At 70.9% G+C, this 57,671-nt stretch carries 47 protein-coding genes, 1 tRNA gene and 1 pseudogene (2 of these 49 only partly in view); 26 read left to right on the top strand and 23 right to left on the bottom strand.

Going from position 1 to position 57,671, the window contains the following annotated elements; all coding sequences use genetic code 11:
- Nucleotides 1–191, bottom strand: the 5' portion of a protein-coding gene (locus tag EDD29_RS34630; protein ID WP_123668464.1) for a DUF3052 domain-containing protein. Its footprint begins 238 nt before the window's first position; the window shows 191 of its 429 coding nt (coding positions 1–191); the start codon lies at nucleotides 189–191; its stop codon lies off the left edge, out of view.
- A 234-nt stretch (nucleotides 192–425) separates the two neighbouring features.
- On the bottom strand, nucleotides 426–833 hold the full coding sequence (locus EDD29_RS34625; protein WP_123668463.1) for a secondary thiamine-phosphate synthase enzyme YjbQ: 408 nt from the start codon (nucleotides 831–833) through the stop codon (nucleotides 426–428).
- 239 nt (nucleotides 834–1,072) lie between these two features.
- Between EDD29_RS34625 and aceE the strand changes: the two genes are divergently transcribed.
- Nucleotides 1,073–3,844 carry a pyruvate dehydrogenase (acetyl-transferring), homodimeric type gene (gene aceE, locus EDD29_RS34620; RefSeq protein ID WP_123668462.1) on the top strand — a complete coding sequence of 924 codons (2,772 nt, stop codon included), beginning with the start codon at nucleotides 1,073–1,075 and terminating at the stop codon, nucleotides 3,842–3,844.
- A gap of 136 nt (nucleotides 3,845–3,980) precedes the next feature.
- Here the strand turns inward: aceE and EDD29_RS34615 are convergent, their stop codons facing one another.
- Complete coding sequence (locus EDD29_RS34615; protein WP_123668461.1) at nucleotides 3,981–4,976, bottom strand: sulfotransferase family protein; 996 nt, start codon at nucleotides 4,974–4,976, stop codon at nucleotides 3,981–3,983.
- 198 nt (nucleotides 4,977–5,174) lie between these two features.
- Between EDD29_RS34615 and EDD29_RS34610 the strand changes: the two genes are divergently transcribed.
- The 6 genes from EDD29_RS34610 to EDD29_RS34585 all read left to right on the top strand — a co-directional run bounded on the left by EDD29_RS34610 (nucleotide 5,175) and on the right by EDD29_RS34585 (nucleotide 11,444).
- Nucleotides 5,175–6,359: a PucR family transcriptional regulator gene (locus EDD29_RS34610; RefSeq protein ID WP_246053155.1), complete on the top strand. Its 1,185-nt coding sequence runs from the start codon at nucleotides 5,175–5,177 to the stop codon at nucleotides 6,357–6,359.
- A gap of 126 nt (nucleotides 6,360–6,485) precedes the next feature.
- Nucleotides 6,486–7,379: an ACP S-malonyltransferase gene (locus EDD29_RS34605; RefSeq protein WP_123668460.1), complete on the top strand. Its 894-nt coding sequence runs from the start codon at nucleotides 6,486–6,488 to the stop codon at nucleotides 7,377–7,379.
- Complete coding sequence (locus EDD29_RS34600; RefSeq protein ID WP_211360100.1) at nucleotides 7,376–8,338, top strand: beta-ketoacyl-ACP synthase III; 963 nt, start codon at nucleotides 7,376–7,378, stop codon at nucleotides 8,336–8,338. The genes EDD29_RS34605 and EDD29_RS34600 overlap by 4 nt, the downstream gene beginning before the upstream one ends.
- Nucleotides 8,339–8,383: 45 nt before the next feature.
- Nucleotides 8,384–8,641, top strand: a complete 258-nt coding sequence (locus EDD29_RS34595) for an acyl carrier protein (RefSeq protein WP_123668459.1) — start codon at nucleotides 8,384–8,386, stop codon at nucleotides 8,639–8,641.
- 105 nt (nucleotides 8,642–8,746) lie between these two features.
- On the top strand, nucleotides 8,747–10,012 hold the full coding sequence (locus tag EDD29_RS34590) for a beta-ketoacyl-[acyl-carrier-protein] synthase family protein (protein ID WP_123668458.1): 1,266 nt from the start codon (nucleotides 8,747–8,749) through the stop codon (nucleotides 10,010–10,012).
- A 16-nt stretch (nucleotides 10,013–10,028) separates the two neighbouring features.
- A complete protein-coding gene (locus EDD29_RS34585; RefSeq protein ID WP_123668457.1) occupies nucleotides 10,029–11,444 on the top strand; it encodes an acyl-CoA carboxylase subunit beta in 1,416 nt (471 codons plus the stop codon).
- A gap of 45 nt (nucleotides 11,445–11,489) precedes the next feature.
- Here EDD29_RS34585 and EDD29_RS47865 read toward each other — a convergent pair whose 3' ends face one another.
- Nucleotides 11,490–12,146, bottom strand: coding sequence for a TetR/AcrR family transcriptional regulator (locus EDD29_RS47865; protein WP_281280970.1), 657 nt, complete (start codon nucleotides 12,144–12,146; stop codon nucleotides 11,490–11,492).
- A 96-nt stretch (nucleotides 12,147–12,242) separates the two neighbouring features.
- Here EDD29_RS47865 and EDD29_RS34575 point away from each other — a divergent pair, with 96 nt between their 5' ends.
- Nucleotides 12,243–13,649 (top strand): MFS transporter, encoded by a 1,407-nt coding sequence (locus EDD29_RS34575; protein WP_123668456.1) that lies wholly within the window; start codon nucleotides 12,243–12,245, stop codon nucleotides 13,647–13,649.
- Between the two features lie 41 nt (nucleotides 13,650–13,690).
- Here EDD29_RS34575 and EDD29_RS34570 read toward each other — a convergent pair whose 3' ends face one another.
- The gene (locus tag EDD29_RS34570; RefSeq protein ID WP_123668455.1) at nucleotides 13,691–14,284 is read right to left on the bottom strand and encodes a PadR family transcriptional regulator; all 594 of its coding nucleotides are present in this window, start codon (nucleotides 14,282–14,284) and stop codon (nucleotides 13,691–13,693) included.
- A gap of 104 nt (nucleotides 14,285–14,388) precedes the next feature.
- Nucleotides 14,389–14,994 carry a TenA family protein gene (locus tag EDD29_RS34565; RefSeq protein ID WP_123668454.1) on the bottom strand — a complete coding sequence of 202 codons (606 nt, stop codon included), beginning with the start codon at nucleotides 14,992–14,994 and terminating at the stop codon, nucleotides 14,389–14,391.
- Nucleotides 14,995–15,232: 238 nt separating this feature from the next.
- Between EDD29_RS34565 and EDD29_RS34560 the strand changes: the two genes are divergently transcribed.
- The gene (locus EDD29_RS34560) at nucleotides 15,233–16,186 is read left to right on the top strand and encodes a hypothetical protein (RefSeq protein ID WP_148086192.1); all 954 of its coding nucleotides are present in this window, start codon (nucleotides 15,233–15,235) and stop codon (nucleotides 16,184–16,186) included.
- 9 nt (nucleotides 16,187–16,195) lie between these two features.
- On the opposite strand, the gene EDD29_RS34555 is transcribed toward EDD29_RS34560, so the two are convergent.
- From EDD29_RS34555 to EDD29_RS34540, 4 genes are all read right to left on the bottom strand, one after another.
- On the bottom strand, nucleotides 16,196–17,497 hold the full coding sequence (locus tag EDD29_RS34555) for an HD-GYP domain-containing protein (protein WP_123668452.1): 1,302 nt from the start codon (nucleotides 17,495–17,497) through the stop codon (nucleotides 16,196–16,198).
- Between the two features lie 74 nt (nucleotides 17,498–17,571).
- Nucleotides 17,572–18,510 (bottom strand): CbbX protein, encoded by a 939-nt coding sequence (gene cbbX, locus EDD29_RS34550; protein ID WP_246053154.1) that lies wholly within the window; start codon nucleotides 18,508–18,510, stop codon nucleotides 17,572–17,574.
- A gap of 17 nt (nucleotides 18,511–18,527) precedes the next feature.
- Nucleotides 18,528–18,944 carry a ribulose bisphosphate carboxylase small subunit gene (locus EDD29_RS34545; RefSeq protein WP_123668451.1) on the bottom strand — a complete coding sequence of 139 codons (417 nt, stop codon included), beginning with the start codon at nucleotides 18,942–18,944 and terminating at the stop codon, nucleotides 18,528–18,530.
- Nucleotides 18,945–18,958: 14 nt separating this feature from the next.
- Nucleotides 18,959–20,380 carry a form I ribulose bisphosphate carboxylase large subunit gene (locus tag EDD29_RS34540; protein WP_123668450.1) on the bottom strand — a complete coding sequence of 474 codons (1,422 nt, stop codon included), beginning with the start codon at nucleotides 20,378–20,380 and terminating at the stop codon, nucleotides 18,959–18,961.
- A 96-nt stretch (nucleotides 20,381–20,476) separates the two neighbouring features.
- Here EDD29_RS34540 and EDD29_RS34535 point away from each other — a divergent pair, with 96 nt between their 5' ends.
- Nucleotides 20,477–21,328, top strand: a complete 852-nt coding sequence (locus EDD29_RS34535) for a LysR family transcriptional regulator (RefSeq protein WP_123668449.1) — start codon at nucleotides 20,477–20,479, stop codon at nucleotides 21,326–21,328.
- Between the two features lie 489 nt (nucleotides 21,329–21,817).
- Nucleotides 21,818–22,984, top strand: a complete 1,167-nt coding sequence (locus tag EDD29_RS34530) for an NAD(P)/FAD-dependent oxidoreductase (protein WP_123668448.1) — start codon at nucleotides 21,818–21,820, stop codon at nucleotides 22,982–22,984.
- Here EDD29_RS34530 and EDD29_RS34525 read toward each other — a convergent pair.
- Genes EDD29_RS34525 through EDD29_RS34505 form a run of 5 tightly spaced genes read right to left on the bottom strand, consistent with a single transcriptional unit; the run spans nucleotide 22,953 to nucleotide 28,550 of the window.
- Nucleotides 22,953–24,014 carry an SCO2521 family protein gene (locus EDD29_RS34525; protein ID WP_123668447.1) on the bottom strand — a complete coding sequence of 354 codons (1,062 nt, stop codon included), beginning with the start codon at nucleotides 24,012–24,014 and terminating at the stop codon, nucleotides 22,953–22,955. The genes EDD29_RS34530 and EDD29_RS34525 overlap by 32 nt on opposite strands.
- Nucleotides 23,992–24,966: an SCO2522 family protein gene (locus tag EDD29_RS34520; RefSeq protein WP_211360098.1), complete on the bottom strand. Its 975-nt coding sequence runs from the start codon at nucleotides 24,964–24,966 to the stop codon at nucleotides 23,992–23,994. Before EDD29_RS34520 ends, EDD29_RS34525 begins: the two co-directional genes overlap by 23 nt.
- A complete protein-coding gene (locus tag EDD29_RS34515) occupies nucleotides 24,963–25,895 on the bottom strand; it encodes an SCO2523 family variant P-loop protein (RefSeq protein ID WP_246053153.1) in 933 nt (310 codons plus the stop codon). The genes EDD29_RS34520 and EDD29_RS34515 overlap by 4 nt, the downstream gene beginning before the upstream one ends.
- Complete coding sequence (locus EDD29_RS34510) at nucleotides 25,879–27,684, bottom strand: SCO2524 family protein (RefSeq protein WP_148086191.1); 1,806 nt, start codon at nucleotides 27,682–27,684, stop codon at nucleotides 25,879–25,881. Before EDD29_RS34510 ends, EDD29_RS34515 begins: the two co-directional genes overlap by 17 nt.
- Before the next feature lie 56 nt (nucleotides 27,685–27,740).
- A complete protein-coding gene (locus EDD29_RS34505; RefSeq protein WP_170201696.1) occupies nucleotides 27,741–28,550 on the bottom strand; it encodes an SCO2525 family SAM-dependent methyltransferase in 810 nt (269 codons plus the stop codon).
- A gap of 66 nt (nucleotides 28,551–28,616) precedes the next feature.
- On the opposite strand from EDD29_RS34505, the gene EDD29_RS34500 reads away from it, so the two are divergent.
- Together EDD29_RS34500 and EDD29_RS34495 are read left to right on the top strand one after the other, a co-directional pair.
- A complete protein-coding gene (locus tag EDD29_RS34500) occupies nucleotides 28,617–29,423 on the top strand; it encodes a GNAT family N-acetyltransferase (RefSeq protein ID WP_246053152.1) in 807 nt (268 codons plus the stop codon).
- Entirely contained in the window at nucleotides 29,423–30,514 is a 1,092-nt protein-coding gene (locus EDD29_RS34495) for a DUF6879 family protein (protein ID WP_148086190.1), read from the top strand. Before EDD29_RS34500 ends, EDD29_RS34495 begins: the two co-directional genes overlap by 1 nt.
- A 2-nt stretch (nucleotides 30,515–30,516) precedes the next feature.
- On the opposite strand, the gene EDD29_RS34490 is transcribed toward EDD29_RS34495, so the two are convergent.
- Both EDD29_RS34490 and EDD29_RS34485 read right to left on the bottom strand, forming a co-directional pair.
- Nucleotides 30,517–31,179 (bottom strand): sensor histidine kinase, encoded by a 663-nt coding sequence (locus EDD29_RS34490; protein ID WP_123668442.1) that lies wholly within the window; start codon nucleotides 31,177–31,179, stop codon nucleotides 30,517–30,519.
- On the bottom strand, nucleotides 31,176–31,832 hold the full coding sequence (locus EDD29_RS34485) for a response regulator (protein ID WP_123668441.1): 657 nt from the start codon (nucleotides 31,830–31,832) through the stop codon (nucleotides 31,176–31,178). The genes EDD29_RS34490 and EDD29_RS34485 overlap by 4 nt, the downstream gene beginning before the upstream one ends.
- A gap of 141 nt (nucleotides 31,833–31,973) precedes the next feature.
- Between EDD29_RS34485 and EDD29_RS34480 the strand changes: the two genes are divergently transcribed.
- Together EDD29_RS34480 and EDD29_RS34475 are read left to right on the top strand one after the other, a co-directional pair.
- Nucleotides 31,974–32,921: a phosphoribulokinase gene (locus EDD29_RS34480; protein WP_123668440.1), complete on the top strand. Its 948-nt coding sequence runs from the start codon at nucleotides 31,974–31,976 to the stop codon at nucleotides 32,919–32,921.
- A 123-nt stretch (nucleotides 32,922–33,044) separates the two neighbouring features.
- Complete coding sequence (locus EDD29_RS34475) at nucleotides 33,045–33,953, top strand: proteasome assembly chaperone family protein (protein ID WP_425454994.1); 909 nt, start codon at nucleotides 33,045–33,047, stop codon at nucleotides 33,951–33,953.
- A gap of 179 nt (nucleotides 33,954–34,132) precedes the next feature.
- Here EDD29_RS34475 and EDD29_RS34470 read toward each other — a convergent pair whose 3' ends face one another.
- On the bottom strand, nucleotides 34,133–34,576 hold the full coding sequence (locus EDD29_RS34470; RefSeq protein ID WP_123668438.1) for a hypothetical protein: 444 nt from the start codon (nucleotides 34,574–34,576) through the stop codon (nucleotides 34,133–34,135).
- 94 nt (nucleotides 34,577–34,670) lie between these two features.
- Nucleotides 34,671–34,743, bottom strand: a tRNA-Val gene (locus tag EDD29_RS34465).
- A gap of 83 nt (nucleotides 34,744–34,826) precedes the next feature.
- Between EDD29_RS34465 and EDD29_RS34460 the strand changes: the two genes are divergently transcribed.
- The 8 genes from EDD29_RS34460 (at nucleotide 34,827) to EDD29_RS34425 (ending at nucleotide 46,374) form a co-directional block, all read left to right on the top strand.
- The gene (locus EDD29_RS34460) at nucleotides 34,827–35,708 is read left to right on the top strand and encodes a helix-turn-helix domain-containing protein (protein WP_123668437.1); all 882 of its coding nucleotides are present in this window, start codon (nucleotides 34,827–34,829) and stop codon (nucleotides 35,706–35,708) included.
- A gap of 4 nt (nucleotides 35,709–35,712) precedes the next feature.
- On the top strand, nucleotides 35,713–36,138 hold the full coding sequence (locus EDD29_RS34455) for a VOC family protein (RefSeq protein ID WP_123668436.1): 426 nt from the start codon (nucleotides 35,713–35,715) through the stop codon (nucleotides 36,136–36,138).
- A 94-nt stretch (nucleotides 36,139–36,232) separates the two neighbouring features.
- Entirely contained in the window at nucleotides 36,233–36,721 is a 489-nt protein-coding gene (locus tag EDD29_RS34450; protein WP_148086189.1) for a hypothetical protein, read from the top strand.
- A gap of 153 nt (nucleotides 36,722–36,874) precedes the next feature.
- Nucleotides 36,875–37,900 (top strand): DUF2637 domain-containing protein, encoded by a 1,026-nt coding sequence (locus EDD29_RS34445; protein WP_123668434.1) that lies wholly within the window; start codon nucleotides 36,875–36,877, stop codon nucleotides 37,898–37,900.
- Nucleotides 37,901–39,514: 1,614 nt separating this feature from the next.
- On the top strand, nucleotides 39,515–39,853 hold the full coding sequence (locus tag EDD29_RS34440) for a hypothetical protein (RefSeq protein ID WP_123668433.1): 339 nt from the start codon (nucleotides 39,515–39,517) through the stop codon (nucleotides 39,851–39,853).
- 185 nt (nucleotides 39,854–40,038) lie between these two features.
- The gene (locus EDD29_RS34435) at nucleotides 40,039–40,698 is read left to right on the top strand and encodes a hypothetical protein (RefSeq protein ID WP_246053151.1); all 660 of its coding nucleotides are present in this window, start codon (nucleotides 40,039–40,041) and stop codon (nucleotides 40,696–40,698) included.
- 418 nt (nucleotides 40,699–41,116) lie between these two features.
- On the top strand, nucleotides 41,117–42,724 hold the full coding sequence (locus tag EDD29_RS34430; RefSeq protein WP_123668432.1) for a DNA polymerase Y family protein: 1,608 nt from the start codon (nucleotides 41,117–41,119) through the stop codon (nucleotides 42,722–42,724).
- Between the two features lie 527 nt (nucleotides 42,725–43,251).
- The gene (locus tag EDD29_RS34425; RefSeq protein ID WP_246053150.1) at nucleotides 43,252–46,374 is read left to right on the top strand and encodes an error-prone DNA polymerase; all 3,123 of its coding nucleotides are present in this window, start codon (nucleotides 43,252–43,254) and stop codon (nucleotides 46,372–46,374) included.
- A 189-nt stretch (nucleotides 46,375–46,563) separates the two neighbouring features.
- Here the strand turns inward: EDD29_RS34425 and EDD29_RS47340 are convergent.
- The 4 genes and pseudogenes from EDD29_RS47340 to EDD29_RS34405 all read right to left on the bottom strand — a co-directional run.
- Nucleotides 46,564–47,076: pseudogene (locus EDD29_RS47340) on the bottom strand (family 16 glycosylhydrolase); the annotation flags it as partial.
- A gap of 823 nt (nucleotides 47,077–47,899) precedes the next feature.
- Nucleotides 47,900–49,516, bottom strand: a complete 1,617-nt coding sequence (locus EDD29_RS34415; protein WP_123668430.1) for a carbohydrate-binding protein — start codon at nucleotides 49,514–49,516, stop codon at nucleotides 47,900–47,902.
- A gap of 199 nt (nucleotides 49,517–49,715) precedes the next feature.
- Entirely contained in the window at nucleotides 49,716–50,411 is a 696-nt protein-coding gene (locus EDD29_RS34410; RefSeq protein ID WP_123668429.1) for a CAP domain-containing protein, read from the bottom strand.
- 173 nt (nucleotides 50,412–50,584) lie between these two features.
- On the bottom strand, nucleotides 50,585–51,088 hold the full coding sequence (locus tag EDD29_RS34405) for a CAP domain-containing protein (protein WP_211360095.1): 504 nt from the start codon (nucleotides 51,086–51,088) through the stop codon (nucleotides 50,585–50,587).
- A 184-nt stretch (nucleotides 51,089–51,272) separates the two neighbouring features.
- Between EDD29_RS34405 and hrpA the strand changes: the two genes are divergently transcribed.
- The 3 genes from hrpA to EDD29_RS34390 form a co-directional block, all read left to right on the top strand.
- Nucleotides 51,273–55,097, top strand: a complete 3,825-nt coding sequence (hrpA, locus tag EDD29_RS34400) for an ATP-dependent RNA helicase HrpA (RefSeq protein ID WP_123668427.1) — start codon at nucleotides 51,273–51,275, stop codon at nucleotides 55,095–55,097.
- A 7-nt stretch (nucleotides 55,098–55,104) separates the two neighbouring features.
- A complete protein-coding gene (locus EDD29_RS34395) occupies nucleotides 55,105–56,676 on the top strand; it encodes an ankyrin repeat domain-containing protein (protein ID WP_123668426.1) in 1,572 nt (523 codons plus the stop codon).
- A 163-nt stretch (nucleotides 56,677–56,839) separates the two neighbouring features.
- Nucleotides 56,840–57,671: the 5' portion of a helix-turn-helix transcriptional regulator gene (locus tag EDD29_RS34390; RefSeq protein WP_246053149.1), read on the top strand. The gene runs 2,009 nt beyond the window's last position; only the first 832 of its 2,841 coding nucleotides appear in the window; it begins with the start codon at nucleotides 56,840–56,842; its stop codon lies off the right edge, out of view.

Below are 57,671 nucleotides of genomic sequence, written 5' to 3'. Positions count from 1 at the left end.
ACGACGACGTCCGCGACGTCTTCGTAATCCTCGTCGACCATCTCGTTGCCGATGACGGCCTCGATGGAGGCACGCAGCTCCTCGGAGACGTCCTCGTCCCAGCCGAGCTCCTGCACCACCTGGCCCGGCTTGAAACCGAGCCTTTCGGCCAGGCTGCGCTCCGTCTGCGCCTGGCCCGCGGTCGCGCTCACTGACGTCCTCCCTGTGTCGTATTCATGGGATGCACCGTACTGGCTCTCCAGCGTCCCGGCTCGACACCGCCTGGCTCGACACCGTTCGATGCGATACCTGCGATTCGACGCCCCGGCGTCGGGTGCACCTCAAGGTATTGCGGGACAGTCCACACAAAGGACGGCCCCTTGCGCAAGTGCCCATACCCCATAAGCATGATCCACACGTGCCCCACATGCGGTTTCGCCTTCCCATCATGCTCCTCCCAGAAACGACAGGCGCACGTTCCGGTCGGGATTGTCGACGTTGATGTCGACGAGGGCGATCGACTGCCAGGTGCCGAGGGCAAGTCTTCCCCCGATAACGGGAATCGTTGCATAAGGCGGGATGAGGGCGGGCAGTACGTGGGAGCGGCCGTGGCCCCGGGTGCCATGGGCGTGGCGCCACCTGTCGTCGGCCGGGAGCAGGTCGCGGAGCGCGGCGAGCAGGTCGTCGTCGCTGCCGGCGCCGAGTTCGAGGACCGCGATCCCGGCGGTCGCGTGCGGGACGAAGACGTGCAGGAGCCCGTCGCCTTCGCCGCTGATGAAATCGCGGCATTCGCCGGTGATGTCGTGAACGGTGTCGCGGCGTCCGGTGGTCACCGAGAGGAGAGTCGTCTTCATGAGAGGATCATCACAGGTGTAGACCAATACGGGCCGGGGAAGGCTTTGCCGCTTTCTCGTCACGCAGCGCCGACACGGTGTGTTTACCTGCACCCTGACCGGCCTAACATGGGGTCTGACAGTGCTGTGACCTGCGTCTTGTTACCGGGCAGTAGAGATGCGATGGCGCTCCGGCGGCGGCAGGATGGGCACTGAACGTCGACAAACAGCCGATGTACCCGCGTGACAAGGGGACACCAGTGCCTTCCGGACGCCAACGCTTCTCGATCATTAGCGACGGCCTGCCGAGCCAGCTCCCGGACATCAACCCGGACGAGACCAGGGAGTGGCTCGAATCACTGGACACGGTCATCAAGACCGAGGGCCGTACCAGGGCCCGCTATGTGATGCTCAAGCTGCTTGAGCGAGCCAGGGAACAGCAGGTCGGGGTGCCCGGCCTGCGCAGCACCGACTACATCAACACCATCCCCCCGGAGAAGGAGCCCTGGTTCCCCGGCGACGAGCACATCGAGCGTCGCATCCGGGCCTATATCCGGTGGAATGCCGCGATCATGGTCTCCCGGGCGAACCGTCCGGAGCTGAGTGTCGGCGGCCATATCGCCACCTATGCCTCGGCCGCCTCCCTCTACGAGGTCGGCTTCAACCACTTCTTCCGCGGCAAGGACCACGGCGAGTCCGGTGACCAGGTGTTCATCCAGGGCCACGCGGCCCCGGGCGTGTACGCGCGCGCGTTCCTCGAGGGCCGACTGAGCGAGCAGCAGCTCGACGGGTTCCGCCAGGAGGTCTCGCACCCCGGCGGCGGTCTGTCGTCGTACCCGCACCCGCGGCTCATGCCCGACTTCTGGGAGTTCCCGACCGTCTCGATGGGCCTCACCGCCATCGACTCGATCTACCAGGCGCGGTTCAACCGCTACCTGCTCTCGCGCGAGCTCAAGGACACCTCCCGCTCGCACGTCTGGGCCTTCCTGGGCGACGGCGAGATGGACGAGCCCGAGTCGCTCGGCGCGATCGGCCTCGCCGCCCGCGAGGAGCTGGACAACCTCACCTTCGTGATCAACTGCAACCTCCAGCGGCTCGACGGGCCGGTCCGGGGCAACGGGAAGATCATCCAGGAGCTGGAGTCCTACTTCCGCGGCGCCGGCTGGAACGTCATCAAGGTCATCTGGGGCCGCGACTGGGACCCGTTGCTGGCCAAGGACGTGGACGGTGTGCTCGTCAACAAGATGAACAACACCCCCGACGGCCAGATGCAGACCTTCACCGTCGAGCCCGGCGCCTACACGCGCGAGCAGTTCTTCGGTGACGACCCCCGGCTGCGCAAGATCGTCGAGCACCTGAGCGACGACGACCTCACCAAGCTCTCGCGCGGCGGCCACGACTACCGCAAGCTCTTCGCCGCCTTCAAGGCAGCGCGTGAGCACGTCGGCCAGCCGACCGTGATCCTGACGCACACCATCAAGGGCTGGACCCTCGGACCCGACTTCGAGGCCCGCATGTCCAGCCACCAGATGAAGAAGCTCACCAAGAACGAGCTCAAGGAGTTCCGGGACCGTCTCTACCTGGACATCCCGGACTCGGCCCTCGAGGCCGACCTCCCGCCCTACTACCACCCGGGCCAGGACTCCGAAGAGATCCAGTACATGCAGGAGCGCCGTGCCGCGCTGGGCGGCTTCCTGCCGAAGCGGATCAACCGCGCCAAGCCGCTCACCCTGCCCGGCGACGCGCCGTACGACGAGCTGCGCAAGGGCTCGGGCAAGCAGTCGGTGGCCACCACCATGGCCTTCGTCCGCCTGCTCAAGGACCTCATGAAGGACAAGAACATCGGCCAGCGCTTCGTGCCGATCATTCCGGACGAGGCCCGCACCTTCGGCATGGACGCGATGTTCCCGACGGCGAAGATCTACTCGCCGCACGGGCAGACGTACGAGTCGGCCGACCGCAAGCTGATGCTGTCCTACAAGGAGTCCGAGCAGGGCCAGATCCTGCACGAGGGCATCTCCGAGGCCGGCTCCATGGCGTCGCTGATCGCCTCCAGCACGGCCTACGCCACGCACGGCGAGCACATGATCCCGATCTACATCTTCTACTCGATGTTCGGGTGGCAGCGGACCGGCGACCAGATGTGGGCGATGGCCGACCAGATGGGCCGCGGGTTCATGCTGGGCGCCACCGCGGGCCGCACGACCCTGACGGGCGAGGGCCTCCAGCACGCCGACGGGCACTCGCACCTGCTGGCCTCGACCAACCCGGCGACGGTCAGCTACGACCCGTCCTGGTCGTTCGAGCTGTCGCACATCGTCAAGGACGCGCTCCGCAGGATGTACTCGGCGACCCCCGAGCACCCGCTGGGCGAGGACATCAACTACTACCTGACGCTGTACAACGAGCCTTACGTACAGCCCGTCGAGCCGGCCGGCCTGGACGTCAAGGACCTGCTGCGCGGCCTGTACAAGTTCGCCGACGGACCGGACCTCGGGTCGGAGGCGCCCAAGGCGCAGATCCTCTCGTCCGGCGTGGCCGGGCCCTGGGGCGTCGAGGCCCAGCGGATCCTCGCCGAGGACTGGGGCGTGTCGGCGGACCTGTGGTCGGTGCCGTCCTGGACCGAGCTGCGCCGCGAGGCGATGAACTGCGACACCTTCAACCTGCTCAACCCCGAGCGCGAGCAGCTGATCCCGTTCGTGACGCGGCGCCTGGCCGACGTCCCGGGCCCGATCGTCGCGGTCAGCGACTTCATGCGCGCGGTGCAGGACCAGATCGCGCCGTGGGTCCCGGGTGACTTCACCTCGCTCGGCACCGACGGGTTCGGGTTCTCCGACACCCGCGCCGCGGCCCGCCGCTTCTTCCACGTCGACGCCCAGTCGATCGTGCTCCAGGTGCTCACCCGCCTGGTGAAGCGCGGCGAGCTGAAGCACGAGGTGCTCCAGCAGGCGATCGCCCGCTACGGCCTGGACCAGGGCGTCGCGGCGGTCTCGGGCGCCAACGCCCCGGCCGAGTCGGGCGGCGCGGCCTGAGAAGGCGGCTCCGCGGCGCCGACAGTGGCGCTGCACGGGCCTGAACGCCAAGGAGGGGGCCGGATCCGTCCGGCCCCCTCCGGTGTTCCCGGGGACTGTCCCGCGGTCTGTACGGCCCACAGCGGGCCTGGTGACGTCAGCGGCCGAGCACCAGCACGTCCTGGTCGAGCCGGCAGGCCAGGTCGCCGTGTTCGCGCAGCCTGCGCACCGCGTCCTTGGCCTCCCGGGCCATCCGGCTGCGCCGCATCGCCGCGGCCGTCGCCAGGTAGTGGGTGACCGCCTTGGCCGACGGGCGCGGGGCGTCGCCGAGCGGGTAGCCGTACCGGCGCAGGCGGGCGGCCAGGAAGTACTCGGCGAGGCCGATCTCGGCTTCGTCCAGCCGGGTCTGCCAGGAGTGCACCGCGAGCGCGTCGACCGCCTGGTGGGTGCGGGCGTGGTGCCTCTTGCGGCGCGGGGTCACCGAGGCGACCGCGCGCGGGTGCAGCATCGCCGGGTCGAAGTCCTCGCGCAGGAAGCCGCAGAGCCGTCGCAGCTCCGACTCGGGGTCGGTGACCAGCCGCTCGTACTGGAGCTCGTGGTAGGAGTTCGGCGGCAGGTAGCGCCGGGCGCGGACGCCCGCGTCGATCGCCGCGGCCCAGGTCGTCATCGCGAAGGCGCTGTCGTGCGGCCACCACGGCATGCCCTTGAGCGAGCCGACGCAGTCGCGGCCGTCCCGGATCAGATGGACGATCTGCGCGTTGGGGAAGAGCCTGAACAGTTCGGGCAGGTAGCGCACGTATCCGGGCCGCTTGTCGCCCCAGCGCGGCTTGCCGTGCCCGCGGGAGTAGGCGCGGAAGACGGTGCCGACGGCGGAGCCGAGGGTCGGCGGGCCCGCCTCGATCTCGTCGACGACGGCGTGGCGGTCAAGGCCGAGGTCGGGGAACTTGTGCCCCTTCGTCCCGGTGATCCAGACGCCGAGGGCGCGCCGGTTGCCGCGGTCGGCCAGGTCGCCGAACATTTCGCGGCCGTAGTAGGCCGGGAGGAGGAACCGGGTTTCGGGAGGGAGCGCGATCCTGGGGTGGGCGTGCAGCATGAGCTGGAGGAGCGTGGTACCCGATCGTGGGCAGCCGACGACGAAGATGGGGCGTTCCACTCCCTGACCTTTCCGTAGTCATGAGGGCGCTTACCCTGGGGATATTACGGAGCGTGCATTTTTCTGGCACGCAACGTAGCGGTCCGTGATCGAGAATTGACCTGCGGCTTACTCCGCAGGGGTCAACGGCCGTGGACCGGGGCGTGATGGCGGGACAGGGGTACGACCACCGTCCGCGGGGATGGCACCCTTGACCCCGTGACGAACGAGAGCGCGGAAAGCCGCGCGCTGCGGGAGGAGACCACCCGCCGGCTGGAGACCGCACTGAGCACCTTCGGTGTCGCGGCGCTCGGCCGGATGGAGGAGCGGCTCCCGTGGTTCCGGCGGATGCCCGCCGAGCAGCGGTCCTGGATCGGGCTCGTGGCGCAGACGTCGATCGCGGCGTTCGTCGACTGGTTCCGCAACGGCGAGCGGACCAGGGTCGCGCTGGGCGGCGAGGTCTTCGCGACCGCCCCGCGCGAGATGATGCGCACGATCAGGCTCCAGCACACCGTCGACATGATCCGGGTGATCAGCGAGGTCGTGGAGACGCGGCTGCACGACCTGGCCGCCCCCGGCGGCGAGGCGCAGCTGCGCGAGGCGATCCTGCGCTACACCCGCGAGGTCGCGTTCAGCGCCGCCCAGGTCTACGCGCGGGCCGCGGAGACCCGCGGCGCCTGGGACGCCCGCCTGGAGGCGCTGGTGGTCGACTCGCTGCTGCGCGGCGACGGCGACGACGGCCTGCACTCCTGGGCCGCCGCGCTCGGCTGGACGACCAAGCCCGTCGTCGTCATCGCGGGGCACGCCCCCGAGGACAGCTCGGAGGCGATCGCCGACCAGATCAAGCTCGCGGCCCGGCGGCTGCGCGTGGACGTCCTGTCCGGGGTGCAGGGCAGCCGGCTCATCGTGATCGTCGGTGGCGCCGAGGATCCGTTGGCCGCGGCCCGGCAGCTCTCGGCTAAGTTCGGGCAGGGCCCCGTGGTCGTCGGCCCGGAGGCGCCCGACCTGTACGGGGCCACGGCCTCGGCCAAGGCGGCGCTCGCGGGACTGCGCGCCGCGGTCGGCTGGCCGGACGCGCCCCGGCCCGTCGCGGCGTCGGAGCTGCTGCCGGAGCGGGCCCTGGACGGCGACGAGGCGGCCCGCAAATACCTCGTCGAGCAGGTCTTCGCGCCCATCCAGGCGGCGGGCGCCCCCTTGCTGGACACCCTCACGACGTACCTGGAACAGGGGTCGTCCCTGGAGGCGACGGCCCGGCTCCTGTACGTCCACCCCAACACCGTCCGATACCGCTTGCGCAGGGTGAGCGAACTGACCGGCCTGACCCCGACGGACGGGCGCGGCGCGTTCACTCTCCGGATCGCCCTCGTGCTCGGAAGATTCACCGATCGGAGCGGTTCGTTTTAAGGAGTTCTCCAACCCGGGACCCCTGTGGCCCGCATCACCGTTGTCAGGGTCCTACAAAGACCGCGGAGCAAACTTCGTCCCTGTCGGCATGACCCCGACCCCCTGCTCCACGGCATGGTTGGTCCCGTGCTTCTCATCACAGCTCCCGGCCAAGGCGCCCAGACCCCCGGATTCCTCGCCCCGTGGCTCGAGGTCCCCGGCGTTGCGGATCGGCTCGGTGCCTGGTCCGACATCGTCGGTCTGGATCTGATCCGCTGCGGCACGACCGCGGACGCCGACGAGATCAAGGACACCGCGGTCGCCCAGCCCCTGCTGGTCGCCGCGGCGCTCGTCACCTTCCAGGCGCTGGGCCTGCGGCCCGACGCGGTCGCCGGGCACAGCGTCGGCGAGCTGGCCGCGGCCGCGATGGCAGGGGTCCTCACCGAGGAGGAGGCCATGCGCCTGGTGGCCGTTCGCGGCCGCGGCATGGCCGAGGCCGCCGCCGTCACGCAGACCGGCATGACCGCGGTCCTCGGCGGCGACGTCGACGAGGTGCTCGCCGCGATCGCCAAGCAGGGGCTCACCCCCGCCAACATCAACGGCAACGGCCAGATCGTCGCGGCCGGCACCCTGGAGCAGCTCGCGGCGTTCGCCGAGGAGCCTCCGGCCAAGGCCCGGCTGCGTCCCCTCGCGGTGGCCGGCGCCTTCCACACCGAGCACATGGCCCCGGCCGTCGCCGCGCTCGACGCCGCGGCCGCCTCGGTCACCCCGAAGGACCCGGAGATCACATTGGTCTCCAACAGGGACGGCGCGGTGGTCGAGTCCGGCGCGGACTTCCTCGCCCGGCTCGTCGGCCAGGTCAGCTCGCCGGTCCGCTGGGACCTGTGCACGCGGACCTTCGCCGACCTGGGCGTCACCGCGCTCATCGAACTCGCGCCCGGCGGCACGCTGGTGGGCCTGGCCCGCCGCGACCTCAAGGGCGTCGCGCTACTCGGCCTGAAGACCCCCGAGGACATCGAAAAGGCACGGGAGCTCGCATGATCCGGCTGTCCGAAGGGCGCAACGGCGCCCGCATCCTGGCCTTCGGCCATTATCAGCCCGACAACGTCGTCACCAACGACGACCTCGCCGCACGCGGCGTCGACACCAACGACGCGTGGATCCGCTCCCGCGTCGGCATCGTCGAGCGCAGGATCGCGCTGGAGGACGAGTCGATGCTCGACCTCGCGGTCGCCGCGGGGGGCAAGGCGCTGGCCGCCAGCGGACTGACCGCCGCCGACATCGACCTCGTCATCGTCGCGACCTGCACGGCCGAGACCCAGGTGCCGAACGCCTCGGCGACCGTGGCGTTCCGCCTCGGCATCCAGGCGCCCGGCGCGTTCGACGTCAACGCGGCCTGCGCGGGCTTCGCCTACGCGCTGTCCACGGCCAGCGACGCGATCCGCGCCGGTTCGGCCAAGAACGTCCTGGTGGTCGGCGCGGAGAAGTTCTCCCCGTGGATCGACTGGACGGACCGCACGACCTGCATCATCTTCGCCGACGGCGCGGGCGCCGCGGTGGTGACCGGCGCGGACGTCCCGCAGGTCGGTCCGGTGGTGTGGGGGAGCGACGGCGAGAACGCCGACAAGATCATGGTGCAGGACCGCAACTCGTTCCTGTCCCAGGACGGCCAGGCCGTCTTCCGGTGGGCGACCACCGCGCTGCACCCGGTGGCGCTGGAGGCGTGCCGGCGGGCGGGCATCGACCCGTCCGAGCTGGCGGCGTTCGTGCCGCACCAGGCGAACCTCAGGATCATCCGCGGCATCGCGAAGAAGCTCAACGCGCCCAACGCGGTGATCGCCGAGGACATCGTCAACGCCGGGAACACCTCTGCCGCGTCCATCCCGATGGCGCTCTCGCGCATGATCGAGCGCGGCGACGTCAAGTCGGGAGAACCGGCTCTCATTATCGGGTTCGGCGCAGGTTTGACCTACGCTGCCCAGGTCATCCAGATCCCCTAGGGTCTGGGCGAAACATCCCTATCGGAATCAAGGAGCACACCAGCCATGGCTGAAGTCACCACCCAGACCATCCTCGACGGCCTCGGCGAGATCGTCGAAGAGATCGTCGGCATCCCGGCCGCCGACGTCACCCCCGAGAAGAACTTCATCGACGACCTCGACATCGACTCCCTGTCGATGGTCGAGATCGCCGTCGCCGCCCAGGACAAGTTCGGCGTCGAGATCCCCGACGACGAGCTGAAGAACCTCCGCACGGTGCAGGACGTCGTCAACTACGTCCAGAACCTCGCGGCCAAGGCCTGATCCTCACCCGCTCCGGAGTCCGGATCCGGAGCGCGCGGTCGCGCGGGCCGCTGCAGAGGCCCGCGCGACCTCGAGATACCCCCCCAGGTAAATAGGAGTAGCGCAATGGGCAAGACCCGTGTTGTTGTGACCGGTTTGGGAGCCTCGACCCCGCTCGGGGGCGACGTCGCGTCCACATGGGACGCCCTACTCGCCGGCAAGTCCGGTTCGCGCACTCTGCCCTGGGATGATCTTGATCGGCTGCCCGTCCAGTTCGCCGCGCAGGCCGCGGTCGAGCCCGCCGACTCCGGCGTGCTCGCCAAGCCCCGCATGCGGCGCATGGACCGCTGCCAGCAGTTCGCCCTCATCGCCGCGATCGAGGCGATGAAGGACGCCGGCTACGCGCACGGCGACACCGAGGGCCTCACCGTCGACCCCGACCGGCTCGGCGTCGTGGTCTCCTCCGGCATCGGGGGCCTGCACTCGGCCCTCAACAGCTACGACGTCTTCCGGGAGAAGGGCTGGAACCGGGTCTCCCCGTTCACCGTCCCGATGCTGATGCCGAACGGCTCGGCCGCGTACGTCGGCCTGGAGTTCAACGCCACCGCGGGCATCCACGCCCTCGTGTCGGCGTGCTCGTCCAGCGCCGAGGCCATCGGCTACGGCATCGACATGATCCGCGCCGGCCGCGCGGACGTCGTCATCGCCGGCGGCACCGAGGCCTGCATCCACCCGCTCCAGATGGCCTCCTTCGGCGCGATGCGCGCCATGTCCACCCGCAACGAAGCCCCCGAGCTCGCGTCCCGCCCGTACGACAAGGCGCGGGACGGTTTCGTGCTCGGCGAGGGCTCTGCGGTCCTCATCCTCGAGTCCGAGGAGCACGCGCGCGCACGCGGCGCGAAGATCTACGCGATCGCCTCCGGCGTCGGCTACTCCGCCGACGGCCACGACATGGTCCAGCCGCCCGAGGACGGGCGCGGCGCGGCCAAGGCGATGCAGCGGTGCCTGGCGGACTCCGGCCTGGAGCCCGACCAGATCGTCCACATCAACGCGCACGGCACGTCGACCCCGCAGGGCGACGTCGCCGAGCTGCAGGGCATCAAGAAGGCGTTCGGCGACCACGCCTACCGCCTGAGCATCACCGCGACCAAGTCGATGACCGGTCACCTGCTGGGCGGCGCGGGGGCGTTGGAATCGCTCATCACCGTGCTGTCGCTGCGCGAGGGGGTCATCCCCGCGACGGTGAACCTGGAGAACCTCGACGACCAGGTCGACCTCGACATCATCAGCGGCGAGCCGCGCAAGCTGCCTGAGGGCCCGGCCGCCGCTCTCAACAACTCGTTCGGATTCGGCGGTCACAACGTGACCCTGGCGTTCGAGCGGGCCCTATGAGCCTCTAGGAGTCTCCGTGACCGTCCTCGACACCGCTCCGGCCCAGCCGACCATCGAGACGGACCCGCGTGATCCGCGGGTCCGTCTCGAGTCGCTGTTCGACGAGGGGACCTTCCGCCCCCTCGCCGGCGGCGACCGCAGCGGCAAGCTCGCCGGGCGGGGGCGGATCGAGGGACTGCCGGTGGTGGCCTTCGCCAGCGACCCGCGGGTGATGGGCGGCGCCATGGGGACGGAAGGCTGCGCGGCGGTCGTCGCCGCCTACGATCTGGCGCTGCGCGAGCGGCTCCCGATCATCGGCCTGTGGCACTCCGGCGGCGCGCGGCTGGCCGAGGGCGTGGAGTCGCTCCACGCCGTCGGCCTGGTCTTCGCCCAGCAGACGCGCGCCTCCGGGGTGGTCCCGCAGATCTCCGTCGTGCTCGGCCCGGCCGCGGGCGGCGCCGCCTACGGCCCGGCGCTCACCGACATCGTCGTGCTCTCGGAGAACGGCAAGATCTTCGTCACCGGACCGGACGTCGTGAAGTCCGTGACCGGCGAGGAGATCGACATGGCGGGGCTCGGCGGCGCCGACGCCCACGGCACGAAGTCGGGCGTCGCGCACATCACGACCTCCGGCGACGCCGAGGCCGTCACGACCGCGCGCAAGCTCGCCGTCCTGCTCGGGCACCAGGGCCGGATCCGCCAGGACGAGGTGGAGGAGCGCGACTTCTCCGACTTCCTCCCGGAAAGCGTGCGCCGCGCCTACAGCGTGCTCCCGCTCGTCAAGGGCGTGGTCGACGGCGAGGTCATCGAACTCCAGGCCAAGTGGGCCCCGAACATCGTCACGGCCTTCGGCAGGCTCGGCGGGCGTACCGTCGGCGTCATCGCCAACAACCCGCTGCGCAAGGGCGGGTGCCTCGACAGCATCTCGGCCGAGAAGTGCGCCAGGTTCGTCCGGCTCTGCGACGCGTTCGGGGTGCCCCTCGTCGTCCTCGTGGACGTCCCCGGGTACCTCCCGGGCGTCGGACAGGAGCACGGCGGGGTCGTCCGGCGGGGCGCGAAGCTCCTGCACGCGTTCGCCGAGGCGACGGTCCCGCGCGTCACCCTCGTCACCCGCAAGGCCTACGGCGGCGCCTACATCGCGATGAACTCGCGCTCGCTCGGCGCCACGAAGGTCTTCGCCTGGCCCACCGCGGAGGTCGCCGTGATGGGCGCGCTCGCCGCGGTCCGCGTGCTGCATCGCAAGAAGATCGCCGCGGTTCCGGAGGAGGAGCGCCCCGCGTTCGAGGAGCGACTCGCGGTGGAGCACGCGGAGATCGCGGGCGGCCTCCAGCGCGCCATGGACCTGGGCGTCGTGGACGAGGTGGTCTCGCCGGCGGCCACCCGCGCGGCGCTGGCCCGCGCGATCGCCGAGGCGACTCCCGCGCGCGGCCTGCACAACAACATCCCGCTGTAGCCGGGCTTCCCGAAGGCCCCGGACCGCTTCGGTCCGGGGCCTTCGCTACGGCTGGGGCGCGATGGCCCGGACGCCGGAGATGAGCAGTTCGACGCCGAAGGCGAAGAAGTCCTCGGGGTCGGCCGGCTCGGCCATCGTCCGGGCGTAGGCGATCGTGCAGGGAAAGCGGTCGGCGGGCAGGGACTCGATCTCCAGGCGGCGGAGCCTGCGGTGCTCGGCCAGCTCCTGCGCGGTGAGGTCGGGCGGCGCCGGATTGTTCTGGACGAGGGCGATACAGCCGTTGAGCAGGTAGGTGGCGATCCAGTAGCGCCGCCGCATGGGGAATCCCGCCTCGCCCAGGACGCCCAGGGAGGCCTCCGTGGCGCGCTGGAAGCTCTCGACCTTGTGCTTGTCGGCGACGCCGAGGAGCGCGGGCAGGCAGGGGTGCGCGCGCATCGCGGTGAGGACCGTGTCGACGATGGCGTGAAGCCGGACGTCCCAGGGATCGTCCGGGCTCAGGTTCGCCGTGACATGCCGCAGGGCGTGCTCGGTGAGCGCGTTGAGCAGTTCGTCCTTGTTCTTGAAATGCCAGTAGAGCGCCATCGGCGTGACGCCCAGCTCCTTGGCCAGGCGCCGGATGGTGACGGCCTCCAGGCCCTCGCGGTCGGCGAGCGCCAGCGCGTGCTCGCAGACGGTGTCTCGGCTCAGCTTCTCGGGTGCCACTTGACAACTATACGACGTACAAGTTTTCATGTACAACGTACATGTACGCCGTACATGTACCCCGTATAGCCCTGTAGCGCGAGAGAAGGAACCGACATGCGGACGGAACGCAGGTGGTGGGCGCTGGTGGCGCTCGGCCTGGGCACGTTCATGACGTACCTCGACAACAACATCGTCAACGTCGCGCTCCCGACGGTGCAGCGCGAACTCGGGCTGAGCATGTCCGGGCTCGAATGGATCGTGAGCGGCTACATCCTGGTCTTCGCGGGCCTCACCCTGGTCGGCGGCCGCTTGGCCGACGTCTACGGCCGGCGGCGGATCTTCCTCGCCGGGATCGCCGTCTTCACCGTCGCCTCGGCCGCCGCCGGGCTCGCCCAGAACGTGCAGGTGCTGGTCGGCGCGCGGGCCGTGCAGGGCGTCGGCGCGGCGCTGCTGGCCCCCGCCGCTCTGGCGCTGCTGCCGGCGACCTTCACCGACAAGCGCGAGCGCGCCACCGCGATCGGCCTGTGGGGCGCGATCGGCGCGCTGGCGATGGCGCTCGGCCCGGTGACCGGCGGCTGGATCACCGAGAACACCGACTGGGGCTGGATCTACCTCATCAACGTGCCCGTCGGCGCGGTGACCATGGCGCTCGCCCTCTGGGCGCTCGGCACGGTGCCCGGATCGCGGCGCCGCCTCGACCTGCCGGGCCTCGCCGCCTCCGCGGCCGCGCTGTTCCCGCTCACCTACGCGCTCATCGAAGGGGAGGGGCGCGGCTGGAGCTCGCCGCTCATCCTCGGCGCCTTCGCCGTGGCACTGGCGGGGGCCGTCGCGTTCGTCCTCGTCGAGCGGGCGGCGGCCGAGCCCATGGTGGACCTCGCGCTGCTGCGCGGCCGCGTCTTCGGCGGAGGTCTGCTCACCATGGGGATCTGGGCGTTCGCGATCTTCGGGATCTACTTCTACACCGCGCTCTGGCTCCAGAACGTGCTGGGCTTCGGGCCGCTGAAGTCCGGCCTGGTGTTCGTGCCGATGGCGCTGGTGCTCGTCGTCGCCTCGGCGACCTCCCCCCGGCTGGCCGCCCGGATCGGGACGCACCGGCTCGTCGCGGGCGGTCTGGCGCTGATGGGGGTGGCCGTGCTCGGCCTCGCCCGGATCGGCGCGGACGGCACCGTCGCCGACCTCATGCCGTGGCTGCTGCTGTACGGCGTCGGCGGCGGCGCGCTCAGCCCGCTCACCAACGCCATCGTCGGCACCATGCCCGCGGGCCGCGAAGGCATCGCCTCCAGCGTGCTCAACGTCTCCCGCGAGGTGTTCGGTCTGCTCGGCGTCACGGTCCTCGGCGCCATCGTCAGCGCGCGCACCGCCGCGCACGCCGCGCTCGGCCCGACGGCGGCCTTCCTCGACGGCTACCGCCTCGCCCTCATCATCGCGGGCATCGTCATCGCGCTCGGCGTCCCCCTGAGCCTCCGCGCCCTCCGCCCCGACCGCACCCCCGCCAGGCCCGACCTCGACCTCGTCGCCTGACCCGCCCCGGCGTGGCCCGGCCGTCCAGGAAGGACGCCGGGCTACTCCGGGTTCTGCGGGCCCGCCGGGGACGGCCAGCGGACGGCCCCGCCGAGGATGTCATCCGCGAGCTCCTCGGCCCAGGCGGCCTCGGCCTCGGTGAGCCGGAGGTGATACTCGGCCTCCAGGAGCCGGATCCGAGGAACCCCGGCGGTGCGGGCGGCCGCGAGACGGGCACGGTCGACGGCGGCGCTGCGGCGCATCCGGGCGACCCGCTCGGCGAGCGCCTCGACCGTCCCGCGCGCACCCAGCGCGTCGAGGCGGGCGAGCGCGCCGAGAAAGCGCGAGAACTCCCGCTGCGGGGTGCGGACCTCGGCGTCGAGGCGGCGGACGAGCTGGGCGCGGCCCGCGTCGGTGAGCGCGTACACCGTCCTCACCTGCCCGGTACCCGTGGGCTCATGCCCGACCGCCTCGATCCAGCCCTCCTCGGTGAGCGTGCCGACGGCGTGGTACACCGCGCTGCGCGAGATCGCGGCGGCATGAACGGGACCACGTCTCCGCAGGTCATCGAGCATCAGATGCGGATGCGCGTTCCGCTCCGCCAGCAGACCGAGCACCGCCAGCACCGCGGGCCGGCCGAGAACGGGACGAGGCACGGCCCGAAACTACCAGCCCCGACCTCCACGAACCGTGATTTCCCACGAACACCCGGTCACCACCCCGGCGCGCAGGGACGGCGGCAGGGACCCGTCCGGTCGCGTCAGGGGACGGACCAGAAGGCGAGTTCGTGGCGCATGCCCTCGGTGAAGAGGGCGCGGGCACGGGACAGGTCGGGGTCGGCCTCATCGATCATCTGGGCGATGCGGCGGCCGAGGGCGGCGAAGCCAGGGTCCGCGTAGGAGTCGACCCACTTCTTGTAGCGGGGGTCGGCGGGCGGGTTCTCCGCGAGCACCCTGCCGATCTGGGCGTATCCCCACATGCACGGATAAAGCGCGGCGAGACCTCCCGCGTAGTCGGCCGCCGCCTCCAGGAGGAACGCCGTGTACGCGGCGCAGGGCCCGCCTTTGACGGCGCCGTCGAGATCCGCACCGAACTCCGCCGACAGCCCCCGGTGGAGGCTCAGCTCCTCGTGGAACGTCGCGTGCGCGAGGTCGACCAGATCCCCGAGATGGGCTGCGGGCGCCTGCCAGGCGAGCCGCGAGAAGACCCGCACGTAGTCGAGCAGGAACAGGTAGTCCTGCTCCAACCACGACCGGAACACCGCCTCGTCCAGCGTCCCGTCGGCGATCCCCCGCACCGTCGGATGCGCCAGCTGCTCGCCGAGCAGCATCCGCCCGACCTCTTCCAACTCCCGCGAAACACTCACCCGGGAATCCTCGCACAACCGGTCGAAGGCACCTTCGCGACCTCTCTCCGCCGCCCCCGGATCCGTGGAGACGGTCCGCTGACCTTAAGTGGACGCATCGCTGGAATGTTGTCATGTGGGTGATCTCGTCCCTGTTTCTGACCGCATCATCAAAGTCACACGCCGCTTGCCGTCCGGTAAGAGCACCGGGCGGTGACGGACAGGGTGGTGCGGCGGACGGGAAACGAGGTGATCGACCTTGGTGGAGCGCGACGGCGGGCGGCTGCGCATGAACGAGGTGGCCCGCAGGATCGTTCACGCGGGTGCGACGGGCACCTTCACCTTCGCCCTTTCCCTGCTCGCCGAACAGGATCCGGCGACCAGCCTCACCCTGTCCATCGTCGTCGGCGGCATCACCTTCCTCGCCAAACTCCTCATCGACTTCGACGACCGCCTCATGGACTTCGAACGCCGCATGGACGGAATGCACGAGTGGCAGGTCAGGCAGAGCCAGGACCACGAGGCGGCCCAGCTGCTGCGCGCGGTGGACGCCTGCGGGGTGAGCACGAAGTCCGTCACCGATCTGCTGGCCAAGACCGCGCTCCTGCGCGACGACACGGGTGAGGTCGTCCTCACCTTCGTGGAGCACGAGATCGCGCGGACCGCGGATCTCGTCGAGGAGCTCAGCAAGGGCAAGGCGACCTACGAGGACGGGGAGGACCAGTACTGGATCCTCGGCCTGACCCGGGTGGCCAGGCGCTCGATCGACGCGATCAGCACCGCCACCGTCGACGGCCACGGATCGGGGCTCTCGCACGGGTACTGGGCGAGCGACAAGGGCAGGCGTTATCTGAAGCTCCAGGCCGACGTCATCCAGTCCCGCGGAGTGGCCGTGCGGCGCCTGTTCGTGCTGGAGAAGACCGGTGACCTCACGGAGCCGGGGTTCCTCGCGATCTTCCAGTCCCAGGCGGCCGTGGGCATCGACGTCAGGACCCTGCACATCGGCCGGATCCCCGAGGTCCTGCGCAGCCGCCTCGACGTCATCATCTATGACGGGACGATCGTGTACGAGCTGCTCCCGTCCCCTGAGTCCGGTCCGCAGCGCGGCTACCTGATGACCAACCTCAACGCGCGCAGCGAGCACGTGCTGGACCGCAGGAAGACCTTCGAGGACCTGTGGGCGTTGGCCGAGCCCCACCAGGTGGAAGACTGACGGGGTTGGTCAGCGGGGTTCCGGGTCGTCGTGGTCTCGGGGGGCGGGGACGGCGGAGGGGGACGGGGCGGGTGGGTCGGCGGGCTGTTCCCAGCCTTTGAGGGCGAGGGAGCGGAGGAAGGCGGCGACCATGGCGGGGTCGAATTCGGAGCCGGAGCAGCGGCGGAGTTCGGCGATGCCCTCCTCGACGGTGCGGGCCTTGCGGTAGGAGCGGGTGCTGGTGATGGCGTCGAAGGTGTCGGCGACGCCGATGATGCGGGCGAACTCCGGGATCTCCGAGCCGACGAGGCCGAGGGGGTAGCCCTGGCCGTCGAGGCGTTCGTGGTGGTGCATGATGCCGCCGAGCGCCTCGTCGAGGAAGTCGATGCGGCCGACGATCTCCAGTCCGCGCATCGGGTGGAGCTGGATCTCGGCGAACTCGCGGTCGGTCGGTTTGCCGTCCTTCTGGAGGACCTTGGTGGAGACGCCGAGCTTGCCCACGTCGTGCAGCATGCCCGCGAAGCGGATCGCCTCGACGCGGGAGGCGCTGAGGCCGAGCTCCTCGGCGATCATGACCGAGCCGCGCGAGACGCGTTCGCTGTGCCCCCGGGTGTAAGGGTCCTTCGTCTCTACGGCCTGGCAGAGCACGGCGAGGGTGGCCTCCTGAGCGGCCTTCTGCTCGGCCACCTGGGCCATCGCCCAGGTGGCGATGAACAAGGGCAGCAGCACGAGGACGGGCGCGGCGAGGCCGATGACGTCCCAGGACGCCGCGATGAGCAGGCCGAACCACCCGAATCCCAGACATCCCGCGCACAGTGCGCCGATCTCGCGGAGCAGGTCGCGGACCGCGGCCGGCTCGGTGAGCAGCAGCACCCCGGTGATGAGGGTGAGGTTCACGACGACGAACACGCCGAGCGCCACCGCGAACGGCAGGATCTGCCCGGCGCCGAAGTCCTCGCCGGACGGCGTGAGCGCCTCGAAGACCAGCCCCGCCGTCCAGCCGCACACCGCGAACTGGGCCGCGTTGAACAGCCGCTTGACCGGCGGCACGGGCTGCGGCGAGGCGACCGCGCTGACCGCGACGAGCGCCGCGCCGCCGGGACCGAGCAGCACCACCGCGGCGAGGGTCGCGGCGTAGCTCATCGACACCTTCGCCCGGTCGACGCCGAGCCGCGCGGGCATCGCGTCGCAGATGAGGAAGAGGACGGCGAGCATCGCGTACACGTCCCAGTCGATCGGCCCGGCGGTCGCGATCACCGCGCAGGCCAGCACGACGGTCCCCGCGACGTAGACGCGGGCCTCCAGCGGGAGCTTCGGTGGACGGTCGGCCATGATCCGGAGGGTAGACGCGCGGACACCGGCCAGGGGGCGGACATGCCCAACGGGTCGGACTGGAGCCGTCCGTTTCAGGTGGCTCCTCCCTGGAACACGCGGGACGCCCTGAAATCCGAGGGAAGCAGGGTCGTCAGCTCGGAGAGCCCGACGCGGTCGGAGCCTTCGACGAGCCGTCCAGCGTGCCGTAGCCGGGCCCGCTCTATGGCGTTGCGCACGGACCTCGCGTTGGCGAACCGGGGCTGCTCGCGGCGAAGTCCGATGTACTCGCGGAAGGCCTCCTCGGCTTCACGGGACAGTGTGTAGCCCTCGGAGGCGAGCATGAGCCTTCCGATCTCCTCCAGCTCGGCAGTGCTGTAGTCGGGGAACGCGATGTGATGGGCGATGCGGGAGCCCATCCCGGGGTTGGAGGAGAAGAAGGCGTCCATCCTGTCGCGGTACCCGGCGAGGATCACCACGAGGTCTTCCCTCTGGTTCTCCATCACCTGGAGAAGGATCTCGATGGCCTCGACGCCGTAGTCGCGCTCGTTCTCCGCCCGGTACAGCGAGTACGCCTCGTCGATGAACAGGACGCCGCCCATGGCCCGCTTGAGCACCTCGCGGGTCTTGGGCGCCGTGTGGCCGACGTACTGGCCGACGAGGTCGTCCCGCGTCACGGAGACGAGATGGCCCTTGCGCACGTGGCCGAGCCGGTGGAGCAGCTCGGCCATCCTCGTGGCGACGGTCGTCTTGCCCGTCCCGGGGCCTCCGGTGAAGCACATGTGGAGGTTCGGCCGGCCCGTCGCGACGCCGAACCGGGCCCGGACGCGGTCGACGAGCAGGAGCGCGGCGATCTCGCGGATCCGGGTCTTCACCGGGGCCAGCCCGACGAGGTCGGCGTCGAGGGCGGTGAGGACGTCCTCGGTGCCGGAGGCCGCCCGCTCCCCGGCGAGGTCCACGACCGCGTCATGGGGGAGGAGCTCCCGCGTCGCTTCCGGCTCCAGGGCGGGAGGGCGCATGCCGAAGGTCGTCACAGCGGGAGCTCCCGTCACTAGTACCGCTCGCCCTCAGGGCGGTCGACGGCGTAGGCGTGCAGGGTGTAGCGGACCTGCCGGTCGGCCGACTCCTCGCGGGTCAGCCTGAACCCCGGTTCCTTGGCCGGCCGCTGGACGAGGAACTGCATCGCCGTCGTCTGGCGGCCGTAACGGGCGTCGTAGGCGTTGAGCCGCACGTAGTGCGAGGGGAAGGCCTTGCGGCACTCGTTCAGCTCCAGCAGGACGCCCGCCGGGTCCTTCAGGTCGAACATGGGCAGGCCCCACATCTCCCAGTAGCTGTTGCGCGGGTGGGGGTCGTCCGTGTACTCGATCGAGCAGGGCCACCCGTTGTCCAGCGCGTACGCGATCTGGAGGGTGATCTCGGCGTCCGTCAGGTCAGGCAGGTAGGAGAAGGCTCCCTGGGTGATTCTCATGTCGCCGTTCCTTCCTAGACCGGGGTCTCGAGCACGTCGGGCGTGTCGGTGGACTCGTAGGTGAAGGTGATGTCGCCCCACGTGGTCAGGGCGACGTCGAGTTCGCGGCTGTGCTTGGCGGCGGCGCGCAGGATCTGCGGGCCCTCCTTGAGGAAGTCGCGGCCCTCGTTGCGCGCCTTGATCATCGCCTCGAGCGCGACGCGGTTGGCCGTCGCGCCCGCGGCGATGCCCATCGGGTGGCCGATCGTGCCGCCGCCGAACTGGAGGATGACGTCCTCGTCCAGGTAGTGCAGGAGCTGGTGCATCTGCCCGGCGTGGATGCCGCCGGACGCCACGGGCATCACCCCGGGCATCGACGCCCATTCCTGGTCGAAGTACAGGCCCTTGCGCGGGTCGGCCTCGATCTTGTCCTTGCGGAGCGTGTCGTAGAACCCGGCGACGCTGAACGGGTCGCCTTCGAGCTTGCCGACGACGGTCCCGGCGTGGATGTGGTCGACGCCCGCCAGCCGCATCCACTTGGCGATGACGCGGAAGCTCACGCCGTGGTTCTTCTGCCGCGTGTAGGTGGAGTGGCCCGCCCGGTGCAGGTGCAGCAGGACGCCGTTGGCGCGCGCCCACTTGGCCATCGACTGGATCGCGGTGTACCCGATCGTCAGGTCGATCATGACGACGACGCTGCCGAGCTGCTTGGCGAACTCCGCCCTTTCGTACATGTCCTCCATCGTCGCGGCGGTGACGTTGAGGTAGTGGCCCTTGATCTCGCCGCTCGCCGCCTGGGCCTTGGTGACGCCTTCCACGCAGTACAGGAAGCGGTCGCGCCAGCGCATGAAGGGCTGCGAGTTGATGTTCTCGTCGTCTTTGGTGAAGTCCAGGCCGCCGCGCAGGGCCTCGTAGACGACGCGGCCGTAGTTGCGCGCCGAAAGGCCGAGCTTCGGCTTCACGGTCGCGCCGAGGAGCGGCCTTCCGAATTTCGCCAGGTACTCGCGCTCCATGGTGATTCCGTGGGCCGGACCCTGGAACGTCTTCACGTAGTGCGTAGGGATCCGCATGTCTTCCAGGCGCAGCGCGCGCAGCGCCTTGAAGCCGAAGACGTTGCCGATGATGGACGACGTGAGGTTGGCGATCGAGCCTTCCTCGAAGAGGTCGAGGTCGTAGGCGATGTAAGCGATGAACTGGTCTTCCGTGCCCGGCACGGGCTCGACCCTGTAGCACTTGGCTTGGTAGTTCTCGTAGCTGGTGAGGCGGTCGGTCCAGACGACCGTCCAGGTGGCCGTCGAAGACTCGCCCGCCACCGCCGCGCCCGCCTCCTCCGGGGGCACGCCCGGTTGGGGGGTGATGCGGAAGGCGGCGAGCACGTCGCTGTCCTTCGGCACGTAGTCGGGCCGCCAGTAGCCCATCTCCGCGTACGGGATCACGCCCGCGGACCATCTGCCCATCGTCGGCTCCTCCGCCGTTGAACGCCGTTGACGCCGCAAGCATGTGGCCCTGACACTTGTGCCGTCTATCAAGGGTTTCGGGGTGATTGTTAAGCGATGACTGAATCCAGACTGCGCACGTTCGTCGCGCTGGCCGAGACGGGCTCCGTCCGGGCCGCCGCCGAGCACCTGTACGTGACGGAGTCCGCGGTGTCGGCCTCCGTCGCCGCCCTGGCCCGTGAGCTGGGCGTTCCCCTTCTGGCCCGCGCAGGGCGCGGCGTCGTGCTGACCCCTGCGGGACTCGTCTACGCCGACTACGCGCGCCGCCTCCTCGGCCTGCACGAGGAGGCCCGCGCAGCGGCCAGAGGCGAACACGACCCTTCGACGGGCCGCCTACGCCTCGCCGCCGTGACGACCGTCGCCGACCAGGTCCTCCCGTCCCTCCTGGCCGGTTTCCGCCGCGCGTGGCCGGAGCTGGACCTCGCCCTGGAGGTCGGCCCCAGCGCCCGCGTCTGGGCCAGCCTGGCCGCGCACGAAGCCGACCTCGTACTCGCGGGCCGCCCTCCCGCCGGAGCCTCCGCGACGGTCCTGGCCACCCGCCCCAATGACCTCGTCGTGGTCATGGCCCCCGGCCTCCCCTTCGACCTCGCCGCCACCCCCTGGGTCCTGCGCGAGCCGGGCTCCGGCACCCGCACCACCGCCGACGCCTACCTGGCCGAGCACGACGTCTCCCCGCCCACCCTCGTCCTCGGCTCCAACGGCGCCGTCATCGCGGGCGCCGCCGCCGGCCTCGGCGCCGCCCTCGTCCACCGCGAGGCCGTCCACCGAGAACTCACCGAAGGAACCCTCCTCGTGGCCCCCGCCCCCGACACCCCCCTCCACCGCCCCTGGCACGCCGTCTCCGCCCCCCACCCCACCGCCACGACCCGCCTCTTCCTCACCCACCTCCACACCGCCGGCTGGGCCTGATGCCGACCGCATTCCCGGCAGTACCGGTCCATACCAGTGCACGGATGTGATCGTTTTGTTATATACCGTCGAATTGAATTTGGTATTCGTGATGATTGTCCATCTTTTCACCTCTTCATTCGGCGTGCGCCGGAGGGATATTTTTGACGAGCTCTACACCGTCCAACACATCTGGTAATGGTTTTCGGTCCGCCGGCCGGGGTAATTCTGGACATGTCGGTGCTGGTGAAAACGCAGGATGGCGCTATCCTCTGGGAGGTTCTCGGTCTCCCAGAGGGTCCTGTGCCACGGATGTCGGGTGCTCGCGTGGGGCGCGCCTGTCAACGGGTCGGCTGCTCTTGCCCCGCATTTCCGGCGATGTAAAATCTTCGGTGCGGTAGCGGAGTAATCTTGTTCGGGTAGGGCGATTCTGCGCATTTTCTGTCGGAACCGGCATAGAGCGCCCATCGTCTGACCTGCTAGGCCCGAAAAAGAAGGAGAGACGAGTCGATGGCTCCCAGGTATGACCTCATCGTGGTGGGAGGCGGGGTCATCGGCTCCGCCATCGCCGAGGCGGTGAGGCACGACCTGGGGCGGATCTGCCTGGTGGAGCGCAGCCGGGAGCGCTGCGGTTCGGCCACCGTCGCCGCAGCGGGCGGCATCAACCCGCACCTGGGCGACGGGGAGAACGAGGGCATCGCCGGGCTCGCCCAGCGCAGTCGCGATCTCTATCCCGCATGGGTCGAACGGATCGCGGCGGAGGCGGGGCTGCCGCTCACGCCGCGCTCGGTGGGGCTCCTCCAGGTCGCGGTCGACGAGCAGGAGCACCGGAGGCTGACCGACCACGTCCTGCCCGGCCTGCGGCGCCGCGGCATCCAGGTGGTCACCCTGGACGCCGCCGCGGCCCGTGAACGCGAACCCCTCCTGGGCCCCGAGGTCGTGGGGGCGCTGGAGCAGCCCCACGACCTGGCGATCGACCCGCGGGCGCTCAACGGCGCGCTGGACACGGTCCTGGAATCGGACCGTGGGGTCGACCTGAGGATCGGCGAGGTCCGCTCGGTGACGGCATCCTCCGGGCACGCCGAGGTGTCCCTGGAGGACGGGACGCGCCTGATGGCCGACAAGGTGGTCGTGGCGGCGGGGCACCAGAGCGGCGCGCTGCTGGGCATGCTCCCGGAGGACGTCTTCCAGCCGGTCAAGGGGCAGCTCCTCGACCTCAGCGTGCCGCCGGGACACGGTCTGGGGATCCAGTGCGACGCGCTGCTCACGGTCGACGGAGAAGAGCACGTCGTTTACGCCTCCCCTTACGCCGAAGGCCATGTGGCGGTGGGCGTCACCTTCGAGAAGGGTGAGACCGACACCAAGTGCATGCCCTGGGCCAGGGACGAGATCCTCGCCAACCTCAGGCGGGTCCTGCCCGCCCTGGCCGAGCTCGGCGCCCGCGAGGCCACCCCACGCGCGGGGATCCGGCCCGCGACCCGTGACGAGGCTCCGCTGATCGGCCGGCTGGACGAGGCCGGCCGCATCCTGGTCGCATCGGGGCACAACGGGCTGGGCATCACGCTCGCGCCGCGCACGGCCGAGCTGCTGCGGCTCATCATCGCCGGAAGCGCGCCCACCGCACAGGACCTGCGCGACCTGGCGTTCAGCGATCCTCGCCGCTTCCTACGCGCCTGATCCCCTCAGGGAGAGCCGATCCGCGACCGGGACGGACGAGGAGTTCCTCCACCTTCAAGCGCAGCGCCCGGCTCTCGGCGGTGGCGGCGGCCACCGACTGGATCTCGGCGAGCCGGAACCTGTCGCGGATCCGGCGCACCGCGTTGTCCCAGCGGCGGCTGAGCCCGCGCGCCCGGTCGAGCGCCTCGAACACGGGAAGCAGATCGTCGCCCACCCGGGCCGCGGGCATCCAGTGGTGGAGGAGGTGGACCAGCACGGGGCGGAGCCGGCGCAGGGCCCGATCACTCGCCTCGGATTCCAGGTCGGCACGGGCGACCACGTCCTCGACCGTGCTGAGCAGCCAGTCGTGCAGGGCGAAGTCCAGGATGAGGCCCATGACGTCGTCGGTGTCGTGCTCGTCGGAGTTCAGCAGGAGCAGCCGGGTGTGGTCGTCCACGACGGTGAGGCGGACGGGCGCGCGGGAGCCCGGGGCGGCCCGTACGAGCGCCCAGCGCCAGGACACGACCGCGGCGTTCACCGGTGGGTCGCCGTCCAGGGCGCGCGACGCCTGGACCGACGCCATCGTGCGCGCCGCGACCGCGCCCAGGTCGATACCGGGCCGGCCGCGGCCCTGACCGGCGAATCCCGCGGCGACGTCGTCGGCGTCGAGCCTCTTGAGCGATTCGACGATCCCAGGCCTGGCCAGGTAGTGCGACCAGTTGTGCCGGCGCCCGTGGGTACCGGGGACGAGGGTCGTTCGCGCGTACGACTGCAGGACGCGCCCGCCGTTGAGCACCGCGCCGGACACGGCGGTCCCCACCCCGCGGACGTTGCGGCCCCTGGCCGTCGGCAGCGGGCAGTCCAGCCCCGTCAGGCTTTCGGGGGAGATCACGACCGGGCGAGGGTAGTCGGTGTACCGCGCGGTCTTGCCGTGCACCAGCGTGAGCAGGCGCGTGGCCTCCGATTCGGTGAAGGAACGCGCGTGACGTATCAGGCCCGTCCTCACTTCGCCGAGGACGATCCCGCCGTCAGGACCGGTCGGTGAAGACATGGGAGATCCTCCGCACGGTCTCGGGCGGAAGCTCGACGCCCTCGGCGCGTGCCTGCTCGTCGGCCTGCGCCGCGACGAGAGGGTCGATGGACGTCTGCTCGAGGATCAGCCGGACCGCCTGCTCCACGCTGGAGAACCGCGTCTCCAGGATCGTCAGCGTCCGGTAGGCGGCGAAGGACGGTCTGTGCCGCTGCCGGGGCGCTCCGGGCCGCGGAAGACGGATCACCGCGGGCAGGTCCGCCCACTCGGAGGGGAGAGCACCGCCGGTCCAGTCCTCGGGCTCGACCACCGCCTTTCCCTCGTGCCGGAGGAGGCCGAGGCGCAGCAATTGCCACACCGCCGACAGATGGGCGCAGGACCACTGGAGAGCGCCGTCCTTCTTGTCCCAGAGTTCCACGTCCATGCTGATGGAATGGGCGCGCGCTCCGTTCTCCCGAGGCGGGGTCCAGGCCGCCGCCGGCGCCATGGCCTCACTGATGCCCCGGTGACCGATGCCGTGCTCGCTGTTGGTGAGCCAGCCGCTGTACTGCGGCGGGGGCACGGAGCCGTCGCTGCCCTGCGCCGGGACGGGCACGATGCTGTCGAGCAGGAGCTTCGCGGGCGAGACCTGGTCGATCACCGCGCACGCCGACTCGCGCGCCACGTAATCGATGGACAGGCCCGCCTCGGCGGCGGCGGAGAGCAGGTCGGGGATCAGGTCGGCCGGGCCGCTCAGCTGGCTGAAGTACTCGTCGACGAGGAAGCAGGTGCTCACCCTGAGGCCCTTGTGCTGCGCCATCAGGAAGTCGTGCCACGGCTTCACGGCGGCGAAGTGCCGTTTCAGCACCTCGGGTCCGCCTGCGAAGTCCTCCATGTACAGGTGCCCGAGTTCGAGGGAGAGGTGCGAGCGCGGAACCCGTTCGACACGAGGCGTCGCGGTCTCGACTTCGACCTCGACCTCGGGCCGGATCACACGCGGCTCCAGGTGGCCTCGTCGTCGAGGGACGCCGCGAGTTCCGTGAAGGCCTCGACCGTGCTCTCGTTGGCGATCCGCCGGTAGACGTCCTCGTCGGTGAGGATCTGCTCGCGCCACTGCAGGACCGGGTCCAGCGGGATGCGGGCCAGCACCGATTGACCGCCCAGCTCGAGGTAGACGGCCCGGTCGTTGAGCTCGTCGTTCACCTTGTGCAGCCAGTTCTCCTGCTCGGCCGACAGGCCGGAGGTGGCGTTGCTCCCCGGGTCGATGACCGCGGTGCGGACGAAGCGGATCGACTCCAAGAGCTCGGTCCGGTCGTGCCCGACGCGTTCCCCCGTGTCCAGGAGCCCTCGCTCGTCGAAGGTGAGGCCCGCGGCCGCGGCGACGTGCTGGCGGGTCCAGCGGTGGAAGACGAGCCAGCGGGCGCTGATGCCGTTCTTCTCGGTGGGCGAGGTCACTCGCAGGAGGAGTTCGGCGGCGTGGGAGCGGCCCGCGCTCAGGTCCATGAAGACGGTGTCGAATTCGGAGGTGAGGGATTGGAGGAGTCTGCTGCACCTGTCGACGACCTCGTCGGTGATGCTGAACTCGCCGCCGCCGAGGTCACCGGGCAGAAGCACGAGCCTTCCCACGCCGGAGGGTCTCAGCCCCAGGGCGCGGGCGGCGCTCTCCGACCAGACGTTGATCCGTTCGGCCTGTTCGACGTCGCCCTTGAGGTAGCTGTGCAGCCCGCCCTTCAAGGTGCCGTGGCTGATGCGTTCGATGGCGAAGATCGACCCGGCCGTGGGCGAGCCGAAGTCGAAGTCGAGGTAACAGACGTGGTCGCCGCTCAACGCTCTTCGGAAGGCGACGTTGCAGGTGGTCACCGTGCGACCGGTTCCACCCTTGTCCGAGGTGGAGATGATCAACACGTCAGAAGTCCCCTTCATGCGCGTCGGCACCGGCGATGTCGAGTCTCTCCAGGAGGCGCAGCACCTCGGAGGCCATCGCGTGAGCGGTGGCCGGCCGGTCGAAGATGATCCCCTGGGCGTGGTCCAGGTCCAGCCGGGCCTTGTTGAGGCTCCTGTGCAGGCTGCTGCTGCCGGCGCTGGTCAGCTCAAGGGTGATGTAGCTGAGGCGGGACTGGGCCTCGCTGAGGGAGTCGCGTGCGACGGTCTCGAGGACGGAGCTCTGCGGAGACTTCCTGCTGGCGACGTGGGAGGCGAGGGTCAGGCACTCCACGACCCGTTCGGTGAAGTACCAGGACGGACGGTCGAACGACTCGCTGATCTCGCGGTAGGCCAGCCCGGGGTCGTCCCACAGCCCTTCGCCCAGACCGCTCCTGAGCCTGCGGTCGAACAGGTGGTCCCAGAGCTTTTCGGAGAACCGGATGAGGCGGTCGCGCAAGGCGATGTTCTGGGTCAGCGCGGTGAGGCGCAGGGTGTTCTTCAGAAGGACGGCGGAGTAGTCCGACAGCTGCCACCGCAAGGACGGGCCGCCGTCGAGTTCCGCGCTGCCGACGAGTTCCAGCCTCAGGCCCGGGTGGTGGAAGGAGATGGCGGGGTCGTTGCGGGTGGCACGGCGGGTGATCCTGCCGCGTTGCGCGAGTTCGTCGAGGGCGTTCGCCAGGCGCAGGAGGTCGTCCTCGGAGACGCGGGCGGTGTTGCTCTCCCGGTCCTGGATGGCCAGGGTGCTGACCATGAGGGAGAAGTACTCCGACTCGCGGTCGTCGGTGGTCCGCCACGGGATGTCCTGGAGCGGCCAGTCCTTACCGCCGCTCCCTTCACCGAAGGTGGCGATGGTGCTCCAGTAGCGCTGGGCGGCCTCCCAGCGCAGGCGCAGCGCCGCCGCGAGCCGCTGCTGCTCGTCGTCCAGGAGGCTGAGCTGGATCGTGCGGTCGGAGAAGAGGTCGGAGATGCCGTCCAGCGCGTTGACGGTGAAGTACAGGTAAGGGGCCGCCTCGGCGACTCCCTTGCGCTGCCGGAAGTCCTTGTCGATGCCCAGCACCTCGGGGGAGTCCCGCGCCACGCCCCAGGTCCAGCCGACCTCGAAGAGCCTGCTGCGGCTTTCCAGCGACTCCAGGTTCTCCTTGGCGAAGCCGATGCTGACCTCGCCGAGCGAGGCCCGGACCCGCTGGAGTTCCCGGTGCAGGCTGCTGAGCACCTGGCGTGAGGGCTGACGCTGCTGGTTGACGGTGTTGACGAGGATCTCGCCGGCGTCGGAGTCGGCGTCGAAGACGTTGACGACGAAGCTGCGCAGCAGGCCGACCATCGCGGCGGTGAGGCGCCGCCGCGCGATCTCCTCCAGGTAGTCCAGGCGTTTGCCCGTCGCCGGGTTGCGGGCCACCGCGCGGAAGTCGCGGGTGAAGGTGAGCGTGCTGAGCATCAGCGTGACGGCCATCGAGAACGAGTCGACGACGTCGAGTTTGCGCTGGGCGGGGGTGGGGTCCTTGCCCGGCTCGTTGCTCCACAGGTAGGTGCCGCCGGAGAAGGACGGGCCGTCCTCGTTGGAGTAGTACTCGATGTGCTCGATGAGCAACTCGACGATGGTGCGCGGCAGTTCGATCTCCCGGCCGATGGGCCGCAGCGCCTCCTGGACGTCATCCGGGGTGGCGCTGGGGTCGGCGAGAGAAAGGAACTCGCGTGAGGCAGAAGGGTAGAGAATGGTGAGGAGTTGCTCGGCGTCACTGATGGAATTCCGTTCCAGCCGCCCACCCCAGGTCCATTCACCCTTGGGCAATGAGGTCCGCGCGACAGACCGCCACACCTCGAGGAGTCGTTCTCGGGGCTCGATCCTCATTCGCCCATCCCCTCGTGATCCGGGTTTTTGGTACCGCAGACGAGAATCATCCCGCTGTACCCCGGGCGGAGCGGGTTCCCCGTACCGAGCCGAATGAGTTCGTGCACCTCGGCTCCCCGACTCATGGAGTCGAGAACATCACTATCACAGACCGAAACGGCCGGGAAGGCCCGTTCTCCCACCCGCCATCCCTCCGATTTCTCCATGAATGCCATGACGAACGGTGCGCCGGGTTTGAGCGCGTCGATAAATCCGGAAACAGCCGACCTGAACTCCTCCTCGCTGGCGGAGATCGACTCGGCGACGAAGAACATCGTGCCCAGATCCCACTGGGCCGGGCGCAGTCCGAAGACCGACTGCCTGTGGACGCGCGAGCGTTCGCGAAGCGCCCGCCAGGGGTCGGGCACCCGGGCGTACGACACATCCTCGACGAGCACGTTCCAGAACTGGCGCCAGGCCGTCATGTCCACGCGTCCCGGGGCGTAATCCGTCGTGTGGTCGAGAAGCCAGCGGATGTTGGGCCTCGAGTAGTCGATCAGGGTGAGTTCATCGCAGTACGGCAGCATCGACAGCGCCGGATAGAGATTGCCTCCGGCGCCCACGTCGACTCCGCGCAGCCGGGTCCGCCCGCGCAGCCTCGAGGAGAAGAAGTCCCGGAGTTTGACGATGAATACCGCATCGTTCTCATGGATATTTTCGTAGTTTTTCCGGCAGTAGTCCTCCGGATCCAACGCATCCCACTCCAGATCGGCATTGAAACGTCGCGGCACTGGCCGTATGCGGTCATCTTCGGCTGGTGAGGGCATAAACCGGGCTCCCTTCGGAGGGCATCCAAGGAGCATTATAGGAATCATTGACAGAGTGTCGCACCAGTGGCGGACAGTGATGCGGAGGCCTGTGTGGAGCCAATTATCGTCCGTGAGCTGCGAAAACATCGAGAGTTCGACCAGGCGCTGGATATCTTCCAGCGGATCTGGTCCTTCGAGCCGGGGACGGAGCCGGTGTCCGCAGAGGTGATGCTGTCGTTCGCGCACTTCGGCAATTATGTTTCGGGCGCCTTCGCAGGTACCCGAATGGTCGGCGCCTCCGTCGGGTTCCGCTGTGCTCCTGAATTCGGCGGGTTCGTCTCCCACATGACCGGAGCCCTGCAGGGAACGGGCGCGGGCACCGCGCTGAAGAGGCACCAGCGCGAGTGGGCGCTCCGCCAGGGCCTGGACCGCATCATCTGGACCTTCGATCCCTTGGTCCGCCGCAACGCCTACTTCAACCTCGTGAAGCTGGGCGCTCGCGCGACCAGCTACATGCCCGACTTCTACGGCGGGATGGCCGACGGCATCAACGCGGGAGACGAGTCGGACAGGATCTTCGCGACCTGGGACCTCTCCTGCCCCGAGGCGGTCGCCGCGGCTCGGGGAGAACCCATGTCCGTTTTCGTGGCACCCGACACGGAGGCGGCGCTCGTTTCGCGCGATGGTTGGCCTGAGCGACGTGAGACCGACGCCGCGATGGTGCTCGTCCAGACTCCGGAGGACATCGAGGCCCTCAGGGCGTCCGACCCGCTCCAGGCCGCGGCCTGGCGCAAGGAACTGCGGGAGACGCTCGGGGCGCTGATGGCCGACGGGGCCGTGGTCTTGGGGTTTCACGGTCGCTCCTCCTACGTCGTCGACAGGAGGACTTGATGGACGGAGTTCAGGTTCCGCCGAACGGGTCTGCGGGCACGCCGGAAGGGCCCTCCGACGGAGGCGTGGTCCGTCGGGTGCTCGTGGCGCTGCTCCTCGGCGCTTTCAGCTATGGAGTGGCGGCGGCCGTCGAACTGGCGGGCGGCGGCAAGGTCACGGTCGGCTCGCTGATCCTCGCCGTGGTGATCGGGAGCGTCGGGTTCCTCGTCCAACTGCTCGCTGAATTCGACAGGAGGCTGGGGAACGCGGAGAAGTCGCTGGCCGAGGCCTCCCGGGTGATCGACGCCGGCTTCACGCATCTGACCGAGGTGATCGATGACAGGTTCGCCCAGTCCAACCGAGCGAGCCGGCTTCTGGGGGCGGTCCGGGCCTCGGCCGTCGACGACGCGGTCGTCACCCGGCTGCTGGACCACACCGCCACTCTGGGAGTTCCGGCGCCGCCTCTGGTGACGGCGATGGCGGAGGAGCAGATCAACCAGGCTTCGCGGTTCATCCAGCAGCTCGTCCAGGGGGAGGCCGTCTACGTGGACGGCGAGGACCAGGACTGGATCCTCGAGCTGACGCGCAGGTGCGCGGTCTCGCTCGACGCGACGAGCACCAGCAACGTCGACGGGGTAGGGGCGACCTTCGACGGAGGGTTCTGGACCAGCGGCCTCGGCCAGCGCTACCTCAAGGCGCAGGAGGACGCGGTCGATCAGCGCGGGGTGCGGATCCGGCGGCTGTTCATCATGCGCGACTACGCCGAGTTCACCAGTCCCGAGTTCCTGCCGATCGTGCAACTGCAGCGCAACGCCGGCATCCACGTCCGGGCGCTCCAACACGACGAGGTGCCCCGGCCGTTGCGCAGCTCGCTGATCGACTTCATCCTCTTCGACGACGCGATCCGCTACGAGGTGATCCCCGACCCGTCGGCCCCGGGGGAGTTCCTGAAGACCCACCTGCACAGTGACCCGGGCGCGGTCCTGGAGCGCAGGCATCGCTTCGAGCGGCTGTGGGACCTCGCCGGGCAGCAGGAGCGCGAGCGCAGGGAGCGGGAGGGCGGGCCGGACGACGTCCTGGCGCAGGAGGCGCCCCCGTCCGTCGAGCCCTGAGGTCAGGGGAGGGGGAGGACGGTGCGGAGGGTGGTGCCGTCGCCGGGGCGGGAGCGGAGGGTGAGGCGGCCTCGGAGGAGTTCGGCGCGTTCGGTCATGCCGCGGAGGCCGTAGGAGTCGGGGGGGATGAGGCGGGGGTCGAAGCCGCGGCCGTCGTCGATGACGATGAGGCGGACGCGGTCGCGGTCGAACTCCAGGAGGAGGGAGGCCGAGAGGGCCGCGGCGTGGCGGAGGACGTTGGCGACGGCTTCCTGGGCGATCCGGTAGAGGGCCGTCTGGAGGTGGTCGGGGAGGGGGGCGTCCAGTTCGCCGGAGACGGTCACCGTGACGTCGAGGGAAGGCTGGCGGGCGCTCGCCTCGCGGGCGAGCCCGGCGAGGGCGGCGGACAGGCCCAGGTCGTCGAGGACGGGCGGGCGCAGGCCGGCGATGGCGGCGCGGGTCTCGGCGAAGGCGAGTCCGGCGAGTTCCCTTGCCGCCTCTATCTGCCGTCGGGCCTCGTGCGCTGACGGCCCGCCCGAAGGCGGCAGGGCGCCTAGCGCGGCTGAGAGATGGAAGCCGACGCTGGCGAGGCGCTGGGCGATGCCGTCGTGGATCTCGCGGGCGAGCCTCGCGCGCTCGGCCTCCTGCGCCTCGATGGCGCGTTCGGCGAACTCCTCGGCGCTCACCGGAACAGGCCCTCGCGCAGCGCCACCGCGATCGCCGCGGCCCGGTCGGCCACCTCGAGCTTGCGGTACAGCGTGCGCAGATGGCTTTTGACGGTCTCCTCCGAAAGGTGCAGCCGTCCGGCGATGGCCCGGTTCGACAGCCCCCCGACGAGCAGGGAGAGCACTTCGCTCTCCCGCTGGGTGAGGCCGCGGTGGGCGCCCGGCCAGAACTCGCCCCGGTTCAGCCGGGCGACGCTCGCGGCCATCCGCCCGGCGAGCGTCGGGTCCACGACGGTCTCGCCTCCGGCGACCTCCTCCAGCCGCCGGACGAGCTCGATCCCGTCCACCCGTTTGAGGAGGTAGCCCGCGGCGCCCGCGCGCAACGCCTCGAAGACGTACTGCTCGTCGTCGTACACCGAGAGGAAGACGACGCGGGAGGCGGGCGCGGCGGCCGACAGCGACCGGCACAGGTCGAGCCCGCTGTGCGCGCCGAGCCGCACGTCGAGCAGCACGATGTCGGGGCGCAGCGTGGTGACGAGGCGGGTCGCCGAGGCGGGTTCGGCGGCTTGGCCGATCACCCGCACCCGGCCGCTGAAACCGGACAGCATCGCCTGGAGTCCGGCGAGGATCATCGCATGGTCGTCGACGAGCACGACACGTACTGGGGCGGCCATCCCCGCAACATAACAAGCTTCGTTACCGGCCAGTAGTGAGCGGGGGTGAACCCTTCACCCCTCGGTTCCCTCCCCGGGGTGAGGGGCACTTCTCACAGGCGTCCTACCTTCGCGGTGAGGCCCGGACGTCGAGGAGGACGAATGCCCCACCGCATCGTGCACATGCTGCGCGCCCGCGGCGCTGGACGCCGCCCGGTGATGCTCGCGATCGCGGGCGACAGCGCCGCCGGGAAGACCACTCTGACCAGGGGACTCGTCGAATGCCTCGGCGAGGACCGGATGACCGCGGTGTGCGTCGACGACTACCACCGCTACGACCGGGAGGAGCGCAGGAACAAGCCGTTCACCGCGCTGCACCCCGACTGCAACCACATCGAGGTGATGGAGCAGCACCTCCAGCTCCTGGCGATGGGGGAGCCGATCCTCAAGCCCGTCTACGACCACGGCACCGGACGGCTGGTGCGGCCGGAACTGGTCGAGCCGAAGGACTTCGTGATCGTCGAAGGGCTGCTGCCGCTCTACAGCAAGATGGCGCGGGCCTGCTTCGACATCACCGTCTACCTCGACCCTCCCGAGGAGCAGCGGTTCGCCTGGAAGGTCCAGCGCGACACCACCAAGCGCGGCTACACCCCCGAGCAGGTCGCCGAGGAGATGCGCAGGCGGGCGGGGGAGAGCGCGGCGTTCATCCGGCCGCAGCGCCGCAACGCCGACATCGTGGTGCGTTTCGGGCCGCTCGCCGGGCGCGCGGACCCGCCGGACGCGCCGCTGTCGGCGGAGCTGCTGCTGCGCCCGACGATCGACCACCCGCCGCTCACCGACGTCGTCGCCGACGCCGACGCGCTGCACCTGAAGCTGCTGCGCGACACCGACGGAAGGCCGGTGGACTCCCTGCACGTCCATGGCGACGTCGCCCCGGCCGAGGCCGAGATCGTCAAGAAGGCGATCTGGGAGCGGCTCGAGGTGGCCGCTCCCTGCCCCGACGGCCTGGGCGCGCTCGCCGACGGGACGGTGAGCGATCCCGTGGCGATCACCCAGCTCCTGCTGCTGTACCACCTGATCAACGCCGACCGCCTCCGCCCGCGCGACTGACCGTTCCGGTGGCCCCCGACCCCTCGTGGGGGCCACCCCGGCAGCGGGTTTCTCCAGGCGGGATGAAAAGCTCCCTGCACTATGTTGGTGTTGGACACCCGACATCGGCGATTTTTCTGGGAGGTGGGTCCGCTGCGCCCCGAGGATCTGTACCGGCTGGAAGCGGATTTGCCCTCGCTCGACCACCCGGTGCTGCTGCACAGCCTTGACGGCTTCATGGACGCCGGATCGGCGGGCAGGCTGGTGCGCGACCACATCCTGGAGACGCTGGAGCACCGGGTGCTCGCCACGTTCGACCTGGACGAGCTGATCGACTACCGCGCCCGCCGTCCCATGTTGACCTTCGACGGAGACCACTACACCGACTACGAGAAGCCGGTCCTTCGGCTCCACCTCGTCGAGGACTCGGTGGGCCAGGAGTTCCTGCTGCTGGCCGGGCCCGAGCCCGACCGCGCCTGGGACACCTTCGTGTCCGCGGTGACGTCCCTCGTGGAGAAGTTCGGGGTGCGGCTCGCGGTGACCGTGCACGGCATCCCGATGGGCGTGCCGCACACCAGGCCGATCGGGCTCACCGCGCACGCGACCAAGCCCGAGCTGCTGACCTGGCCCAAGTCGCCGTTCGGCAAGGTGCAGGTGCCCGCGAGCGCCGCGGCGCTGCTGGAGCTGCGCCTCGGCGAGTCGGGGCACGACGCGATGGGCTTCGCCGTCCACGTGCCGCACTACCTGGCCCAGTCGGCCTACCCGGGAGCCGCGGTGACGGCCCTGGAGACCGTGGTCAACGCCACCGGCCTGGCGATCCCCGGCGACGCGCTGCGCGACGCCGCCGCCGAGACCGACCGGGAGATCGCCTCGCAGGTGGCGGGCTCGGAAGAGGTGAAGAAGGTCGTCGAGGCGCTGGAGCAGCAGTACGACGCGTTCGCCGGGTCGATGGACCGCGAGTCGCTCCTCGCCGAGGAGACCCCGATGCCCACGGCCGACGAACTCGCCGCCCAGTTCGAGCGCTTCCTCGCCGAGCAGGACGGCGACTCCTGAGGGGACTCCCCGCACGGACATGAAGAAGGCCGAGCCCCTGGGGGCTCGGCCTTCTCTCGTCAGTTCCTCCCGCAGGCCCTGCGGCGGTTGATGAGGAGGACGACGAGCACGGCGACGATAACGGCGATCATGCTCCTCTGACGGCTTTGCCCTGATCCTGGTTCCGTTCCACGTCCGAATCAGTCGGAGGAACCGCCGGACGAGCCGGAGTCCGACGAGCTCGAGCCGCCGGAGGAGTCGGCGGAACTGGAAGAGTCCGAAGAGCTGGAGCTCCCGTAGTCGGAATATGACGAGTGGGACGACGAGCCGTGGTCGTGGTGGCCCCAGGAGCCGTGATCGTGATGCCCGTGGGAACCGTGATGCCCGTGGGAACCGTGGTGCCCGTGGTGCTCGTAGGACGGGCCGGGCCGGCCCGCGTCGGCGAAGAACGCGTCGAAGGGCGATCCACCGGAGGAGAACGGGCCTTGGCGGTATCCCGGCCCGGCCGCGCCACCGCGATAGGGCGCGGTGATCACGTCGTAGGCGGCGCGCCGCGACTTGCGGATCACGTGCGCCACGATCAGCGCGACCACGCTGAGCTCCAGTGGGACGAGCGCCACGACAACGATGAGGACGGTTTCCACCGGGTGCCTCTCTCCTGGGGGGTCATACGTGTGATGAGACGTACGGCAGGAGGTTCCGGTTCGATGGGAAACGGGAACCCGAGGAGGTGCGGAGTGGGGCTGGCCGGACTCGAACCGACGACCTACGAGGTGTAAGCTCGCCGCGCTACCAACTGCGCCACAGCCCCTTGACGCAAGAGACAATACCGTCTTCGGCGGCCTTCCCGTACTCGCCGTCCCCCTCCCGGATGCGTACCGTGGAAGGGTGGAGATGGTCTCGTGGCGTCCGGGGCCCGTCCTGCGGCCCCTGCTCGGCCCGGTGCACGGCTACCGCCAGGCAGGCGGTGAGCCGGGAATCCACCGCGGCGTGGCGTCCCCGTGGCTCACCATGATCCTCACCTGGGACGAGCCCCTCGTGCTCGCCCGCGGCACCGGCCTGCGCGGCTACCCCGATCTCGTCGGCGGCCTCCACCTCGATCCCGAGACGATCGTCCATGACGGGCGTCAGGAGGGCGTCCAGGTCTCCCTCAGCCCGCTCGGCGCTAGTGCGCTCCTCGGTCTCCCGGCTGGGGAGCTCGCCTTCGCCAACGTCGAGGGGGCGGCCGTGCTGCCCGGCCTGGCGGTCCTCCGGGAGAGGCTGGGCGAGGCCGCGGACTGGCCCGCGCGGTTCACGCTGATCGAGGAGTTCCTGCTGGGGAGGCTCGACCGGCGCGGGGCCGGCGAGGTGCGGCCCGAGGTGGCGTTCGGGTGGCGGCGGCTGCTCCAGACGCGCGGGGCCGTCGGCGTCGCCGACCTGGCCGCCGAGACCGGGTGGAGCGAGCGCTACCTACGGCGGCGGTTCACCGAGCAGGTAGGGATGCCGCCTAGCGCGCTGAGGCGGATCGTCCGCTTCGACGCGGCGCGGACCACGCTGCGGGCACGGACGGTCCGCGGCGCCCCGCTCGGCCTCGCGGAACTCGCCTTCGCCGCCGGCTACACCGACCAGGCCCACCTCAGCAGGGAGTTCCGCGCGTTCACCGGCCTGCCCCCGCTGCGGTACGCCGCCGCGGAGTTCGGGGAGACCTCGCTGTTCGGGGAGGCGGAGCCGGGGGAGGTGGAGTACGGAGAGGACCGATCCGTACAAGACCCGTCAGGGCTCCCGGGGAGACAGTGAGGCCATGAGCGAGACAACGACATCCCAGACGGCCCCCGCGCCGCAGGTCTGGCCCAGCCTTCGGGCCGAGGACGCGCGCGGGCTCATCACCTTCCTCATCGAGGCGTTCGGCTTCGAGGAGGTCGTCAGCTACGGGGAGGGGGACATCGTGCACCACGCCGAGCTGGCCTGGCCGCCGGGCGGCGGCGTCATGCTCGGCTCCGCCCGGCGCGGGCCCGACGACCTGTTCGCCCTCCCGCCCGGCACGTTCGGGGCCTACGTCGTCACCGACGAGCCCGACGCGCTGTTCGACCGGGCCATGAAGGCCGGCGCGACGCTCGTGTCGGGCCTCCAGGACACCGACTACGGCTCCCGGGACTTCTCCGTCCGCGACCCCGAGGGCAACCTGTGGAGCTTCGGCACCTACCGGGGGCACCCACGTTCCCCGTGAGACGCGTCGCCCCGTCCTGATCCGGCCGCCCGGTCCGTCCACGTCGGACGAGCCGGGCCATAACGGTAGATCATCTCAAGGCGATGTACCCGGTATGAGCGTGACGAACATGGCGCAGGCCGCCGTGACAGCCGAGGCAGTGAAGGCGTCTCCGGGAGAGACCGGGCTCTCTTCCGCCTACAGCAAGGACACCGCCCTCAACCGGGTGGCGGCGTTCATCCCTTCCGAGGCCGTCGCCGTCTACCTGGCGCTGTGGGCCTTCATCGACCCGCACGAACCCGTAGCCAAGTGGACGGTCTTCGGCGTCGGACTCGCACTCGTCTTCGCCTTCTACTTCCTCGCCTACCTTCAGCGCCGCCGTGCCGTCGCGGGCCCCGACGGGCCTCCGGCGCGCAGCCTGGGCGTCACCCTCGCGCTGCTGCTGTTCGCGGTGGTCGCCTTCACCGCGTGGGCCGCGGCGATGCCGGGCAACCCGTTCACCCAGTTCACCGACCAGGCCGTCAAGATCGGCGGCGGCGCGATCATCGTCCTCGGCGTGCTCATGCCGAGGGTCGCCGACGTTCTGGGGCTGTCCGGCACATGATCGTCATCACACCGGAAGGGCGGTGGCGATGGGGCACCCGTGTGCGTCGGCTCGGCAACGAAGTGAACAAAGGCCGGGAAGTCAACTCCTGAGGGGCTTGGGGAGGGATATTCTCCTGCAAGGTCATCTCAAGAGTGAGAGTGGAGCCCCCAGATGAGCACCGCCATCAAGGCCAAAGCCATTACTCGATGGGCTGCGGTGGGCCTGATGGCCGCCGCGGTCCTCACCGCGACCGGTGGTGGTTTCGCCCAGTCGTATTCCGGTCTGTACCAGTGGGCCATCGAGCACGGGCTGACCGGCTGGAAGGCCGCGTCGTTCCCGCTGCTGGTCGACCTGTTCATCATCGTCGGCGAGCTGGGCCTGTTCCTGCTCGCGCTCGACGCCTACGCCATCCGCAAGACCCTCCTGTCCTGGCTCGACTTCATGCTGCCGCTGTTCATCGCGCTCGCCGGGTGGACCGCCTCGCTGGTCTTCAACGTCGGCCACGTGCTGAACAAGGACTTCTCCTACCAGGCGACGGCAGCCGTTCCGCCGATAGTGTCGATGCTCGGCCTGTTCGTCCTGCTGCGCACCCTGCACCGCTACGTGGTGGTCGACCTCCAGCACGCCGAGGACGACTCCATCAAGGAGCTGGAGGGGGCGGCCGAGCCTCGTCAGATCACCGCGAGCGCCGTGCGCGTCGCCCAGCTGGAGGCCCCGGCCGAGCAGCTCGCCGACCCGCTCGTCAACGCGGCCACCACGGCCCAGGCGCCCGAGGCCGAGACCGTCGCGGCCGCGGCCGCGCCCGGCACGTCGCCGAAGCACGCCAAGGCCGAGTCCCCGGACTCGTCCTCCGCGGAGTCGCCCGCCGAGCAGACCTTCGTGGACCTGCTGGAGCCGGTCGCCGACCTCAAGGCCCAGCCGGACCCCGGCACCATGCGCACGATCGTCACCGAGGCGCTGAACAAGCACAACGGCGACGTCACGAAGACCTGCGCCGACCTCGCCGCCGACGGCTACGCCATCGACGAGACCGAGGTGCTCAAGATCCGCGAGAACCACTGGTTCCCGTACTTCGCCTACCGCCTCGTGGCCAAGCACGGCCCCGACGGCAAGCTCGTCGCCCAGGAGCTCACCGACCTCGGCGTCGAGTTCGACCGGGTCGCCCTGCGCGACCTCGTCCGCAACTGGCGCGCCTGACCCTCATCCCCAGGGCGAAAGCCGGACCCCTCCACGGAGGCGTCCGGCTTTCGCCTTTCCGCCCCCTTTTTCCTTCACCCCCTTCACCCCCTTCCCCAGCCCTCACCCACCCCTTCCCGCCCCTCACCCCAGCCCGACAGCCCGCCAGCCCGCCCGAGCCTTCATCCCGTCCCGCCCCCTGCCCCCGCATCCCGCACCCCAGAAGCCCGCCACGGAAGCCCACCCCCCGCGCCTTGACCCCTTTCCCGTCCTGGCCCCACCGACCCCATTTCCCGCACACTCCCCGCGACTTCCGCACCACTCGAGCACCCCGATCCCCGACCGAGCCCCAGCCGTCGCCGAGCCCCCACACCCGACGAACGACGCTCCCCAGCCCAGCCCCGTCCGCCAACGAGCCGCCCCAGAACCCCGCACCTCCCCACCCCACCCCGCCCCGCGAACCCCCGCCCAGATCCCGACCGCCTCACCACCGCAGGCCCCCACCGACCCCGCCCCCGGGCCCCTACCCCCGGGGCTCCCCCGTCCTCGGGCCACGCCCCACAGCCGGCCCCACCCCTCCGGGCTACGCCCTCTCTCCGGGCTACGCCCTCTCTCCGGGCTACGCCCTCTCTCCGGGCTACGCCCTCTCTCCGGGCTACGCCCTCTCTCCGGGCTACGCCCTCTCTCCGGGCTACGCCCTCTCTCCGGGCTACGCCCTCTCTCCGGGCTACGCCCTCTCTCCGGGCTACGCCCTCTCTCCGGGCTACGCCCTCTCTCCGGGCTACGCCCTCTCTCCGGGCTACGACCCCCTTCTCGGGGCCGCAGTCGACGGAACACCGCCCCACCAGGCCCAGCCACGGTGCATCGGCAAATTTCATGAGCGGTGCCTCCTTTTCTGTGTGTTGGCGCCGTGGCTCGTGTTCGTCCTGTGCGAACCGATGACGGATCGTCGTCTGCGAAAGGTCGGCTCTTTCGCAAGGGCGACCGTCTTGTTCCCTCTGTGCTAAGGATCGATCGTGCTCTGCCGGAACCGCGGTCCATGTCGTGCCGGCGCGGATGGCTCCTTCCCGGCAGGTCGAATCAACTCATGCCGCCTGTTCACCGGGGGGAAGCGCGGCTCGCGTTCGTTCTGTGCGTCGGTACGGGTGCGGCGGGATTCGCGCGGTCGGGATGCGCGCGATGGGCGGCAGGAAGAGGCAGCGGTGGATCTGCTGCTGCTGCGGGTGCGGGGCATCGAAGGGGTCGGGGTGGTGGCGTCGCGGCCGACGAGGGTGGCCTGGTGATGTTCGACGACAGGGCGCGGTCGAGTGCGCCGAGCCGGCCGGGCGGTCCCGCAGCGTGCGAGGGGAAGAGGGCCGGCGCACCGCCGGGGTGAGTTCGGCGGTGCTGAGGACGGCCCCGGCGCGCGTACCCGTCCGGGTGCGTTGGGCCTGGCCTATTGGCCCGGTGCGTTCGGGGATCTCGAGGGAGATGCGCCCGCACGTTCAAGTAGGCCGGTAATGCTTTGGGCGGGCGGGCTGCGGTGCCCCGGCCGTCGGCTGGAGCGGGGCGAGGAGCGGGGGCGCTTTCGGCCGGGGGCAGAGGCGAGGGCGGGTAGGCGGTGCTGGTTCCGGGTTCGTGGGGGCGGAGCGGGGGGTGGTCGATGATCTCGATGAAGACGATGCGATCGCCCACGATGTCGAGGACGAGCATGCCCTCGGCGGGGTCCAGGGACACGTTGCGGTGTTCGGGGCCGTAGGGGACTTCGGGCGGGGGACCGGTGCGGAGGCTTTGGCAGAAGCCGTCGCCGCAGTCGCACCGGCCGAACAGGCGAAGGTTCCGCGTCTGGCGGGCGAGCGCGTGCTCGCCCGCGGATTCGAGCAGGGCGGCGAGTTCCGCGGTGAGATCGGGATGGACCTCGCGGAGCAGCGGGTGATCTTCGTTCATGCCCGAGACGGTAATCGAGTCGCGGCGCTCGGCGAATCCCTCACGTGAGGGATCCCGGCCGGGTCGCCGGGGTGTCACGGTGCGGGGGTGCGGTCGGCTGCGGCCGCCACGGTGGTAACGGCGGTGGGTCGGGGGAATCGTGGATGTTTCCAGGTCAGGAGTAGCGCATGGGCCGGTATTCGAAAGGATGATCGACTTGCCAGGGGTCGAAATCTTGTTCGATGATGGGGTCTGTGGGTGCGTTGGACGGGCTCCGGCGAGAGGGGCTCGTGGGGCCGTTGGCGGCGCCGGAAGGGCCCGAAGAGGAGCTCGTGCCGGTGCTGCCGCCGCTGCGCGCGGTGCTGCCGCGGCTGAGAGGGGGAACCGTGGTCTCGGTGGGCGGGAGCGCCGCGCTGGGCACCGCGCTGGTCGCGGGGGCGGCGCGCGGGCAGGAGTGGGCAGCGGTCGTGGGGATGCCGGAGTTCGGGGTGGCGGCCGCCGTCGGTATGGGGGCGGATCCCGACCGGCTGCTGCTCGTCGACGCTCCCGGGGAGCGATGGGCCGAGGTCGTCGCGGCCTTGGTCGAGGGGGTGCGGCTGGTGCTGGTACGGCCGCCCGCGCGGCCCGCGCCGACGCTCGCGCGCCGCCTCGTCACCCTGGCCCGCAAGAACGGCTGCGCCTTGGTCGCCGCGGGTGAATGGGAGGGCGCGCAGGTGCGCCTCACCGTCTCCGACACCTCCTGGCAGGGCCTGGGCCAGGGTCATGGCCGCCTGCTCTCCCGCCGTGTCCGCGTCACCGCCGCGGGCCGTGGCGCGGCGGGCCGCGGCGACTCCGCCTGGCTCCTCCTCCCCGGCCCCGACGGCCGCATCGCCTCCGCTCCCACCCCCACCCGTCACCTGGAGGTGGTCGCATGACCCCTCCACCCGTGCCCACCCGAGCCCTGTTCCCGGACCCCGGCCACAGCACCGCCTATCGCCCCTCGCGCAGCAGCGGCACATGGGCTCTGCTCTCTGTGCCTCTGGGGGCGCGGGTCTTGGCGCGAGTCGTGTTCCCCGGTCGTGGCGAAGGCGCCGCCCTTTGTTCGGGGTGCGTGGACCGTGCCCCCGGGCCTATGGGCGCGGGGGTTTTGGCGCGGGTCGTGTTCTCGGGTCGCGGTGGGGGCGCCGCCCCTTGCCGGGGGCGGGGAAGGGGGTGCGTGGGTTCTGGCTCTGTGCTGTTGGGGGTGGGTGGTTTCGGGTGGTTTGGGTTCTTTGATCGTGGTGGTGGGCGGGGCTTGTCCGGAGGGGCGGGGCCGGGGGTCGTGGGGCGCGGGCAGGGAAGGGGGAGACGGAGGTGAGGCGGGTGCTTGTGGTGTGGTGTCCGGATTGGCCGGTGACGGCGGTGGGGATCGAGGCGGGGGTGGCGGGGGCGGTGCTGGCCAGGAGAGGGGCGTCGGAGCGGGTGGCGGCGTGCACGGCGGCGGCGCGGGCCGCCGGGGTGCGGCGCGGGCAGCGGCGGCGCGACGCGCAGCGGCTGTGTCCGGATCTCGTCGTGGTCGAACGCGACCTCGACGCCGAGGGGCGCGCGTTCGAGGCGGTCGCCGCGGCCGTCGCCGAGCTGACCCCTCGGGTCGAGGTGGTCCGGCCAGGGGTGTGCGCGATCCCCGCGCGCGGCGCGGCCCGGTTCCATGGCGGCGAGGAAGCGCTGCGGATCACCGTGCAGGACGCCGTGGTCGAGGCGGGGCACGACTGCGGGGTCGGGATCGCCGACGGCATGTTCACCGCCGAACTCGCGGCGCGCAACGGCGGTGGCGGGCTCATCGTGCCCGAGGAGGGGGCGGCGGAGTTCCTCGCGCCCTTCCCCCTCGGCGTGCTCGCCGGGGCGGTCCCGGACTGGGACTCCCTCGCCGATCTGCTCGTGCGCCTGGGCGTCAGATCCCTCGGTGAGTTCGCCGCGCTGCCCGTCGACGACGTCGCGGGCCGGTTCGGTGCGGCGGGGGCGCTCGCGCACCGGCTGGCGCGCGGCCGGGAACCTCGGGACGTCGCGCCGCGCGCGGGCCTGCCCGACCTGACGGCGGTCCGCACGTTCGATCCGCCCGCCGCCCGCTCCGACGAGGTGGTGTTCGCCGCCAAGGCCCTGGCCGACGGCCTGCACGCGGGTCTCGCCGCCGAGGGCCTGACCTGCGTGCGCCTCGGCGTGGAGGTCGAGTTCGCCGACGGCGGCGTGTCCGAGCGGCTCTGGCGGCACGACGGGTTGCTGTCGAGCCCGGCCGTCGCCGAACGGGTCCGCTGGCAGCTGTCGGGCTGGCGGCTTCCCGCCGCGGGCCGGGGTGCTGCGGGGGAGATCGCGGGTGGGGAGACCGCGGGTGAGGACGCGGTGTGGGGCGGGGTGAGCGCGCTGCTGCTCGTGCCCGACCAGGTGGTGCCCGACACCGGGACCCAGCGCGCGTTGTGGGGCCGCGACGGCGACGGCGCGCGCGGTGAACTGCCGGAACGGGTGGCGCGCGCGGCCGACCGGGTCCAGGCGATGCTCGGCCATGGCTCGCTCACCCGCCCGCACCTGACGGGCGGGCGGGGTCCCGGGGAGCGGGTGCTGCGGGTGCCCCTCGGCGACATGCCGCTGGAGACCCGGCCGGAGGGTCCCTGGCCCGGGGCGCTGCCCGCCCCCGCGCCCTCGGTCGTGCCACCTGAGGCGCGGCCGGTCACGGTTCGCGCCGCCGACGGTTCCCCGGTGACGGTCTCGGCCCGGTGCGTCCCCTCGGCCGCCCCGGCCCTCGTCGTCCTGCCCGACGGCACAAGCCACCGCGTCCTGTCCTGGACGGGTCCCTGGCCCGCCCACGAACGCTGGTGGGACCCCGATACGTCCCGTCGCCTGGCCCGCTTCCAGATCCTCACCCCACGCGGCGCCCATCTCCTCACCCTGCAGAACAGCTCCTGGACCCTGGAGGCCTCCTATGAATGACCCCCGCGGAACTCCCCGCCCCGCCCCCTCCGCCCACCCCGACCCGTTCCCCGTTCTCCCCGGAAGGACGAACGTCCCTGCCGGCCCCGGCCCAGGCGGTCTTCGTGCTCGGCCTGGCAGGCCGTTCCACCTTGGCCGCCCGAGTTCTGGCGGGCCGTGTGCGAGGTCCGGTGGGCTGGTCGGTCTTGGTCGCTTTGGCCGTGAGGGGTTCTGTGCTCGGTGCGGCCTCGGTGAGGTGCATGCCGGTCGGGTGGCGGACCGTCGCCGCCCGGTTCGCCGTGGACGCATCGGTGCGGACCTGACGGGTGCGGCCTTGCCTGTCCTGCTTCGGGATGGTTCCGCGACTTTTGGTGGGCTTCGTGTCGGTGCTGGGCTTGGTCGGCCCGGTCTCGGTGGGGGGAGGGCCGGTGGGGTTTGAGAATCCGGCGGTTCCTTGGAAGGAGTTCGCTGATCGGGTGGGGTGGGGCGGGAAGGGGGTGGCCGCGAGGGCCGGGCTGCCTGCGGGGGAATGGGCGGCTGAGGAGTTCGTGCCCGGGGAGGTGGAGTGGGCTGAGCTGCACTGTCATTCTTCGTTCAGTTTTCTGGACGGGGCGAGTGACCCTGCGGCGCTGGCCGAGGAGGCCGCGCGGCTGGGGGTGGGGTATGTGGCGATCACCGATCACGACGGGATGTACGGGGCGGTGCAGTTCGCGGACGCGGTCAGGAGGGCGGGGATCCGGGGGGTGTACGGGGCCGAGCTGAGCCTGGAGATGTCGGGAGCGCGGGCGGGGCAGGCGGATCCGGACGGGTGGCATCTGCTGGTGCTGGCGCGGGGGGCGGAGGGGTACCGGCGGCTGTGCGGGGCGATCACGCGGGCGCAGCTGCGCGGTGGGGAGAAAGGGCGTCCGGTCTATGACCTCGACGAGTTGAGCGAGGCGCACGACGGGCACTGGGCGGTGCTCACCGGATGCCGGAAGGGGCCGCTGAGCCGGGGCATCGGCCTTGCCGAGCTGGGGGAGCGGTTCGGCCGCGGCAATGTCCTCGCCGAGCTGATCGACCACCGCATGCCCGGTGACGACCCGCGCAACGACGCCCTGTACGCCGAGGCGAGGAAGCTGGGGTTCGGGGTCGTCGCCTCCAACAACGCGCACTACGCCGCGCCGGGTCCGGAGGCGCGCCTCGCCCAGGCGCTCGCCGCGATCCGGGCGCGGACCCCGCTGGACGAGATGGAGGGATGGCTGCACGCGGCGGGCACCGCCCATCTGCGGACGGGCAAGGAGATGGCACTCCGCCTCGCCCGTTTCCCCGGGGTGCGGGAGGCGACGGTGGACCTGGCGAAGTCCTGCGCGTTCGACTTCAAGGCCGATCCGCCGGGTCTGCCGCGCTGGCCCGTCCCCGCCGGCCACACCGAGGCGTCCTACCTGCGGAAGCTGACGTACGACGGGGCGGTGCGGAGGTACGGCCCGCGGGAGGCCGAGAAGACCCGGGGCGCCTGGGCGCAGATCGACCGGGAACTCGACGTGATCGAGGGCCTGGGGTTCCCCGGCTACTTCCTCATCGTCCACGACATCGTGGCGTTCTGCCTGGACAACGACATCCTGTGCCAGGGCAGGGGGTCGGCCGCCAACTCCGCGGCCTGCTACGCCCTCGGCATCACCGGGGTCGACGCCGTCCACCACCGGCTGCTGTTCGAGCGGTTCCTGTCGCCCGGACGGGACGGGCCGCCCGACATCGACCTCGATATCGAGCACAAACGTCGAGAGGAGGTCATCCAGTACGTCTACCGGAAGTACGGAAGGGAGTGCACCGCTCAGGTGGCCAACGTCATCTCCTACCGGCCCAAGATGGCCACCCGCGACGCGGCCCGCGCGCTCGGCTACTCCCCGGGCCAGCAGGACGCCTGGTCCAAGCAGGTCGACTGGCGGGATCCGGTGAACAATGACGTGATCCCCGAGCAGGTCACCGATCTCGCGGTGCGGATGGGCAGGCTGCCGAGGCACCTCGGCATCCACTCGGGCGGCATGGTCATCTGCGACAGGCCCGTCGGCGAGGTCTGCCCGATCGAGTGGGCGACGAAGGAGGACCGCAGCGTCCTCCAGTGGGACAAGGACGACTGCGCCTCGGCCGGGCTGGTGAAGTTCGACCTCCTCGGCCTCGGCATGCTCTCGGCCCTCGCCGACTGCTTCCGTCTGGTGGCCGCCCACCACGGCGAGCGGTACGACCTGGCGTCCCTGCCGCAGGACGACGCGGCGGTCTACGACATGCTGTGCGACGCGGACTCCGTCGGGGTCTTCCAGGTAGAGTCCCGCGCCCAGATGGCGACGCTGCCCCGGCTGCGCCCCCGCACGTTCTACGACCTGGTGATCGAGGTCGCGCTGATCCGTCCCGGCCCGATCCAGGGCGGTTCGGTGCATCCCTACCTCAAGCGCCGCAGAGGCGACGAGCCGCCGGAGATCCCGCATCCGCTGATGGAGAACGCGCTGCGCCGCACCCTGGGCGTCCCGCTGTTCCAGGAGCAGATGATGCAGCTCGCGGTGGACTGCGCGGGGTTCACCGCGCAGGAGTCCGACGCGCTGCGCCAGGCGATGAGCTCCAAGCGGGCGCCCGAGCGGATCGAGCGGCTGCGCGCCCGCCTGCTGGACGGGATGGCGGAGCGGGGCATCGCCCGCGAGATCGCCCTCGACGTCTACGACAAGATCCTCGGGTTCTCCAGTTTCGGGTTCCCCGAGTCGCACTCGCAGTCGTTCGCCCATCTGGTCTACGCGAGCTCCTGGTTGAAGCGGCATTTCCCCGCGGCGTTCACCGCGGCGCTGCTGCGCAACCAGCCGATGGGGTTCTACAGTCCGCAGTCGCTGCTCGGCGACGCCAAGCGGCACGGGGTGACGGTCCGGCCGGTGGACGTCAACGCCTCGGCGGTCCTCGCCACCCTGGAGGAGCCGCTGCCGCCGGTGCGGACGCATCCGCACGGCCCGTCCCGGCCGCAGCCGGCGATCCGGGTGGGGCTCGGCTCGGTCCGCGATCTCGGCCCGGAGATGCTGCGGCTCCTCGAGGAGGGCAGGCCGTACGCGTCGATGGAGGATCTCGCGCTGCGAGTGCCGCTGTCGGCCGCGGCGTTCGAGGCGCTGGCGACGGCCGGCGCGTTCGACTGCTTCGGCCTGTCGCGGCGCGAGGCGATCTGGAGCGCGGGCGCGCTCGCGGGCACCCGGCCGGGCCAGCTGCCCGGCACCGCGCCGGGCGCGTCGGCGCCGGAGCTGCCGCCGATGTCCGTGGTGGAGGAGACCCTGGCGGACCTGTGGTCCACCGGGATCTCCGCGACGCATCCGATGGAGCATCTGCGGCCGCTGCTGGAGGAGTACCGGGCGCTGCCCGCCGCGGCGCTGCGCGGCGCGCGGCCGGACTCCAACGTGCTGGTCGCGGGGCTGGTGACGCACCGGCAGCGCCCGCCGACCGCGGGCGGGATCGTCTTCCTCAGCTTGGAGGACGAGACGGGCACCGCCAATGTGATCTGCCCGGCGCCGGTCTGGGACCGGCACCGGGCCGTCGGGTTGTCAGCGCAGGGCCTGCTGGTCAACGGGCGTCTGGAGCGGCGGGATGGCGTGGTGCACGTCCACGCCACCCGGCTGCGCAGGCTTCCGGTTCCCGGCCGGGTCCGCAGCCGGGACTTCCATTGAGACCGCGACCCGGTCGACGAGCATCGACCTGCCGGGCTCGGTGGCGGGTCCGGCGTCGGCGCCGTGGGCGCGGGGCATGCTGCCGCCCATCGCCACGTTGAAGATGACGAAGAAGCCCTCCCCGGACGTCATGGCGTCCCAGGCCTTCCGCCACCGCTTGCCCGGGACGTTGCCGGGCGCGGCGTCGCGGGCGATCCGGTGCACCTGCTTTCCGTCGAGGTACCAGCGCATCTCCTCGGCGTCGGTGCGCCGGTCGAACTCCAGCCGGTAGGTGTGGAATCCGGCGGAGCAGGACACCGGCGCGCATTCGGCGGACGCGCCCCGTCCGACGGGTTCACGGCAGGGCCCGCCCGCGGAGCCTTCGCCGCGGATGCCGCAGTGCACGGTGAAATGCGCGGTGTTCTCCCCGTTGACGTTCTCGACGATGTCGATTTCGCCGCCGGAGGGCCAGTTGCCCTGTTCGGGGTGCAGCCGCTGGGCCTGGTTGAGCAGCCAGAACGCGGGCCAGTAGCCGCCCGCGCGCACGCCGCTGATCTCGGGCATCCTGATCGAGGCCTCGACGGCGGTGCGGGTGCCGTCGGCGAAGCGGAAGACCTTGGCGCTGTTGATGCGCGCGGACGTCCAGGCGGTGCCGGCGCGGCGCGGGGTGAGCGCGAGCCTGCCCTTGCCGTCGGTCGCCACATTGGCGGGGTCCGCGGTCATTCTGGCGATCTCGCCGGTCCCGAACCGTTCGGGGCCGAGCCCGCCGAGCGGGGAGCGGGTGCGGTGGCCGAGGTCGGGCAGCCACTCCGGCCCGGGCCCCGTGCCCTTGGCGCCGGAGAAGTCGTCGGAGAACAGCACCCGCCAGCGCGCGGCCCCGGCCGAGGCGCTCGCCTTGCCCGGGGCCGACGCGGTCGGTTTCGCCGAGGCCGCCGACTTCTCCGTCAGGCGGGGGAGCGGCGGGACCGCAGGGGGGACGGACGGGAGCGCGGGTCCCGGCACGGCCGGTGGCGTCGCGCCGGGGAGCGCGGGCACCTCCGGTGCGGCGGGGAGCCCAGGTGAGGCCGGAAGCCCAGGTGAGGCGGGGAGCCCGGGCGAGGCCGGGAGGCCGGGCGACACGGGCAGATCCGGCGACGCGCTCGGCAGCCCCGGTGCGCCGGGCAGTCCGGGCGCGCCGGGCAGTCCGGGCGCACCGGGCAGTCCGGGCGCACCGGGCGGGCTCGGCGGCGCGGGCAGGTCGGGAACGGCGGGCGGGTCGACGGGCGGGCTCGGCAGGACGGGGACGTGCGCGGCGCCGAGCGCGGGCCGGGGCGCGGGCCGGTCGAGGGGGTCCTCCCACGCGGCGGGCGCGGCGGGCGCGGCGGGCAGAGAGTGCGGTCTGGCCTCGGCCGAGGCGGTGAAGAGTGCGGTGCCGCCGATGACCGTGCAGAGCGCGGCGGCGGCGCGGCGGGTGGGATGTCCTTCGTTGATGATTCCTCCCGGGCGGGGCGACGGACGGACGGACCGCCATCACCCTGCCCGAGAGTAATCGTGTTGACACGTAACGTCATGGCAGGAAAGTGAACCAGTTGACGTTCAAGAACTCCTGGTCGTGGTCGGTGACGAACTTGAGGTGCACGTCATGGACGCCCTTCGTCGCCGGGATCTCCGCGAGCACGTCCTCCCACTCCTGCCAGCCGCCCGTGTTCGGGACCTTGACGGTCGCGACGGGCGCGGAGTCCGCGGAGTCGAGCCGGACCTCCAGCGTGCCGCCCAGGTCGCCGCCCGCGCCGCCGGAGATCCGGGCGAGGAACTTGGTGGAGCCGCCGGGGCCGAAGTCGATGTCGTCGTAGCGCGCCCAGTCGCCGTCGGCGATCCAGCCGATGAACTCGGTCTTGCCGATGTCGTCCGCGGCGTCGGTGCGCAGGCCGGACTGGGCGGAGTACCCCTCGGCCTGGACGAACGGGGGACTCCACGCCGCGGGGGAGTCCGGGTCGAGTGTCGGCGGCGCGGGAGTCCCGGGGGTCGCGGGCCCGGGATCCTCGGGCTTCTCGGGGTTCGCCGACTCGGACGGCGCGGGCGTCGCGGTGGGCGCGGGCGCGTCAGGGGTCGGGTCCTCGGGCGCCTCGGGGGCGATGTCGCCGTCCGGGGCGCCGGCGCCGCGCGCCATCACCTTGACGTAGTCGACGAGCATGGGGTTGCCGGGCTCGGTGGAAGCCGCGATGTCGCCTCCGTTGCCGCGAGGCATGTCCCCGCCCATGGCGACGACGAAGATGATGAAGAATCCGTCGCCGCCCGTCATGTTGTCCCAGGCCTGCTTCCACTGCCCGCCGTCGGCGCCGTCCGGGGGGTTGTCGCGTTCGAGCCGGTGGGTGAGGCGGCCATCGAGGTACCAGCGCATCTCTTCGGCGTCGGTGCGCCGGTCGAGTTCGAAGCGGTAGGTGTGGTACCCGGCCTGGCAGGAGACCGGCGCGCAGTCGGCGGCGGTGCCGCGGCCGTTGTGCTCGTTGCAGGGGCCGCCCTGGTCGCCGCCGCCCTTGACGCCGCAGTGCAGGGTGAAGTGGGCCTTGTTGAGGCCGTTGACGTTCTCGACGATGTCGATCTCGCCGCCGGACGGCCAGTTCCCCTGCTCGGGGTGGAGGCGCTGGGCCTGGTTGAGCAGCCAGAAGGACGGCCAGTAGCCGAGGGCCTGGGCGCCCGCGACGTCCGGCATCTTGATCTTGGCCTCGAAGGCGGTCTGGCCGCCGTCGGCGAACTTGAAGACCTGCTCGCTGTTGATCCGGGCCGAGGTCCAGCCGCCCGCCCCGTCGGTGCGGGGGGTGATGGCGAGGTTGCCCGTGCCGTCGGTGGAGACGTTGGCGGGGTCCTTGGTCATGGCGGCGACCTCGGTGGTGCCGAAGTTCATGGGCCCGTTGCCCGCGCCGATGGGGGAGACGGTGTGGTGGCCGAGGTCGGGCAGCCAGTGGTCGCCGGGGTAGGCGTCCTTCTTCCCTCCGAAGCCGTCCTCGAACAGCACCTTCCAGCCGTCGTCGGGGGCGGCCGCGGCGCTGAGGGAGAACCCGCCGCGCCGTTCCACCACGCTCCACGCGCCGAAGGCTCCGGCGAGGACGCCGAAGGCCATGCCTGCGGCGATCATGAACTGGTAGCGGTCGCGGCCGCGCAGTGTGAGGCGGGGCAGTGCCATGGGCTGCTCCTGTCGGTCCGGGCAGGGCGCATGGGGCGGGCGGGGCCTCGGGGGAGGCTCCGCCGCTCACTATGCCCGGATGACAGGGACAACACGCCGAGAATTGGCGATGTCAATAAATGTCGCCATTCAGGCTGGCCGAAAAGCCACCATGGCGTTCGGGCGGGTGACGGTGGTCCGCCCTCGCCCGAGCAGGCCGTCAGGTCCAGCCGAAGTCCTGGGTCCAGTAGTTCTTGTACTCGCCGACGCCGAGGGCCTTCAGCTTGCAGTTGAGGATGTTCGCCTTGTGCCCGGCGCTGTTCATCCAGCCCTTCACCACGGCGGCCGCGGTCGGGTACCCGGCCGCGATGTTCTCCGCGCCGGGGTCGGTGTAGCCCTCGGCCTTGATCCGGTCCCAGGGCGAACGGCCGTCCTGGGAGTCGTGGGAGAAGTAGTCGTTGACCGCCATGTCCTTGGAGTGCTTCTGCGCGGCCCGCGCGAGCCTGGCGTTGGGCTTGAGCGCGGCGCAGCCCGCCTTGGCCCGCTCGGCGTTGGTGAGCTGGAGCACCTTCAGCTCCACCTTCGTCATTCCACCGCCCGTCGCGACCGGGGGAGGGGTCGACGGTTTGGGCTTCGGGGTCGGCTTGACGGTCGGCGTGGTCTTCGGCTTCTTCGGCTTGGCCGTGGACGGCTTGGGCGTCGGCTTCTTCGACTTCTTCTTTTTCTCGTCCTTCCCGCCGTCGGGGGACTTCCCGGTCTTCGACGGCTCGGCCGTCGGCTCCCCGGATCCGTCGACGGCCTGGGACTCCGAAGCCCGCGGGGAGGAGGCCGCGAGGTCTTCGGCGCCTCCTGAGCCGCATCCGGCGAGCAGGACGAGTGCGGAGACCGAGGCGATGAGCGCGAGCTTGGGGGTCATGTCAGCTCCAAGGGGCGAGGCGCCCGTACCGCGGCGCCGCTTCGGGAGTGGGAGAGCCGCGCGAGGGCCGGGCGACGGGGGTCACCAGTGAAAGCGGCGAGAGCGACCTTTCGTGTCACAGTGCCGTGTCACCGGTGCCGCGGGTCCCGTGCGCCCGGTCCTGTCCCGCGGGCCTACTTCCAGCCGAAGTCCTGGGTCCAGTACTTCTGGTAGTGGCCGACGCCGAGGGCCTTCAGCTTGCAGTTGAGGATGTTGGCGCGGTGGCCCTTGCTGTTCATCCAGCCCTTGACGACCGCGGCGGCGGTCGGGTAGCCGGCCGCGATGTTCTCGGCGCCGGGGTACTTGTAGCCCTCGCGCTTGATGCGGTCCCACGGCGAGCTGCCGTCCTGGGAGTCGTGGGAGAAGTAGTGGTTGACGGCCATGTCCTTGGAGTGCTTGCGCGCGGCCTTGGCCAGCTTGGTGTTGGCCTTGAGCGGCTTGCAGCCGGCCTTGGCGCGCGCCTTGTTGGTGAGCTGGAGGACCTTGCGCTCCTTGGCGGTCATCTTGTAGGCGGCCTTGGACGAGGTGGTGCGCACGGACTCCTGGCCGGAGGCGGTGCTCGGCGCGGCATGGGCCACGCCGCCGGAGAACAGGACGAGCGCACTCACGGACAGGGCAAAAGCAATTTTGGGGGTCATGTCATCTCCAAGTGCAACAAAACGGTCACAGGGTAGTACCGCTTTGGTCGTGCTGGGGTCGGGTTCGCAACAGATGCCCCACGAGGGGGTCAAGGGGGCGAGCCCCGGCAAGGGGGTCATTGTGGGCAGCGTCGCGGATAATGCTTTGCGTTACTGCCCCAGGTGCCGCCTATCCTTGGCGGTTGTGAGTTCTCCGCCCGTCCCCCAAGCCGACCTGCGCCGACGCCTGGACGGCCTCATGACGCGCGACGCCGCCCGGCTGCGCCGCCGCTGGGAGGGCACCCGCAAGATCCGCGACACCGCCAAGCGCGCGAAGGTGCAGGCCGACGTGCTGCGCCTGGTCGATCAGGCCGAGCTGCGCGTGGTGAACCGGACCGCCGCCGTCCCCAAGATCACCTATCCCGAGCAGCTTCCGGTCAGCCAGAAGAAGGACGAGATCGCCGACGCGATCCGCGACCACCAGGTCGTCATCGTCGCGGGCGAGACGGGTTCGGGAAAGACGACCCAGCTCCCGAAGATCTGCCTGGAGCTGGGCCGGGGCGTCAAGGGCCTCATCGGGCACACCCAGCCGCGCCGCCTCGCCGCCCGGACGGTCGCCGAGCGCATCGCCGAGGAACTGGACACCCCGTTCGGCGGGGCCGTCGGCTACAAGGTCCGCTTCACCGACCACTCCAGCGACGACACCCTCGTCCGGCTGATGACCGACGGCATCCTGCTCGCCGAGCTCCAGCACGACCGCGCGCTGGAGGCCTACGACACGCTCATCATCGACGAGGCCCACGAGCGCAGCCTCAACATCGACTTCATCCTCGGGTACATCAGGCAGCTCCTGCCGCGCCGGCCCGACCTCAAGGTGATCATCACCTCGGCGACCATCGACCCCGAGCGGTTCTCCCGGCACTTCGGCGACGCCCCGATCGTCGAGGTCTCCGGCCGCACCTACCCCGTCGAGGTCAGGTACCGCCCGCCGGAGGACGACACCGACCAGGCCGAGGCGATCTGCGACGCCGTCGACGAGCTCCGCCTGGAGGCGCCGGGCGACATCCTGGTCTTCCTGTCCGGCGAGCGGGAGATCCGCGATGCCGCCGACGCCCTGGCCAAGAAGCAGTACCGGGACACCGAGGTGCTCCCGCTGTACGCGCGGCTGTCCAACGCCGAGCAGCACCGGGTGTTCCAGGCGCACCGGGGCCGCCGGATCGTGCTGGCCACGAACGTCGCCGAGACGTCCCTGACGGTCCCGGGCATCAAGTACGTGATCGACCCCGGCATGGCCAGGATCTCCCGTTACAGCAGCCGGCTGAAGGTCCAGCGGCTGCCCATCGAGGCGGTCTCCCAGGCCAGCGCGAACCAGCGCAAGGGCCGCTGCGGCCGTACCTCCGACGGCATCTGCATCCGCCTGTACGAAGAGGACGACTTCGTCTCCCGGCCGGAGTTCACCGACCCCGAGGTCCTGCGGACCAACCTCGCCTCGGTCATCCTCCAGATGACGAGCCTCGGCCTCGGCGACGTCGCGCAGTTCCCGTTCATCGACCCGCCGGACCGCAGGGCCGTCAAGGACGGTTTCGACCTCCTGCACGAACTGCACGCCCTCGACGGCGAGCGGACCCTCACCGACATCGGCCGCAAGCTGGCCAGGCTCCCGGTCGACCCGCGGATGGGCCGGATGATCCTGGAGGCCGAGAAGAACGGCTGCGCCAACGAGGTGATGGTGATCGCCGCGGCCCTGTCGATCCAGGATCCGCGCGAGCGTCCCTCGGACAAGCAGCAGGCCGCCGACGAGAAGCACGCCCGCTTCAAGGACCCGACCAGCGACTTCGCGGCCTTCCTGAACCTGTGGGAGTACGTCCGGGAGCGGCAGCGTGAGCTGTCGGGCGGCCAGTTCCGGCGGACCATGAAGAACGAGTTCCTGCACTACCTGCGGATCCGCGAGTGGCAGGATCTCGTCGGCCAGCTCAAGCAGGTCGGCCGCGACCTCGGCATCAGCGCCAACACCACGCCGGGCGACCCGCTGCGGATCCATGCGTCGCTGCTGGCGGGCCTGCTGTCGCACCTCGGCCTGTTCGACGCAGAGAAGCGCGACTACCTGGGCGCGCGCGGCGCGCGGTTCGCGATCTTCCCCGGCTCGGGGCTGTTCAAGAAGAACCCCCGCTGGGTCGTCTCGGCCGAGCTGGTGGAGACCTCGCGGCTGTGGGCCCGGGTCAACGCCAAGGTCGAGCCCGAGTGGGTCGAGCCGCTGGCGCAGCATCTGGTGAAGCGCTCCTACAGCGAGCCGCACTGGGAGAAGAACCAGGCCGCGGTGATGGCCCTGGAGAAGGTGACGCTCTACGGCGTCCCGCTGGTGACCAACCGCAAGGTCAACTACGGCCGGATCGACCCGGAGATGTCGCGCGACCTGTTCATCAGGCACGCGCTCGTCGAGGGCGACTGGGAGACCAGGCACCGCTTCTTCCACGCCAACCGCAGGCTGCTGGCCGAGGTGGGCGAGCTGGAGGAGCGGGCGCGGCGCCGCGACATCGTGGTGGACGACGAGACCCTCGTCGACTTCTACGACGGCAGGCTGCCCGCCGAGATCGTCTCGGGCGCGCACTTCGACTCCTGGTGGAAGAAGGCGCAGCGGACCGAGCCGAACCTGCTGGACTTCGAGAAGTCCATGCTGGTGCACGAGACCGCGGCCGAGGTCACCGAGGAGGACTATCCGGACTCCTGGACCCAGGGCGACCTGGCGTTCAAGCTGACCTACCAGTTCGAGCCGGGCGCCGACGCCGACGGCGTCACCGCGCACATCCCGCTGCACCTGCTCAACCAGGTGAGCCCCGACGGGTTCGACTGGATGGTCCCGGGCCTGCGCCAGGATCTGATCACCGCGCTGATCCGGGCGCTGCCGAAGCAGACCCGGGTCAACTTCGTGCCCGCCCCCGACTTCGCCCGCCGCGCCCTGGAGCGGATCGTCCCGCGCCAGGGACCCCTCCTGGACGCCCTGGAGGACGTGCTCAAGGCCCTGACGGGCGTCCGGGTGGCCCGGGAGTCCTGGAACCCCCAGGGCATCCCCGACCACCTGCGGATGACCTTCCGGGTCGTCGACGAGCGCCGCAAGCGCCTCGCCGAGGGCAAGGACCTGGAGGAGCTGAAGCGCAAGCTGGCGCCCAAGCAGCAGCAGACCCTGGCCAAGTCCAGCGGGATCGAGCGGCAGGGCCTCACCTCGTGGGACTTCTCCGAGCTGCCCAGGCTGCACGAGCAGGGCAGGCTCAAGGCCTATCCCGCGCTCGTCGACCAGGGCGCGACCGTGGCGATCCGGACCTTCGGCACCGAGGACGAGCAGCGGGCCGCGATGTGGCCCGGCGTCCGGCGGATGATCCTGCTGAACGCCCCGTCCCCGGCCAAGCACCTCGGCAACGGGCTGACCAACCAGGCCAAGCTCACCCTGGCGCACACCCCGCACGGTTCGGTGCCCAAGCTGTTCGCCGACATCACCGACGCGGCGGCCGACAAGCTCATGGCCGATCATGGCGGCGTCCCGTGGAACGAGGCCGACTACCGGCGGCTGTACGACGCGGTCCGGGCCGATCTCGCCGACACCGCGGCCCAGATCCTGCACTGGACCGAAAGGGTTCTGGGGGCCTACCAGGCCGTCCAGCGGAAGCTGAAGGGGACGACGAGCCTGGTGCTGGTCCCGTCGCTCACCGACATCCGCGCCCAGCTCGACGAGCTGGTCCACCCCGGGTTCGTCACCGAGACCGGGATGGCGAGGCTGCCGGACCTCCTGCGCTACCTGCGGGCGGTGGAGCACCGGCTGGACCGGCTCGCCGAGAGCCCCGTCCGGGACCGTCAGCTCATGGCCCAGATCGCCGGGGTGCGCGGCGACTGGGAACGGGCCGGGAAGCCCGCCGACGTCCGGTGGATGATCGAGGAGTACCGGGTGAGCCTGTTCGCCCAATCGCTCGGCACCCGCTATCCCGTGTCCGACAAACGGATCAGGAAGGCGATTACCGAAGCGCGGCCCCGGAAATGACACAGGCATGTCGGGGGACGAATCGCTGGTCGAGGCCGCGCGGGCGGGCAAGCTCGATCGGCTGAGCGAGCTGCTCGCCGAGGGGGCGCCGCCGGACCGGCCGGATGCCGAGGGCACCACCGCGCTGTACGCGGCGGCGGTGGCCGGGCATACGGAGGTGGTCGGGGCGCTGCTCGCGGGCGGCGCCGACCCGAACCTGGCGAGCCTCGGCGACAGCGACGGCCTGCCGCTGTGCGGCGCGGCCTGCTGGGGCCATGACGAGACCGTCGCGGCGCTGCTGGCGGGCGGGGCCGATCCGAACCGCACCGAGTCCTTCGACTGGACCCCGCTGAAATGGGCGGCCTCCGGCGGCCACACGGGCGCGGTCTCGCTGCTGCTGCGGCACGGCGCTGACCCGAACCTGGGCACCCGGACTCCCCCGCTGCATCTCGCCGCGGGCCGCGGGGCCGTCGACATCGTCAGGCTGCTGCTGAAGGCAGGGGCCGATCCCGGGGCCCTCGACGCCGAGGGCAAGACCGCGCTGGACGCCGCGCTCCACTGGACGGGCATCGACCTCGAGGCCGAGTTGCGCCGCCGCCAGACCGAGATGTTCACCGAGCCCGGATACGAGGTGGTCGTCACCCGGACCGAGCAGGACGACGAGACCGAGCTGATCAGCGTCTCGGCGGGACGCCCCGGCGAGTTCGACGGGGCCGAGAGCGCGATGCAGACCGGCCATGGGGCCATCGCGACGATCCTGGAGCAGCGCCTCGGCGTGCGGACCCCGATGGACGAGCTGGTCAGACGGGCGATGGAGTTCCGCTATCTGCGGCCGACCGCGGCGGAGTCGCGCAGGCACGCGACGGAGCGGCCCGGCTGGAGCGAGACGGTCCGGGTGCTGCGTGAGCGACGTGACGCCGAGACCCTGGACCAGGCGATCGAGCTGGCGCACGACTCCGATCCGCTGTACCGCACGCTCGGGGTCGATGTGCTGGCCGGGCCGGAGCACCGCGCCAAGGCGCTGCCGCTGCTGCGCCGGATGGCCAGGGAGGAGACCGATCCCGTGCTGCTGCGGGCCGTGGTGCTGGCGCTCAGCGACCACGGCGACGTGGTGGCGCTGCCGGAGCTGCTCGGGCACGCCAGGCACGACGACCACCGGGTCCGCGACGCCGTCGGCTACGCGCTGACCAGGGTGTTGCCGCCGGAGGACCCGATGGAGACCGAGGAGCTGGTCCGGCTCACCGAGGACGACCACGAGTACGTGCGGGACTGGGCGACCATGTCGCTCGGCCTGCTGGAGATCGACAACCCGGAGATCCGCGAGGCGCTGGCCAGACGGCTGGACGACCCGTCGCCGGTGGTGCTGGCCGAGGCGGCGAGGGGGCTCGCCGAGCGGGGCGATCAGCGGGCCGCCGCCGGGATCCGCAGGCTGCTCGCCGATCCGGCGCTCGACAACTACACCCTCGACGTGGCGCTGGAGTCGGCCGCCCGGCTCGGTGATCCGGCGCTGCACGCCGACGTCCTGCGCTGCCGTCCGCTCGCGGAGTCGCACGGACTGGAGGCGGTGTGGCGGGAGGCGTTCCTGGCGACCTCGGAATGACGGGGTGAAGGACGCGCTTAACGCAAACCTTATGGGTGTCTGAGTCACACGACACTACCTAGCCCCCTCCGGTACGGATAGATTGATCTTTCATCTACGTCGCCGCACCGCCGTGTGCCGCGCGTCCGCCCCGTCCCCCTCCCGGAGCAGACAGGTGCCCCCCGTGCCCGACCACCCCTCGCCGGCGGCCGACCGCCTGGTCGGCAGAGCCGACGCCTTGACGGCCTTCGCCGAGGTCCTCGACCGGCCGGGCTTCACGTTCCTGTCCCTCGTCGGCGACCCCGGTGTCGGCAAGTCCCGGCTGCTGACCGAACTCGCCGCCACCGCGCGCGGCCGCGGCAGGCTCACGTTGTGGGGCAGGGCCGCGGAGTTCGACGAGGAGATGCCTTACGGCGCCGTCGTCGACGCGCTCGACGACCACCTGGAGGCCGCGCCCGACGTTCCGCGCAGGCTCGGCCCGGGAACGGTCCGCCTGCTCGGCACGATCTTCCCCGCGCTGGAGGACGCCGCGGGCGAGGGCACCGGCGCGTCCGGCCGCTACCGGCTGCACAAGGCGGCCCGCCAGCTCATGGACGAACTGGCCCGCACCGACGGCCTCGTGCTCATCCTCGACGACCTGCACTGGGCCGACCAGGCCACCGTGGAGCTCCTCGACCACCTCGTCCGGCACCAGCCGCGCGGCCAGGTGCTCGTCGCGATCGCCTACCGGCCCGTCCAGGCGATGCCGCGGCTCGGCGCGCTGTCGGAGTCCGGCGAGCGGATGACCGTCGGCCCGCTCTCGCTGCCCGAGGCGGCCGAGCTGCTCGGCCTCGACCCGGCCGCCGAGCGGTGCCGCCGCCTGTACGAGGCGAGCGGGGGCAACCCCTTCTACCTGGACGCCCTGGCCCGCGGCGAGCAGGCGGAGGACGACGTGGAGGAGTCCGACGAACTGCCTGGACCGGTCCGCGCCGCACTCCAGCTGGAGGTCAGCCGCCTGTCGGCGGGCGCGCAGGCCG

It is taken from the genome of Actinocorallia herbida (assembly GCF_003751225.1).
GTDB lineage: Bacteria > Actinomycetota > Actinomycetes > Streptosporangiales > Streptosporangiaceae > Actinocorallia > Actinocorallia herbida.
Note: the sequence above shows the minus strand (reverse complement) of the source record. Positions and strands in the feature narration are given on the sequence as shown.

Excerpts from the sequence above, each read along its gene's own strand:
- EDD29_RS34625 (WP_123668463.1), bottom strand. The coding sequence starts at position 833 with ATGAAGACGACTCTCCTCTCGGTGACCACCGGACGCCGCGACACCGTT.
- EDD29_RS34600 (WP_211360100.1), top strand. The coding sequence starts at position 7,376 with ATGATCCGGCTGTCCGAAGGGCGCAACGGCGCCCGCATCCTGGCCTTC.
- EDD29_RS34595 (WP_123668459.1), top strand. The coding sequence starts at position 8,384 with ATGGCTGAAGTCACCACCCAGACCATCCTCGACGGCCTCGGCGAGATC.
- EDD29_RS34590 (WP_123668458.1), top strand. The coding sequence starts at position 8,747 with ATGGGCAAGACCCGTGTTGTTGTGACCGGTTTGGGAGCCTCGACCCCG.
- EDD29_RS34575 (WP_123668456.1), top strand. The coding sequence starts at position 12,243 with ATGCGGACGGAACGCAGGTGGTGGGCGCTGGTGGCGCTCGGCCTGGGC.
- EDD29_RS34555 (WP_123668452.1), bottom strand. The coding sequence starts at position 17,497 with ATGGCCGACCGTCCACCGAAGCTCCCGCTGGAGGCCCGCGTCTACGTC.
- EDD29_RS34545 (WP_123668451.1), bottom strand. The coding sequence starts at position 18,944 with ATGAGAATCACCCAGGGAGCCTTCTCCTACCTGCCTGACCTGACGGAC.
- EDD29_RS34540 (WP_123668450.1), bottom strand. The coding sequence starts at position 20,380 with ATGGGCAGATGGTCCGCGGGCGTGATCCCGTACGCGGAGATGGGCTAC.
- EDD29_RS34535 (WP_123668449.1), top strand. The coding sequence starts at position 20,477 with ATGACTGAATCCAGACTGCGCACGTTCGTCGCGCTGGCCGAGACGGGC.
- EDD29_RS34530 (WP_123668448.1), top strand. The coding sequence starts at position 21,818 with ATGGCTCCCAGGTATGACCTCATCGTGGTGGGAGGCGGGGTCATCGGC.
- EDD29_RS34525 (WP_123668447.1), bottom strand. The coding sequence starts at position 24,014 with ATGTCTTCACCGACCGGTCCTGACGGCGGGATCGTCCTCGGCGAAGTG.
- EDD29_RS34515 (WP_246053153.1), bottom strand. The coding sequence starts at position 25,895 with ATGAAGGGGACTTCTGACGTGTTGATCATCTCCACCTCGGACAAGGGT.
- EDD29_RS34505 (WP_170201696.1), bottom strand. The coding sequence starts at position 28,550 with ATGCCCTCACCAGCCGAAGATGACCGCATACGGCCAGTGCCGCGACGT.
- EDD29_RS34495 (WP_148086190.1), top strand. The coding sequence starts at position 29,423 with ATGGACGGAGTTCAGGTTCCGCCGAACGGGTCTGCGGGCACGCCGGAA.
- EDD29_RS34485 (WP_123668441.1), bottom strand. The coding sequence starts at position 31,832 with ATGGCCGCCCCAGTACGTGTCGTGCTCGTCGACGACCATGCGATGATC.
- EDD29_RS34480 (WP_123668440.1), top strand. The coding sequence starts at position 31,974 with ATGCCCCACCGCATCGTGCACATGCTGCGCGCCCGCGGCGCTGGACGC.
- EDD29_RS34460 (WP_123668437.1), top strand. The coding sequence starts at position 34,827 with ATGGTCTCGTGGCGTCCGGGGCCCGTCCTGCGGCCCCTGCTCGGCCCG.
- EDD29_RS34455 (WP_123668436.1), top strand. The coding sequence starts at position 35,713 with ATGAGCGAGACAACGACATCCCAGACGGCCCCCGCGCCGCAGGTCTGG.
- EDD29_RS34450 (WP_148086189.1), top strand. The coding sequence starts at position 36,233 with ATGAGCGTGACGAACATGGCGCAGGCCGCCGTGACAGCCGAGGCAGTG.
- EDD29_RS34445 (WP_123668434.1), top strand. The coding sequence starts at position 36,875 with ATGAGCACCGCCATCAAGGCCAAAGCCATTACTCGATGGGCTGCGGTG.
- EDD29_RS34415 (WP_123668430.1), bottom strand. The coding sequence starts at position 49,516 with ATGGCACTGCCCCGCCTCACACTGCGCGGCCGCGACCGCTACCAGTTC.
- EDD29_RS34410 (WP_123668429.1), bottom strand. The coding sequence starts at position 50,411 with ATGACCCCCAAGCTCGCGCTCATCGCCTCGGTCTCCGCACTCGTCCTG.
- EDD29_RS34405 (WP_211360095.1), bottom strand. The coding sequence starts at position 51,088 with ATGACCCCCAAAATTGCTTTTGCCCTGTCCGTGAGTGCGCTCGTCCTG.
- EDD29_RS34395 (WP_123668426.1), top strand. The coding sequence starts at position 55,105 with ATGTCGGGGGACGAATCGCTGGTCGAGGCCGCGCGGGCGGGCAAGCTC.